53 protein-coding genes and 5 tRNA genes (1 of these 58 running past the window's edge) are annotated in these 57,671 nt (G+C 50.4%); 40 read left to right on the top strand and 18 right to left on the bottom strand.

The annotated features are described in order from the left end of the window. Positions 1–2,092, top strand: the 3' portion of a protein-coding gene (gene lon / locus H8K27_RS14215) for an endopeptidase La (RefSeq protein WP_186863847.1). The gene continues 314 nt to the left of window position 1, outside the view; the window shows 2,092 of its 2,406 coding nt (coding positions 315–2,406); its start codon lies off the left edge, out of view; it ends in the stop codon at positions 2,090–2,092. 149 nt (positions 2,093–2,241) lie between these two features. Here lon and lexA read toward each other — a convergent pair whose 3' ends face one another. Further along, the gene (gene lexA, locus H8K27_RS14210; RefSeq protein WP_186863846.1) at positions 2,242–2,892 is read right to left on the bottom strand and encodes a transcriptional repressor LexA; all 651 of its coding nucleotides are present in this window, start codon (positions 2,890–2,892) and stop codon (positions 2,242–2,244) included. A 219-nt stretch (positions 2,893–3,111) separates the two neighbouring features. Between lexA and rpsF the strand changes: the two genes are divergently transcribed. The 7 genes from rpsF to H8K27_RS14175 all read left to right on the top strand — a co-directional run bounded on the left by rpsF (position 3,112) and on the right by H8K27_RS14175 (position 8,029). Further along, on the top strand, positions 3,112–3,480 hold the full coding sequence (gene rpsF / locus H8K27_RS14205; RefSeq protein ID WP_186863845.1) for a 30S ribosomal protein S6: 369 nt from the start codon (positions 3,112–3,114) through the stop codon (positions 3,478–3,480). Positions 3,481–3,514: 34 nt separating this feature from the next. Beyond that, complete coding sequence (gene priB / locus H8K27_RS14200) at positions 3,515–3,814, top strand: primosomal replication protein N (protein ID WP_186863844.1); 300 nt, start codon at positions 3,515–3,517, stop codon at positions 3,812–3,814. A gap of 9 nt (positions 3,815–3,823) precedes the next feature. After that, a complete protein-coding gene (gene rpsR / locus H8K27_RS14195; RefSeq protein WP_176804752.1) occupies positions 3,824–4,108 on the top strand; it encodes a 30S ribosomal protein S18 in 285 nt (94 codons plus the stop codon). Positions 4,109–4,135: 27 nt separating this feature from the next. Further along, positions 4,136–4,588, top strand: a complete 453-nt coding sequence (gene rplI, locus H8K27_RS14190) for a 50S ribosomal protein L9 (protein ID WP_186863843.1) — start codon at positions 4,136–4,138, stop codon at positions 4,586–4,588. 165 nt (positions 4,589–4,753) lie between these two features. Continuing rightward, positions 4,754–6,142, top strand: coding sequence for a replicative DNA helicase (locus H8K27_RS14185; RefSeq protein ID WP_399311200.1), 1,389 nt, complete (start codon positions 4,754–4,756; stop codon positions 6,140–6,142). Between the two features lie 112 nt (positions 6,143–6,254). After that, positions 6,255–6,881: a DUF47 domain-containing protein gene (locus tag H8K27_RS14180; RefSeq protein ID WP_186863842.1), complete on the top strand. Its 627-nt coding sequence runs from the start codon at positions 6,255–6,257 to the stop codon at positions 6,879–6,881. A gap of 137 nt (positions 6,882–7,018) precedes the next feature. Next, complete coding sequence (locus H8K27_RS14175; RefSeq protein ID WP_176804755.1) at positions 7,019–8,029, top strand: inorganic phosphate transporter; 1,011 nt, start codon at positions 7,019–7,021, stop codon at positions 8,027–8,029. 87 nt (positions 8,030–8,116) lie between these two features. Here H8K27_RS14175 and H8K27_RS14170 read toward each other — a convergent pair whose 3' ends face one another. The 3 genes from H8K27_RS14170 to H8K27_RS14160 all read right to left on the bottom strand — a co-directional run bounded on the left by H8K27_RS14170 (position 8,117) and on the right by H8K27_RS14160 (position 12,668). Continuing rightward, the gene (locus H8K27_RS14170; protein ID WP_186863920.1) at positions 8,117–8,875 is read right to left on the bottom strand and encodes a LytR/AlgR family response regulator transcription factor; all 759 of its coding nucleotides are present in this window, start codon (positions 8,873–8,875) and stop codon (positions 8,117–8,119) included. 8 nt (positions 8,876–8,883) lie between these two features. Next, a complete protein-coding gene (locus H8K27_RS14165; RefSeq protein WP_186863841.1) occupies positions 8,884–10,230 on the bottom strand; it encodes a sensor histidine kinase in 1,347 nt (448 codons plus the stop codon). Positions 10,231–10,415: 185 nt separating this feature from the next. Continuing rightward, a complete protein-coding gene (locus H8K27_RS14160) occupies positions 10,416–12,668 on the bottom strand; it encodes a bifunctional diguanylate cyclase/phosphodiesterase (RefSeq protein ID WP_186863840.1) in 2,253 nt (750 codons plus the stop codon). A gap of 287 nt (positions 12,669–12,955) precedes the next feature. On the opposite strand from H8K27_RS14160, the gene aroC reads away from it, so the two are divergent. The 28 genes from aroC to H8K27_RS14020 all read left to right on the top strand — a co-directional run bounded on the left by aroC (position 12,956) and on the right by H8K27_RS14020 (position 37,354). Then, complete coding sequence (aroC, locus tag H8K27_RS14155; RefSeq protein WP_186863839.1) at positions 12,956–14,053, top strand: chorismate synthase; 1,098 nt, start codon at positions 12,956–12,958, stop codon at positions 14,051–14,053. A 392-nt stretch (positions 14,054–14,445) separates the two neighbouring features. Further along, complete coding sequence (gene leuC / locus H8K27_RS14150; protein ID WP_186863838.1) at positions 14,446–15,849, top strand: 3-isopropylmalate dehydratase large subunit; 1,404 nt, start codon at positions 14,446–14,448, stop codon at positions 15,847–15,849. Between the two features lie 25 nt (positions 15,850–15,874). Then, a complete protein-coding gene (locus H8K27_RS14145; protein ID WP_186863837.1) occupies positions 15,875–15,997 on the top strand; it encodes an entericidin A/B family lipoprotein in 123 nt (40 codons plus the stop codon). Between the two features lie 8 nt (positions 15,998–16,005). Then, positions 16,006–16,653 carry a 3-isopropylmalate dehydratase small subunit gene (leuD, locus tag H8K27_RS14140; RefSeq protein ID WP_186863836.1) on the top strand — a complete coding sequence of 216 codons (648 nt, stop codon included), beginning with the start codon at positions 16,006–16,008 and terminating at the stop codon, positions 16,651–16,653. Positions 16,654–16,673: 20 nt separating this feature from the next. Continuing rightward, positions 16,674–17,747 (top strand): 3-isopropylmalate dehydrogenase, encoded by a 1,074-nt coding sequence (leuB, locus tag H8K27_RS14135; protein WP_186863835.1) that lies wholly within the window; start codon positions 16,674–16,676, stop codon positions 17,745–17,747. Positions 17,748–17,788: 41 nt separating this feature from the next. Beyond that, positions 17,789–18,916 (top strand): aspartate-semialdehyde dehydrogenase, encoded by a 1,128-nt coding sequence (asd, locus tag H8K27_RS14130; protein WP_186863834.1) that lies wholly within the window; start codon positions 17,789–17,791, stop codon positions 18,914–18,916. Between the two features lie 274 nt (positions 18,917–19,190). After that, entirely contained in the window at positions 19,191–21,998 is a 2,808-nt protein-coding gene (locus H8K27_RS14125; RefSeq protein WP_186863833.1) for a motility hub landmark protein FimV, read from the top strand. Positions 21,999–22,078: 80 nt separating this feature from the next. Then, positions 22,079–22,894, top strand: coding sequence for a tRNA pseudouridine(38-40) synthase TruA (gene truA, locus H8K27_RS14120; protein WP_329604404.1), 816 nt, complete (start codon positions 22,079–22,081; stop codon positions 22,892–22,894). Between the two features lie 166 nt (positions 22,895–23,060). Continuing rightward, positions 23,061–24,854, top strand: a complete 1,794-nt coding sequence (lepA, locus tag H8K27_RS14115) for a translation elongation factor 4 (RefSeq protein ID WP_186863831.1) — start codon at positions 23,061–23,063, stop codon at positions 24,852–24,854. Then, positions 24,851–25,762, top strand: a complete 912-nt coding sequence (gene lepB / locus H8K27_RS14110) for a signal peptidase I (protein ID WP_186863830.1) — start codon at positions 24,851–24,853, stop codon at positions 25,760–25,762. Before lepA ends, lepB begins: the two co-directional genes overlap by 4 nt. Before the next feature lie 26 nt (positions 25,763–25,788). Beyond that, entirely contained in the window at positions 25,789–26,184 is a 396-nt protein-coding gene (locus H8K27_RS14105) for a DUF4845 domain-containing protein (protein ID WP_186863829.1), read from the top strand. 12 nt (positions 26,185–26,196) lie between these two features. Continuing rightward, entirely contained in the window at positions 26,197–27,066 is an 870-nt protein-coding gene (gene rnc, locus H8K27_RS14100; protein WP_186863828.1) for a ribonuclease III, read from the top strand. Between the two features lie 7 nt (positions 27,067–27,073). After that, the gene (era, locus tag H8K27_RS14095) at positions 27,074–27,976 is read left to right on the top strand and encodes a GTPase Era (protein ID WP_186863827.1); all 903 of its coding nucleotides are present in this window, start codon (positions 27,074–27,076) and stop codon (positions 27,974–27,976) included. 8 nt (positions 27,977–27,984) lie between these two features. Beyond that, on the top strand, positions 27,985–28,821 hold the full coding sequence (gene recO / locus H8K27_RS14090; RefSeq protein ID WP_186863826.1) for a DNA repair protein RecO: 837 nt from the start codon (positions 27,985–27,987) through the stop codon (positions 28,819–28,821). Continuing rightward, positions 28,818–29,561 carry a pyridoxine 5'-phosphate synthase gene (locus tag H8K27_RS14085; protein ID WP_186863825.1) on the top strand — a complete coding sequence of 248 codons (744 nt, stop codon included), beginning with the start codon at positions 28,818–28,820 and terminating at the stop codon, positions 29,559–29,561. The genes recO and H8K27_RS14085 overlap by 4 nt, the downstream gene beginning before the upstream one ends. Positions 29,562–29,565: 4 nt before the next feature. Beyond that, entirely contained in the window at positions 29,566–29,970 is a 405-nt protein-coding gene (gene acpS / locus H8K27_RS14080) for a holo-ACP synthase (protein WP_186863824.1), read from the top strand. After that, complete coding sequence (uvrC, locus tag H8K27_RS14075; protein ID WP_186863823.1) at positions 29,967–31,841, top strand: excinuclease ABC subunit UvrC; 1,875 nt, start codon at positions 29,967–29,969, stop codon at positions 31,839–31,841. The genes acpS and uvrC overlap by 4 nt, the downstream gene beginning before the upstream one ends. A 38-nt stretch (positions 31,842–31,879) precedes the next feature. Continuing rightward, positions 31,880–32,464 (top strand): CDP-diacylglycerol--glycerol-3-phosphate 3-phosphatidyltransferase, encoded by a 585-nt coding sequence (gene pgsA, locus H8K27_RS14070; protein WP_186863822.1) that lies wholly within the window; start codon positions 31,880–31,882, stop codon positions 32,462–32,464. A 49-nt stretch (positions 32,465–32,513) separates the two neighbouring features. Then, a tRNA-Gly gene (locus H8K27_RS14065) sits at positions 32,514–32,589 on the top strand. A 31-nt stretch (positions 32,590–32,620) separates the two neighbouring features. Next, a tRNA-Gly gene (locus H8K27_RS14060) sits at positions 32,621–32,696 on the top strand. Between the two features lie 31 nt (positions 32,697–32,727). Beyond that, positions 32,728–32,803, top strand: a tRNA-Gly gene (locus H8K27_RS14055). Positions 32,804–32,878: 75 nt separating this feature from the next. Further along, positions 32,879–32,952: transfer RNA gene (locus tag H8K27_RS14050), tRNA-Cys, on the top strand. A 66-nt stretch (positions 32,953–33,018) separates the two neighbouring features. After that, a tRNA-Leu gene (locus H8K27_RS14045) sits at positions 33,019–33,111 on the top strand. 544 nt (positions 33,112–33,655) lie between these two features. After that, complete coding sequence (modA, locus tag H8K27_RS14040; RefSeq protein ID WP_186863821.1) at positions 33,656–34,414, top strand: molybdate ABC transporter substrate-binding protein; 759 nt, start codon at positions 33,656–33,658, stop codon at positions 34,412–34,414. 14 nt (positions 34,415–34,428) lie between these two features. Next, positions 34,429–35,109 carry a molybdate ABC transporter permease subunit gene (gene modB / locus H8K27_RS14035; protein WP_186863820.1) on the top strand — a complete coding sequence of 227 codons (681 nt, stop codon included), beginning with the start codon at positions 34,429–34,431 and terminating at the stop codon, positions 35,107–35,109. A gap of 23 nt (positions 35,110–35,132) precedes the next feature. Next, positions 35,133–35,816 carry an ABC transporter ATP-binding protein gene (locus H8K27_RS14030; protein ID WP_186863819.1) on the top strand — a complete coding sequence of 228 codons (684 nt, stop codon included), beginning with the start codon at positions 35,133–35,135 and terminating at the stop codon, positions 35,814–35,816. Positions 35,817–35,941: 125 nt separating this feature from the next. Next, the gene (locus H8K27_RS14025) at positions 35,942–36,511 is read left to right on the top strand and encodes a nitrogen fixation protein NifQ (RefSeq protein ID WP_186863818.1); all 570 of its coding nucleotides are present in this window, start codon (positions 35,942–35,944) and stop codon (positions 36,509–36,511) included. Positions 36,512–36,541: 30 nt separating this feature from the next. Further along, entirely contained in the window at positions 36,542–37,354 is an 813-nt protein-coding gene (locus tag H8K27_RS14020; RefSeq protein WP_186863817.1) for a TOBE domain-containing protein, read from the top strand. A gap of 7 nt (positions 37,355–37,361) precedes the next feature. Here H8K27_RS14020 and H8K27_RS14015 read toward each other — a convergent pair whose 3' ends face one another. Beyond that, positions 37,362–37,583 carry a hypothetical protein gene (locus tag H8K27_RS14015; RefSeq protein WP_186863816.1) on the bottom strand — a complete coding sequence of 74 codons (222 nt, stop codon included), beginning with the start codon at positions 37,581–37,583 and terminating at the stop codon, positions 37,362–37,364. Positions 37,584–37,706: 123 nt separating this feature from the next. On the opposite strand from H8K27_RS14015, the gene H8K27_RS14010 reads away from it, so the two are divergent. Continuing rightward, positions 37,707–38,162 carry an acyl-CoA thioesterase gene (locus tag H8K27_RS14010; protein ID WP_186863815.1) on the top strand — a complete coding sequence of 152 codons (456 nt, stop codon included), beginning with the start codon at positions 37,707–37,709 and terminating at the stop codon, positions 38,160–38,162. A gap of 72 nt (positions 38,163–38,234) precedes the next feature. On the opposite strand, the gene H8K27_RS14005 is transcribed toward H8K27_RS14010, so the two are convergent. The 13 genes from H8K27_RS14005 to H8K27_RS13945 form a co-directional block, all read right to left on the bottom strand. Continuing rightward, entirely contained in the window at positions 38,235–39,548 is a 1,314-nt protein-coding gene (locus H8K27_RS14005; protein WP_186863814.1) for an MFS transporter, read from the bottom strand. A 109-nt stretch (positions 39,549–39,657) separates the two neighbouring features. Then, a complete protein-coding gene (gene pcaD, locus H8K27_RS14000; protein WP_186863813.1) occupies positions 39,658–40,437 on the bottom strand; it encodes a 3-oxoadipate enol-lactonase in 780 nt (259 codons plus the stop codon). 20 nt (positions 40,438–40,457) lie between these two features. Beyond that, on the bottom strand, positions 40,458–41,660 hold the full coding sequence (pcaF, locus tag H8K27_RS13995; RefSeq protein ID WP_186863812.1) for a 3-oxoadipyl-CoA thiolase: 1,203 nt from the start codon (positions 41,658–41,660) through the stop codon (positions 40,458–40,460). Positions 41,661–41,758: 98 nt separating this feature from the next. Beyond that, a complete protein-coding gene (locus tag H8K27_RS13990) occupies positions 41,759–42,412 on the bottom strand; it encodes a 3-oxoacid CoA-transferase subunit B (RefSeq protein WP_186863811.1) in 654 nt (217 codons plus the stop codon). Between the two features lie 14 nt (positions 42,413–42,426). After that, a complete protein-coding gene (locus tag H8K27_RS13985) occupies positions 42,427–43,086 on the bottom strand; it encodes a 3-oxoacid CoA-transferase subunit A (protein ID WP_186863810.1) in 660 nt (219 codons plus the stop codon). A gap of 72 nt (positions 43,087–43,158) precedes the next feature. Beyond that, complete coding sequence (locus H8K27_RS13980; protein ID WP_186863809.1) at positions 43,159–44,346, bottom strand: benzoate/H(+) symporter BenE family transporter; 1,188 nt, start codon at positions 44,344–44,346, stop codon at positions 43,159–43,161. Between the two features lie 33 nt (positions 44,347–44,379). Next, positions 44,380–45,165, bottom strand: coding sequence for a 1,6-dihydroxycyclohexa-2,4-diene-1-carboxylate dehydrogenase (locus H8K27_RS13975; protein WP_186863808.1), 786 nt, complete (start codon positions 45,163–45,165; stop codon positions 44,380–44,382). Positions 45,166–45,167: 2 nt separating this feature from the next. Continuing rightward, positions 45,168–46,187, bottom strand: a complete 1,020-nt coding sequence (gene benC / locus H8K27_RS13970) for a benzoate 1,2-dioxygenase electron transfer component BenC (RefSeq protein WP_186863807.1) — start codon at positions 46,185–46,187, stop codon at positions 45,168–45,170. 41 nt (positions 46,188–46,228) lie between these two features. Beyond that, on the bottom strand, positions 46,229–46,720 hold the full coding sequence (gene benB / locus H8K27_RS13965; protein WP_186863806.1) for a benzoate 1,2-dioxygenase small subunit: 492 nt from the start codon (positions 46,718–46,720) through the stop codon (positions 46,229–46,231). After that, positions 46,717–48,087 (bottom strand): benzoate 1,2-dioxygenase large subunit, encoded by a 1,371-nt coding sequence (gene benA / locus H8K27_RS13960; protein WP_186863805.1) that lies wholly within the window; start codon positions 48,085–48,087, stop codon positions 46,717–46,719. Before benA ends, benB begins: the two co-directional genes overlap by 4 nt. Positions 48,088–48,202: 115 nt before the next feature. Further along, positions 48,203–49,123, bottom strand: a complete 921-nt coding sequence (gene catA, locus H8K27_RS13955; protein WP_186863804.1) for a catechol 1,2-dioxygenase — start codon at positions 49,121–49,123, stop codon at positions 48,203–48,205. Positions 49,124–49,195: 72 nt separating this feature from the next. Beyond that, positions 49,196–49,486 carry a muconolactone Delta-isomerase gene (gene catC / locus H8K27_RS13950; RefSeq protein ID WP_186863803.1) on the bottom strand — a complete coding sequence of 97 codons (291 nt, stop codon included), beginning with the start codon at positions 49,484–49,486 and terminating at the stop codon, positions 49,196–49,198. A gap of 65 nt (positions 49,487–49,551) precedes the next feature. Beyond that, entirely contained in the window at positions 49,552–50,661 is a 1,110-nt protein-coding gene (locus H8K27_RS13945) for a muconate/chloromuconate family cycloisomerase (RefSeq protein WP_186863802.1), read from the bottom strand. Positions 50,662–50,763: 102 nt separating this feature from the next. Here H8K27_RS13945 and H8K27_RS13940 point away from each other — a divergent pair, with 102 nt between their 5' ends. From H8K27_RS13940 to H8K27_RS13930, 3 genes are all read left to right on the top strand, one after another. Beyond that, on the top strand, positions 50,764–51,678 hold the full coding sequence (locus tag H8K27_RS13940) for a LysR family transcriptional regulator (RefSeq protein WP_186863801.1): 915 nt from the start codon (positions 50,764–50,766) through the stop codon (positions 51,676–51,678). Positions 51,679–51,927: 249 nt separating this feature from the next. Then, positions 51,928–53,091 (top strand): response regulator, encoded by a 1,164-nt coding sequence (locus H8K27_RS13935; RefSeq protein WP_186863800.1) that lies wholly within the window; start codon positions 51,928–51,930, stop codon positions 53,089–53,091. Between the two features lie 130 nt (positions 53,092–53,221). Further along, a complete protein-coding gene (locus tag H8K27_RS13930; RefSeq protein ID WP_186863799.1) occupies positions 53,222–57,550 on the top strand; it encodes a PAS domain S-box protein in 4,329 nt (1,442 codons plus the stop codon). Positions 57,551–57,671: the final 121 nt, after the last annotated feature.

The following is a 57,671-nucleotide window of genomic DNA, read 5'->3' as shown; positions in this document are numbered from 1 at the left end:
TGATTCTGAATCGCATTTTAGTGCAGAGCTGACCCCGGTAGCGGCTGTTGAAGAAGACGATTCGGAAGTTGAGGCGATGCGCCGTGCGATTGTTCAACAGTTTGATCAGTACGTCAAACTGAACAAAAAAATCCCGCCTGAAATTCTGGCCTCACTCTCCGGCATTGATGATGCCGGTCGTCTGGCCGACACGATTGCCGCACATTTGCCCCTGAAACTGGAGCAAAAGCAGGTTATTCTCGAAATATTCAGTGTCGCTAAACGGCTTGAACATTTGCTGGGTCAGTTGGAAGGTGAACTCGATATTTTGCAGGTTGAAAAGCGCATCCGTGGTCGCGTTAAGCGTCAGATGGAGAAATCTCAGCGCGAATATTATCTGAATGAGCAGGTTAAGGCGATTCAGAAAGAACTGGGCGAGGGTGAAGAAGGCGCTGATATCGACGAGCTTGAGAAGAAAATCACCGCTGCCAAAATGCCCAAGGAAGCCCGCGATAAAGCGATGAATGAGTTGAAAAAACTCAAAATGATGTCGCCTATGTCTGCCGAGGCGACAGTGGTTCGTAACTATATTGATACGATCGTCGGCTTGCCGTGGAAGAAAAAATCCAAGGTCAATAATGATCTGACCAATGCCGAGAAGGTGCTGGAGGATGAGCATTATGGTCTCGATAAAGTGAAAGAGCGCATCCTTGAGTATCTTGCAGTACAGCAACGCGTAGATAAATTGAAGGCGCCTATCCTGTGTCTGGTTGGTCCACCCGGTGTCGGTAAAACCTCACTTGGACAATCCATTGCCCGCGCGACAAACCGGAAGTTTGTGCGTATGGCGCTCGGTGGTGTGCGTGATGAGGCGGAAATCCGTGGTCATCGCCGCACTTATATCGGCTCAATGCCCGGAAAGATTTTGCAGAGTCTGGCTAAAGTTGGTGTGCGCAACCCTCTGTTTTTACTGGATGAAGTGGATAAAATGGGCGCCGACTTCCGTGGCGACCCATCTTCAGCTTTACTGGAAGTGCTTGATCCGGAACAAAATCATACTTTTTCCGATCATTACATCGAAGTCGACTTCGATTTGTCTGATGTGATGTTTGTTGCGACATCGAATTCCTACAATATTCCGGCTGCTCTGCTGGACAGGATGGAAGTGATCCGCTTGTCCGGTTATACCGAAGACGAAAAAACCAGTATTGCGCAACGTTATTTGTTGCCAAAACAAATTAAAAATAACGGTTTAAAAGAAACTGAAATCAGTGTTGCGGAGAGTGCGATACGGGACATTATCCGCTATTACACCCGCGAAGCTGGCGTCCGTTCTTTGGAAAGGGAAATTTCAAAGATTTGCCGCAAAGTGGTGAAGATGCTGTTACTCAAAAAGAATGAGAAAAAGGCGACTATTACAGCGAAAAATCTGGACAAATATCTCGGGGTCCGTCGTTATGATTTTGGCGTTGCTGTTAAGGAAAATCAGATTGGGCAGGTTGTCGGTCTGGCATGGACCGAAGTTGGCGGCGATCTGTTGACGATTGAAGCTGTGTCTATGCCTGGCAAGGGTGGCGTTATCCGTACCGGCACTCTGGGCGACGTGATGAAAGAGTCGATTGAGGCCGCCAGAACTGTTGTCCGCAGCCGTGCCAAGCGGCTTGGCATCAAGTCGGATGTGTTTGAGAAAAGCGATATACACATCCACGTACCTGAAGGTGCAACACCCAAGGATGGTCCTTCCGCCGGTATTGCGATGACGACTGCATTAGTTTCTGTCTTTACCGGAATTCCGGTTCGGGCTGATGTCGCAATGACCGGTGAGATCACGTTGCGCGGTGAAGTGTTGCCGATCGGCGGACTGAAGGAAAAATTGCTTGCAGCTCACCGTGGCGGCATCAAAACTGTGTTAATTCCGGAAGAAAATGCAAAAGATCTGACAGAGATTCCGGATAATGTGAAAAATAAACTTGAGATTATTCCGGTGCGTTGGATCGATAAAGTTCTTGAAATTGCTCTGGAAAGTCAGCCGATCGCGCTGCCGGATGAGGATGTCAGTATTGCCGCCACTCCAGCGGCGGGCACTGATGAGTCAGCGGTGGTAAAGCATTAAGTCTGTTTTTGTGATTTAAAAAATGCCCTGAATTTCAGGGCATTTTTCTTTTTGGCCGTAAGGGTTGATCGCGATCCCTATACGGTCGTTACCTGCATAACAATCAGTGTTCCGTAATCAGGAGTCAGAATAGATTCATACATTCTGTATTAAACCCAATTTCTCATTAGCCCCACAGCCAATCCCTCTAAAGAAAAATCTGTTTCATTCTCGCTGACATGGATAATGGAGTAGTCTGGATTCTCTGGAATTAACTCTATCCCGGTTTCTGTTTTTTTATAGCGTTTGACAGTGACATCGTCACCCAGTCTGGCCACGATAATCTGGCCATTTCTGGCATGATCTGTCTTTTTTACGGCCAGCAGATCACCGTCCAGAATGCCGGCGTCGCGCATGGACATACCGCGCACCTTGAGTAAAAAATCAGGTTTCGCAGAAAAAAGAGCGGGATCCACCTGATAACTGGCTTCGATATGTTCGCTCGCAAGAATGGGGGAGCCGGCTGCAACGCGTCCGACCAGCGGAATGGACAGATTTGCAGATGCTGAACTGGCGGACAGAGAACCAGTGATGTGACTCGATAAGTCAGAGTCCAGCAAGCGGATTCCCCGCGAAGTGCCCGCCGCAATTTCAATCACACCTTTTCTGGCGAGTGCTTGCAGGTGTTCCTCAGCGGCATTAGTCGAGCGGAAGCCGAGCGTAGACGCTATTTCTGCCCTGGTTGGAGGGAAGCCTGTCTGTTGGATGGCATCTTTGATGAGATTCAGGATTTGTTCCTGTCTTGCGGTCAGCTTTAGCATGAGGTCAATGCGCGAATTGCGCTGTACGTATAGACAGTCTGTATTTTTATACAGTGAGGTATTCTGTGCAAGGAAAATTTGATATTTTTAGATATTCATTGCGATTAACTGAAGCTATTTGTATTAATCATTAAACTGGGTTATCATAATCGGCTTTCCTCTTCCTGCACTCGTCTTGACGCCGGGGCAGGCTATTTTTATTGTCCACAAGGAGAATATATGCGTCATTATGAAATCGTATTTATCGTACATCCCGATCAAAGCGAGCAAGTGCCAGCGATGATCGAGCGTTATAAAGCCAGTGTTGTTGCACGTGGTGGTCAGATCCATCGCGTTGAAGACTGGGGCCGTCGTCAATTGGCTTACATGATTCAGAAACTGGCAAAAGCACACTATGTTTGCATGAACATCGAGTGCGACGCAGAAACTCTGCTCGAGCTGGAAACCGCATTCAAATTCAATGATGCTGTTCTGCGCCACCTGACAGTTAAAATGAAAAAAGCTGAAACAACGCCATCTCCAATGATGAAAGCTGTTCAGAAAGAAGATGCAGCGAAGGCGCAGCGCGTTGAAGCGCCAGCTGCTTAATTTTCATTAGTTGAAAAGGTCGTGTGACGGTACGGTGAACCAACTCAATCTGTTTGCAAAAATTATCGAGAAATCTGCATTACGTTTTACGCCAGCAGGTGTTCCGATAGCCAGTGCTGTGCTGATGCACAGTTCTCAGCAGACAGAAGCGGGAGTGATCAGACTGGTTGAAATGGAGATTTCTGCAATTGCTGCAGGAGATATTTCAAAAAGCTTTTCTGAAATTCCGCTGGAACTGGAGTGTAAATTCACCGGATTCCTGGCACGCAAAAACCGCAACAGCAAAAGTCTCGTTTTTCATATAACGAATTTCGGGATGAATTTACTAGATTAGGAGCCAAAAATGGCATTCGGTAAAAAATTTGATAAAAACAAATTGAAGCAAAAGCGTCAGCAACAAAATCCTTTGTTCAAGCGCAAAAAATTCTGCCGCTTCACAGCAGCACACGTAGAGAAAGTTGATTACAAAGATATCGACACTCTGAAAGATTTCGTTCAGGAAAATGGCAAAATCATGCCAGCCCGTCTGACCGGTACTAAAGCTTTGTATCAGCGTCAGGTTGATACAGCGATCAAGCGCGCACGCTACTTAGCGCTGTTGCCTTACACTGATCTGCACACAGCGTAATTGACGACAGGATATTAGGAGAAAAATATGCAAGTTATTCTGATGGATAAAGTCGTTAATCTCGGCAATCTCGGTGATGTAGTTCGTGTGAAAGATGGTTACGCACGTAATTTCCTGATCCCACAACGTATGGCTCGTCGCGCAACTGCGGCAGCGATTGCTGAATTTGAAGCAAAGCGTGCAGAACTCGAAAAGGCAGCAGCTGAAAAATTGGCCGCAGCACAGGCACAAGGTGAAAAACTGGAAGGTTCTACCGTTCAGATCGCTCAGAAAGCTGGTGTTGATGGTCGTTTGTTCGGCTCCGTCACTAATTTTGATATCGCCGAAGCCATGGCTAAACAAGGTTTCGCGGTTGAGAAAGCACAAGTTCGTTTGCCACAAGGTCCATTGAAAATTGTTGGCGACCACGCTGTTTCCGTTGCATTGCACACTGACGTTGTTGTTAATGTGAACGTAGCAGTCGTCGGAGAGCAGGCTTAATTTAGCCGCTTTTCAAAATAAAAAAAGCCGGGTTATTGCCCGGCTTTTTTTATTTTTTGTAATAAATTATTTATATAATTTATTTGTTGTTGGAACAGCATAATATCCAATTGTTACCCAGTCCGGGTTCGTTGGTAATCAGAATTAGCAGGTATAATGCGCGCCATGAAAGCCGCTCCCGATCCACAGTTAGACGCTATCCGCGTTCCTCCTCATTCAATAGAAGCAGAACAGTCCGTCCTGGGCGGCTTGTTGCTGGACAATGCTGCCTGGGACCGAATTGCAGACTTTATTGGCGAGGATGATTTTTATCGTTACGACCATCGTCTGATTTTTCAGTGCATGGTGAAGTTGATTAATTCATCCAGGCCGGCAGACGTGATTACTGTGTATGAAGCACTGAGTGTGCAAGGTAAAGCAGAGGATGCAGGTGGCTTGGTTTATTTGAATGCACTGGCGCAAAATACACCGTCTGCGGCAAATATCCGGCGATATGCGGAAATCGTCCGTGACCGTGGCGTATTGCGCAAGCTGATTACGGTATCCGATGAAATTGCAGGCAATGCATTCAATCCGCAGGGTAAAGAAGTCAAGCAGATGCTGGATGAGGCAGAGTCTAAAATATTTGCTATCGCAGAAGAGGGCGCACGTGGCGCCCAGGGTTTTCAGGCAATCCAGCCGCTGCTGACGCAGGTAGTGGAGCGCATTGATGAGCTCTACAACCGTGACAACCAAAACGATATTACTGGTGTGCCAACGGGGTTTGTTGATCTGGATAAGATGACTTCCGGTTTGCAGCCTGGCGATCTGATTATCGTTGCTGGTCGTCCGTCGATGGGTAAGACAGCGTTTTCGCTGAATATCGGAGAAAACGTTGCCATCGACAGCGGATTACCTGTCGCCGTGTTTTCTATGGAAATGGGCGGGGCACAATTGGCAATGCGTATGTTGGGGTCGGTCGGACGCCTTGACCAGAGCCGTTTGCGGATTGGTAAGCTGAGTGATGAGGACTGGCCCCGGCTGACGCATGCGATCCAGAAAATGAATGAGGCGCAGCTATATATTGATGAAACACCGGCGCTCAGTTCAATTGAGCTGCGAGCGCGTTCCCGGCGGCTGGCGCGTCAATGTGGCAAGCTGGGTCTGATTATCGTGGATTACTTGCAGCTGATGTCTGCCAATGTGGCAGGTGAAAACCGGGCGACAGAAATTTCGGAAATTTCCCGAAATCTGAAAGGTTTGGCAAAAGAACTGAATTGTCCCGTGATTGCACTTTCCCAGTTGAACCGTTCTCTGGAACAGCGCCCGAATAAGCGTCCGGTGATGTCGGATCTGCGTGAATCGGGCGCGATTGAGCAGGATGCTGACGTCATCATGTTTATTTACCGCGATCAGGTTTATAACCCCGATTCGCCGGATAAAGGGACTGCAGAAATCATTATTGGTAAGCAGCGTAATGGTCCTATTGGCAGTGTGCGCCTGACCTTCCTGGGTGAATACACGAAATTCGATAATTATGTCGGTTCTTTGTCTATCTACGGAGATAGCGAGTAATTTTTAAGGCAGGGTGATTGTCAGCAGTCCGGCCACCGGATTGCTTCAATTCCCAGACCGATGTTTTTCTGATCAGAATTCATCTTCATTTCTATTTGTCAGTGAGAAAAAAATGTTTGGACGCTTGATGCCTACTGAAGGCAAATTCTTTGAGCTTTTTAATCAGCATGCAGAGTTGTGTGTAAAAGGATCCATGGAGATGTTGGCTTTGATGACCAATTTCGATGATCTGGAAAATCGCGTACATGCAATTGAAGGCATAGAAAAACAAGCCGATACGGTGACCTATAACACCATTGAGTTATTGCATAAAACATTTATCACGCCGATTGACCGTGATGACATCCATAAACTGATTACCCGCATGGATGATATTCTCGACTTGCTGGAGGATGGGGCGCAAACTATTTCACTGTACGACATCCGTGAAATCACCCCTGAGGCAAAGCGACTGGCGGAATTATGTCTTGCTTGCTCTGAGAAGGTTCAGCTGGCAGTCAGCAAGCTGCACAACATGAATCATTCAAGAGAAATTTTGTCGATCTGTGAGGAAATTGATCGTCTCGAGTCAGATGCTGATCATGTCATGCGGGCGGCTATGTCTAAACTGTTTCGTGATGAGCCCGATGTGCGGAATCTGATCAAGCTGAAAGCGATCTATGAAATCCTTGAAACAGTGACAGATCGTTGTGAAGACGTGGCAAATATTATTGAAGGCATTATTGTTGAAAACGCCTGATGCACGAGTCTGGAATAGTCTGAATGTCTGATCTGACCCGCCGGGGAGAGAAGTGCTTGTTTGGCGGTGACGATACACAATAAAAAACAACAGGCCTGATACGGTTGTGCAGGCCGAATTCAAAAAGAGTAAATTTCATGCAAACTTTGCAGATAAGCATTTACGTCGTCGCGGCGCTGGTCGTGCTGGCGCTGCTGTTTGATTTTATGAATGGTTTCCACGATGCGGCAAATGCCATCGCCACCGTGGTATCAACAGGGGTATTGAAGCCACAGACGGCAGTTGCCATGGCCGCACTGTTTAACGTCATTGCAGTTTTTTTCTTTCAGCTGAAAGTGGCTGCGACAATTGGCAAAGGCACGATAGAGCCATGGGCGATTGACCATTACGTCATCTTTGGCGCTTTAGTTGGTGCCGTGTTCTGGAACCTGATTACCTGGTATTTTGGTATTCCTTCGTCTTCTTCGCATGCCCTGATTGGCGGTCTGGTTGGCGCTGCAGTGGCGAAGTCGGGCACGAACGCCTTGCTATCCTCCGGTTTGCTCAAGACGATCGCGTTTATCGTTCTGTCGCCGTTGCTGGGCTTTATCCTGGGGTCATTGATGATGTTGCTGGTGTCCTGGCTGTTCGTTCATTCGACGCCATTAAAGGTGGACAGATGGTTCCGCCGGTTTCAGCTGGCATCCGCTTCGATGTACAGTCTGGGACATGGTGGTAATGACGCACAGAAAACGATGGGAATTATCTGGATGCTGCTGATTGCAGGCGGTTATTCCAGTGCGCAGGATGCGATGCCGCCATGGTGGGTGATTTTATCTTGCTATGGTGCGATTGGTCTGGGTACTTTATTTGGTGGCTGGCGTATCGTGAAAACGATGGGACAGAAAATTACCAAATTAAAACCGGTTGGCGGCTTCTGTGCAGAAACAGGTGGTGCGATTACCTTATTTATTGCGACTGCAATGGGTGTTCCGGTATCAACGACCCATACGATTACGGGAGCGATTGTCGGGGTTGGCTCAGCACAGAAAATGTCTGCTGTGCGCTGGGGTGTTGCGGGCAACATTGTCTGGGCATGGGTGCTGACAATTCCTGCATCCGCGTTTGTGGCTGCGATTGCCTGGTGGTTTGGTTTGCGTCTCTTGTAACCGCTTCGCAGATTGGAAAGAAAAAAGCGCCTGAGCAAGGCGCTTTTTTTTCGGAGTATTTTTCAGGGCATGAAATCGTATGTCAGATCACATTTGTTTAAATAAGTGCACAAAACTTCTGCTGACTTCCAGTTTTTCATTCAGGCCTTTGACCTGAACCAGATGGCGCCCCCGGAGATCGCGAACAACGCCAGATATGGACTTGGCATTGACTAAAGTGGAACGGTGAATTTGCCAGAATAAAGCCGGGTCTAATTCTTCAGCCAGATCCCGGACTGGTTTGCGTATCAGGGCTTCATATGACGCAGTCTGTACACGGGTGTACTTTTCGTCAGACTGGAAAAACAGAATTTCTTCTACCGGGATCAGACGCAGTTCCTGACCGATTGATGCCTGTATCCATTGTAAATAAGCAGGTTTGTGAGCCATCCCCATTTGTTTCGCCAATTGTGACAGCAGTGTGCTCATGTCTGCAGGTTGTGTCTGGCTGTGCAGGCGTGATTTCAGTCTTTCGACGGTTTTTGTGAGCCGGTCTGCGTCAGCAGGCTTCAAGACATAATCCACTGCGCCATGATCAAAGGCTTCAATCGCGTACTGGTCGTAAGCCGTGATGAAGACAATGTGCGCTTTATTACCTATTTCTTTGGCAGCTTCCAGACCTGTTTTAATGGGCATGCGAATGTCCAGAAAAACCAGATCGGGACGGTGTTGTTCAACCAGTTGTATCGCTTCATGACCATTTTTTGCTTCATCCAGAATGGTAAGTTCTGGCCAGACCTGCTCGAGTCTTGATCTGAGCTGGTCGCGCATGAGTCTCTCATCGTCGGCAAGAATTGCAGTTGGCATCATGATTGTCAGTTGGCTAATTCATAAGGAATTTCTATGGTAACGCAAACACCGCTTGGTTGATTCGGTGTGATGATCATTTGTCCCTTTTCTTTATAAATTAATTTCAGTCTTTCACGGATATTCTGCAGTCCGAGGCCGGTACCGTTGCTTGGCATTGCACCGAATCCCAAACCGTTATCAGAAACGCTGACTCTCAATTTGTTATGGGCAACTTCAACCCGGAACTGGATGGTGCCTCCTTCTGCTTTGCATTCCAGCCCGTGCTTGATCGCATTTTCGACGAGAGACTGTAACATCATGGGAGGGAAAGAAGCGCTGCGCAGCCCTTCCGGCATGACAAAATCAACGTTTAGCCTTTCCTCCATGCGCATCTTTAGCAGATCCAGATAGGCCTTGATCATATCCGCCTCGCGTCCCAGATTGGTTGTTGAGGCATTTTCCCGCATTTGAGGCAATACGGCGCGCAGATAGCTGATCAGGCTTCTTTGCATGGCTGCTGCGCGTGGCGGATCGGTTTCGATCAGGTGTTCGACCGATGCCAGAGTGTTAAACAGAAAATGTGGCTCAACCTGTGCCTGCATCATCTGCATTTTGGCTTCGCTGACCTGACGCAACAGCGATTCTTTTTCTGCGGCCTGACCGGCTTCCTTGGCTTTTTCTTCAGCCCGTACCTTGCCGCTCATCAATATTTTCATGCCAAACAGGCCAAAGATCAGCAACAGGACAAAATTGACAAACCATTTTGAGGAGGTCTTTTTATAGCTGCGGACTTCTTCATCAGCAGCATCAGCGACGGCATTATTGATGTCCTCGCTGATTTCTTTTGCCACGTCAGCAGGTAATTTGATGTGGATGTCATCACCGGGCGCAAGATCTTTGGGGCCTGGCGGCACCACTGGTACTGCTGGTGCTATTGGTGGGGCGGCTGCTGCCGGTGGTGCAGGCACTGGTGGTGGCGGCAAGGCGTCGCTGGCGCTGCTGGTCGGTGCTGCAGGAATATTCTTTGTGCGGACACCATTTTCATCAATCTCAATTTGTTTGCCTGCCCCACCGGCGCTGGATTTCCGGATGCGTAGCCCGGTATCATCAATTTCGATATTGGTATCGTTATCAATGGTCTGTGTTTTTTTGAGTTTTTTTACAGGTTTGTTTTTTGTGACGATAACGCTTTCTTCTGATGTAAAGAGCATATCCTGCAGCATGGCACCTGCAGACATTGTCACTATTGCAAAAAGGAAAAATTTCCACCAGGATAATTTAGTCACCCAGGCTGCGGTCTGGTCAAAGCGCAGGCTCAGCCATTCGCGCAGTTCACGGAGCAGTTCTTTGATGGTAATGACAGTCGGATTCATGGCTTTCTCTTCATGCTGACAAGGTGGATCGAAGTTTTATATCTGTACTGTAAGAAAATCGGGTGATTGACGCTACGGCTATGCGATAGTCGGTCAGGATTGCAGGATAGAATGAAAAATAGGCGACATGATTGTTATCTGTCGCCTTGGTCTGCTGCTGGAAAGGGGATGGAAAAGCGGATTTCTCAACTAGTGGCAGGTCTGTTTTTCAGCCATTCATGCAATTCCGTTTTGGCAATCGGTCTGGCATAAAAGTAACCCTGAGCCAGATGGCAGCCATAAGACATCAATGTATCCGCCTGCATCTGATTTTCAACACCTTCGGCAATGATAGACAGCCCCAGATTTTGCCCGAGCTGGACGATCATTTTGGCAATGCTGCCCTCATTTCCATCTTGCTGAATATCATTGACAAATGCTCGGTCAATTTTGAGTTTGTCAATATCGAGCTTTTGCAGATGGCTCAGCGATGAAAATCCGGTTCCGAAATCGTCAATGGAAATGCTGACACCGAGCTGTTTGATTTGATGCAATGTTTTGATCAGTAACTCAGGATCTTTCATTGCCATGGATTCGGTGATTTCGAGTTCGACAAACTGGGGAGGCGCCTGGGTTTCTTCTAATGCCCGGTGCAGGGTCTGCATAAACAATGGATGAGAAAACTGAGCCTGAGAGACATTAATCGCCATCTGGAAGTCAGTATAGCCAAGCTCGCGCAGGGTCACCAGTTCGTGGCAGGCACTGCGTAATACCCATTCACCGATATCAACGATCAGGCCGGAATATTCGGCAATTGGTATGAATTGATCAGGAGGAATGAATTTCCCTTCATCCGTTTTCCAGCGTAGCAGTGCTTCTGCACCTAATATCCTGCCAGTCCGCATGTCCACCTGAGGCTGATAGACCAGAAACAAGCGTTCGTGTTCAAATGCCGCCCGCAAAGCATGCATCAGCAGCACCCGTTCACGTATCTCGACTCCCATGCTCCGGGTGAAGTATTCATAACCTCCCCGGCGGTGGGTTTTTGCACGTTTTAAGGCAATGTTGGTATCTTTGAGTGCCTCAGATGCATCGCCATCGTAATCATCGAGCTTGATCAGGCCGATGGTTGCAGTTAACTGAACTTCCTGCCGGTCGACATCAAATGGCTCGGTGAACAATGCAAGAATCTGTTCAGGAGAAACCAGCCCCTGATCTCCCAGCAGTGCAAAGGTATCGCTGCCTATGCGAGCCGTATGGCAGGTTTTTCCAAAATGTGTTTGCAGCCGTTGTGCCACTGAGGAGAGCAGCAGGTCGCCGAACTGATGACCGAGCGCATCGTTGGTTTCTGCAAAATGATCAATGTCAATCAGCGACAGGGCGCTATGGTCTTTGAGCGAAGATTTGAGAGTCTCACTCAGCGTTTGTAATAACTTGAGACGGTTTGAGAGTCCGGTCAGCGGATCATAGAAGGCATAGTTATGCAGTCTGGAAGTCAGAATTACATTATCTAGGCCGACGGAGACGTTGCTGCAAAAGACTTCCAGCAGGCGCTTATCCATGTCATTCAGTTGCAGGCCGGCTTCCAGATACAGCGTGAAATCTTTTTTGGCGACGTTATTAAAATACAGCGCCGTCAGATCCTGTTCATAAATACTGTGTTTCAGATTCAGGGAGCGGGTGACTATCTCGGCAACTCTTGGCTGATTCACTGCGGAGACTGGCTGATTCAGCAGGTAATTAAACCCGTTGGTGGCGGCGATCACATGGACCTCTTCGGCTTGTTCCCGGTTGTGCGTTACCGTTTGTCGGGAACAGACAAAACCTTCGGTATTTAAGCCCAGCAGGCTGGTGATCTGAGTCAGGACACCGGAAGCAAAATTGTGCAATCCATGCAGGGCCATCAGTTCCGTACTGGCGTTGATGATCATTTCCAGTCCGTGACGGCTGGCGTTAATTGCACAAATCTGCTCATAAGAGCGGATTGCGGAAGTGACTGCGGTATATAGTTTGGTACGGGTCAGTTCAGACTTGGTTTTGTAATCATTGATGTCGTAATCACGAATCGCGTCGATTTCCGGCGCGTAGCCGGGCTGACCGGTTCTGAGGATAATTCTGACGTCAGTCAGTCCCAGTGTCTTGCGGATGTAATTGACTAACTGCAGCCCTGCGTCTTCCTGTTCCATCACCACATCGAGCAAAATAATGGCGATATCGGTTTCGCTTTGCAGAATATCCCGTGCTTCTGCTGCAGAATAAGCGTGGAGGAAACTCAGTGGGCGGTGTTGTATTTCGAGGCTGCCGAGTGCAAATGTGGTTGCAGAATGCACATCCGGATCATCGTCGATAATCATGATCCGCCAGCTGACATTGGCTCCTGAGGCAGTCAGTGACTCGTCATGATCATGTTCATCAAGGAAAATCAGATCGTCTTCGGTAGAATGAATCGATGAATTCATCTGCAATACGGCTCCATGCTTAGCAACTCTCTTTGCGATCTGCGTAATGTAATGTGACGTCCTTGACGAACTATGACATTAAAAATGCTTGCAGCCAAGTCTCATATCTTCTTGTTTAGCAATAATAAAACAATATTCATTGGATAGTGCGCCGCCTGCTGCGAATTCATTCTATTTTCCATTTATTTGTTGCTGATCGGCGTATCGGGCGGCGGCGGCGCCAGCGCCGTTCCGGTGCTCTGTTAAAATGATTTAAATTCCGTTTTTAATCATTATTGCAAAATATTATGTCTGGCAACACTTTCGGTACTTTATTTACAGTGACAACTTTTGGTGAGTCCCACGGACCGGCGATTGGTTGTGTGATTGATGGCTGCCCCCCGGGGATGGCATTGTCAGAGGCGGATATCCAGCCTGAACTGGATCGCCGTAAACCCGGAACTTCCAGGCATGTCACGCAAAGACAGGAGCCGGATCTGGTCGAGATACTTTCCGGTGTATATCAGGGGAAGACAACCGGAACGCCGATCGCATTGTTGATCCGGAATCAGGATCAGCGCAGTAAAGATTACGGCAATATCACCGACACATTCAGGCCCGGACACGCTGATTTCACATACTGGAGTAAATATGGCATTCGCGACCCCCGTGGTGGCGGTCGTTCATCTGCAAGGCTGACTGCGCCGGTGGTCGGGGCCGCCGCCATTGCCAAAAAATGGCTGAAGCAGAAATTCGGCACGGAATTTTCAGGCGGCATGACGCAACTGGGAGATATTCAGGTTCCGTTTCAGGGGTGGGAGCATACAACGCACAATCCATTTTTTGCACCGACTGGCGATGCTGTTTTGCTGGAGCGCATGGAGTCCTATATGGATGCTCTGCGCAAGGATGGCGACTCGATTGGCGCCAGAATCCAGGTGCTGGCCCGCAATGTCCCGGTAGGTCTTGGTCAGCCAATTTACGACAAGCTGGATGCCGATATTGCTTACGCGATGATGGGGATTAATGCGGTCAAAGGCGTTGAGATTGGTGCTGGTTTTGAATCGGTCGCCCAGCGCGGTTCAGTGCATGGCGACGAAATTACGCCACATGGCTTTGTCGGAAACAATGCGGGCGGTGTACTGGGCGGAATCTCAACCGGGCAGGATATTACGGTGTCCATCGCGATTAAGCCGACTTCCTCGATTCGTGTGCCGCGTCACTCGCTTGATATTCACGGAAATCCGGTTGTGGTGGAAACTTTCGGCCGGCACGATCCCTGTGTGGGCATCCGGGCGACGCCGATTGCCGAGGCCATGCTGGCGCTTGTGTTGATGGATCATGCATTGCGGCACCGTGCCCAGTGTGGTGACGTCGTGCCGCAAAACCTGTTCACGGGCGACTGACTGACCAGATAGATTCCGGATTTCTCCAAAAATCTGCTTGGTTTTAGGGAAATCAGGGGAGTATTCATGAAAAATAGCCTGTCCCCATTGTAAAGACTGGGGGGGGCAGATACTCAGGGGGAGTATCTGGTTGTCCTGTTGACTTGCAAGGCCATGATTCCGGTGTTCGGCGGGACTTTGGCACTGGCTGAATAATCATCGGGGTTTTGTGAAAAAATTTTGATTTAAATGATTAAAAATTTGGTTTGATAGTCATTTTTTGTATTTTTCTCTTGAGAGATTCGGTTTTTCGATGACAGTGCCCGTGTTTTGCAATGCACAACTGTGGCATAATCAGACGCAAAAACCAGCAGTTTTACCCGACTTAACGATTTATCTTCAGGCTTCATATTATGCTTAAAACGCTTTACGACAAATTATGGGAATCTCATGTAGTGCACTCGGAAGATGATGGCACCGCCATTTTGTATATTGACCGTCATTTGCTACATGAGGTGACCAGTCCGCAAGCGTTTGAAGGACTCAAAATTGCAGGGCGTCAGCCATGGCGTCATTCTGCCAATCTGGTGGTGGCAGATCACAATGTGCCGACAACGAATCGTGTGAACGGTATTGACGATCCGGTTTCCCGTTTGCAGGTGGAAACGCTGGATGCAAATGCAAAACAATATGGACTGACTTATTTCAGCATGGCGGATAAGCGTCAGGGCATTGTGCATGTAATCGGGCCAGAGCAAGGGGCGACCTTGCCAGGCATGACGGTAGTGTGCGGCGATTCACATACATCCACCCACGGCGCTTTCGGCTGTCTCGCGCATGGTATCGGCACCTCCGAAGTCGAGCACGTTCTCGCGACCCAGACCCTGATTGCGAAGAAATCGAAATCCATGCTGGTGCAGATTGACGGTGTGTTACCGGCTGGCGTGACGGCAAAAGATGTTGTGCTGGCTGTCATTGGCCGCATCGGTACGGCTGGTGGTACAGGGTATGCGATTGAATTTGCAGGCTCCACCATTCGCAGTTTGTCGATGGAAGGGCGCATGACTATTTGTAATATGGCGATTGAAGCAGGTGCGCGTGCCGGAATGGTTGCTGTTGACCAGACGACAATCGACTACGTGAAAGGACGTCCTTTCTCGCCGGTCGGGCCGCACTGGGATCGCGCCGTCGAATACTGGAAAACATTGCATTCCGATGCCGGTGCGAAATTCGATCTGGTCGTCACTTTGAATGCAGCAGAAATTAAGCCGCAAGTAACGTGGGGCACTTCCCCGGAAATGGTCCTGGCGATTGACGGCCGTATCCCAGATCCGGATCAGGAAAAAGATGCGGTAAAACGCGATGCGATCGAGAAGGCGTTGGCGTATATGGCGCTGAAACCGAACACGGCGATCTCTGATATCCGTATTGATAAGGTGTTTATTGGTTCCTGTACCAATTCCCGGATTGAAGACCTGCGTGCAGCGGCAGCCGTAGTGCGTGGCAAGTTCCGTGCATCGAATATTAAGCTGGCGATGGTGGTGCCCGGTTCTGGCCTCGTTAAAGAGCAGGCCGAGCGCGAAGGCCTGGACAAGATTTTCCGTGATGCCGGCTTTGAATGGCGTGAGCCGGGTTGTTCGATGTGCCTGGCTATGAATGCCGATCGCCTGGAACCGGGCGAACGTTGTGCTTCAACATCGAACCGTAATTTTGAAGGTCGTCAGGGCCAGGGGGGGCGGACGCATCTCGTTTCTCCGGCAATGGCGGCTGCGGCCGGTATTGAAGGCCACTTTGTTGACGTCCGTCGTCTGTCGTAAAACTCATAAAAGAAAAGGAATTAACATGAAAAAGATTTTTGCTCTCCTGATTTGCGCGCTGGTAGTAACTGCTTGCAATACTGTGCAAGGTATTGGTAAAGATGTGAAAAAAGCAGGCGAAGTGGTCGAAGGCGCTGGCAAGAAATAAAGAATGGCATGGAAAAATTTACTTTACTCAATGGTCTGGTTGCCCCTATGGACAGGGCAAACGTGGATACGGACGCTATTATTCCCAAGCAGTTTCTGAAATCCATCAAGCGCACCGGATTTGGCCCTAATCTGTTTGATGAGTGGCGCTATCTGGATCATGGTGAGCCGGGGATGGACAACAGTCAGCGTCCGTTAAATCCTGATTTCGTACTGAATCAGCCGCGTTATCAAGGGGCGTCCATATTGCTGGCACGTAAAAATTTCGGCTGTGGCTCATCCCGCGAACACGCACCGTGGGCGCTGGAACAGTACGGCTTTCGGGCAATCATCGCCCCAAGTTTTGCCGATATTTTCTTCAACAATTGCTATAAAAATGGCGTATTACCGATCGTTCTGACTGAAAGCCAGGTTGATCATCTGTTTAATGAGGTCAAGGTTTTCCCCGGTTTTCGCCTGGTCATAGATCTTGAAAAACAGGTCGTTACTACAAGCAACGCCAGTGTCAGCTATCCATTTGAGATTGATCCATTCCGTAAATATTGCCTGTTGAATGGGTTGGATGATATCGGACTGACCTTGCGTCAGGCAGATAAGATCCGTGCATTTGAAGAGCGGCATATTGCTGCCCAGCCCTGGCTTGCGAATACGATTTAAGCTATTAAAAAACAAAGAATATGAAAATTGCGATTTTGCCCGGTGATGGCATAGGACCTGAAATCGTCACTCAGGCAGTGAACGTGCTGAACGCACTGGACGAAAAATTTGAAATGGAAACGGCGCCAGTTGGTGGCGCCGGTTATGAGGCATCGGGTCATCCATTGCCGGAGACAACGTTAAAGTTGGCACAGGATGCTGACGCTATCTTGTTCGGTGCTGTCGGCGACTGGAAGTACGATACGCTGGAGCGTGCGTTACGTCCGGAGCAGGCCATTCTGGGACTGCGTAAAAATCTGAAGTTGTTTGCTAATTTACGCCCTGCAATTTTATATCCTGAATTGGCTGGCGCATCGACATTGAAACCGGAAGTTGTTTCCGGACTGGATATTCTGATTATCCGCGAACTGACAGGCGATATTTATTTTGGTCAGCCTCGTGGCATGCGTGAGTGCCCTGATGGTCCTTTCAAAGGGGAGCGCGAAGCATTCGATACGATGCGTTATGCCGAGACGGAAATCCGCCGTATTGCTCACGTGGCGTTTCAGACTGCACAAAAGCGCAGTAAGCGTTTAACCAGCGTGGATAAAGCAAACGTGCTGGAAACTTTCCAGTTCTGGAAAGATATCGTGACCGATGTGCACAAAGAGTATCCGGACGTTGCGCTGGATCACATGTATATTGATAACGCCGCAATGCAGCTGGTACGTGCACCGAAAAAATTTGATGTGATCGTAACAGGAAATATGTTTGGCGATATTTTGTCTGATGAAGCATCGATGCTGACCGGTTCGATCGGTATGTTGCCGTCAGCATCTCTGGATGCGAATAACAAAGGTTTGTATGAACCTTCGCATGGCTCCGCTCCTGACATTGCTGGTAAAGGGATTGCGAACCCGCTCGCAACGATTTTGTCGGCGGCAATGATGTTGCGTTACTCTCTCGGGAAGGCAGATCAGGCTGACCGTATTGAGGCTGCGGTGAAAAAAGTGCTGGCGCAAGGTTTGCGCACTCCCGATATTTATGAAGCTGGTACGACAAAGGTTGGTACCGCCGAAATGGGGCAGGCTGTGGTCAGCGCATTGGCAAATTGAATTTTGGTCGGGCAGGGGTCTCCTGCAATTTATAGGGAAAAATGATGAAACTGGTAGGTTTGGTAGGTTGGCGTGGCATGGTGGGGTCGGTTCTGATGCAGCGTATGCAGGAGGAAAACGATTTCACGCATATTGAACCAGTGTTTTTTTCGACATCGAATACCGGTGGCGCTGCCCCTGCGATGGCGAAAAATGAAAAGACGCTGAAGGACGCACACAATATTGATGAGCTCAAAAAATGCGACATCATTATTACCTGCCAGGGTGGTGATTATACGAATGAAGTTTTCCCGAAATTGCGTGCTGCCGGCTGGAATGGACACTGGATTGATGCTGCCTCCAGTCTGCGCATGAATGACGATGCCGTCATCGTTCTGGATCCGGTCAACCTGCCTGTGATTAAAAATGCGCTGGCAAAAGGCCAGAAAAACTGGATCGGCGGCAATTGTACGGTCAGCTGCATGTTAATGGGGGTTGGCGCGCTGTATAAGGCCGGACTGGTTGATTGGATGAGTACCCAGACTTATCAGGCTGCTTCCGGTGGCGGTGCGCAGCACATGCGCGAGTTGTTGATGCAATACGGGACTTTGAACGCAGAAGTCAAGAATCTGCTGGATGATCCGAAAAGCGCGATTCTTGAAATTGATCGTAAAGTGATCGCTAAACAGCGTTCATTGAGCGCAGCAGAAACTGCGAATTTCGGAGTCCCGCTGGGCGGCTCCCTGATTCCTTGGATTGATAAGGATTTGGGAAATGGCATGTCTAAGGAAGAATGGAAAGGCATGGCAGAAACCAACAAAATTCTGGGACAGGGTGAGGGCTTTGGTACAGCGGCTGTTCCTGTCGACGGATTTTGCATCCGCATTGGCGCTATGCGTTGCCACAGTCAGGCATTAACCTTTAAACTCAAAAAAGATGTTCCCGTCGCAGATATTGAGGCAATGATTGCAGCAGATAATGAGTGGGTGAAGGTCGTGCCGAATACGCGTGAAGACAGTATCCGGGATCTGACCCCCGTTGCTGTGACCGGGACGATGACGATTCCGGTTGGGCGTATTCGCAAGCTGGCAATGGGGCCGGAATATGTTGGCGCATTTACCGTCGGAGATCAGTTATTGTGGGGTGCGGCAGAACCGTTGCGCCGTATGTTACGAATACTGATTGACTGATATGGACTAAAAAAGGGAGGCTTGCCTCCCTTTTTTACTATAGTGATTTAGTGTTTCTATTTGTAATTTTGTGTTGCTTGTTAAATGGTAACAACGAATTGCCTACTTGCTTGCTTCTTGGCATCTTAATGTATTTACCATACGGTGAAATAGAGTTAAGCTTGCACCGCTAAGTTTGTAATGTTATCTTGGAACAATATCACGCTTTAGCGGCAAGCTAAATGGCTTATCCCAGCGGACCTTGTTCGCCAAATGCCCAATATATCTGACAAAAATGCTTAAACAAAAAAGAACATCAGTGATTTCTCTGGGGCGCAAAGCTTTGAGCGTTGCCGTCGCCTCGACCTTATTATTTGTGTCGAACGCGCATGCGACAGGGATGGGGCGGCTAACGGTACTGTCTTCACTGGGACAGCCTTTACGCGCAGAAATTGAGTTGACCTCGCCGGACAAAGATGAGGTCGGTTCACTGGTACCGAAATTGGCATCAGCCGATGCATTCCGTCAGGCGAATATTGATTTTAATCCGGCATTGCTGTCCTTCAGATTTGCTATTGAACAGCGCGGTACGGGTTACGTGATCAAAGTGAATTCGACGCAGGCGATGAATGAGCCTTTTGTCGATATGTTGCTGGAGATGAACTCATCCAATGGCAAGTTGCTACGGGAATACACTTTCCTTCTTGATCCCGCCGAGTTGAGAAACAGTCAGTCTCCTCAGGTATCCAGTCCGAACGTGGTCAATAGTAAAGCGCAGACAGGTGGTACTGCAGAAAGTGTTGGCAGTCGCTTGTCTGCGAATACCGCGACAGCAGGAGGTACCAGCACTTCTTTACAGATTAAAAAAAATACAGCCGCGACTCCAGTTCAGTCATCCGCCGGTGAATACTCCGTGAAGGCTGGCGATACGCTGGGAAAGGTTGCTGGCGCATATCGCAAAGATGGCATATCGCTGGATCAGATGTTAGTTAGTCTGTATCGCGCGAATCCACAGGCTTTTATCGGAAACAACATGAATCGCCTGAAAGCAGGGCAGATTCTGGTGATTCCGGATACAGAATCAGTGCGGGCTGCCAGTAATTCTGAGGCCCATTCTGTTGTGATGGCGCATGCAGCTGATTTCAACGCTTATAGAAATAAATTAGCCGATTATGTGGAACGTACTCCGGCGGCAAAATCGCAATCCGTCAAACAAACTGCAAGTGGGGCGATTTCAGCCAAGGTGAAAGAAGTACCTAATCTGACTGCTGAATCACCTGATAAGCTGAAGCTTTCGAAAGCTGCAGCGTCAACGCCAGGCGCTAATGGTAAGGGTGTGTCAGAAGAAGACAAGCTGGCCAAGAATAAAGCTGCAGCAGATGCCAGTAACCGTGTCAAAGAGCTTGAAAAAAACGTTAACGATCTTCAGCGTTTGCTGGAAATAAAAAATAAAGATCTTGCCTCCAAAGAGGCTGAATTGAATGTAAAAGGCAAGCAGGATACCAAGATGGCAGCAGCCAGTGCTGCGCAGGAAAAGGCGGCAGCAGTCCCAGCCCCGGCATCAGCTCCGGCATCTTCTGCGCAACAAGTCAGTGCTTCCGCTGCTGTCAGCGCAACAGCATCCGCAACTGCCGTGCCAGCGTCAGTCAGCGCATCGGCTGCCAGTGTCACGAAGCCGCCGCGTCGCCGGCCTGTGCCGCCTCCACCACCGCCTGAGCCTGGTTTTTTCGACAGCATCTCTGATTTCCTGGTTCCCGGTGGAGCGCTGATCCTTGCTTTGTTGGGCGGGGTCGGATTATGGGCAAATAACCGCAAGAAAAAATTGCAGCAATTTGAAGACAGTATTCTGACCGGATCCAGCATGAAGGCAAACTCCATGTTCGGTTCAACCGGCGGTCAGAGTGTGGATACTAATAACAGCGTATTCAATTCTAATTTTGCACCTTCAGCCAGCCAGCTGGATGCAAATGAGGTGGACCCGGTTGCAGAGGCAGATGTCTATATTGCCTATGGGCGTGATTCTCAGGCAGAGGAAATTCTGAAGGAGGCATTGAGAACTCAGCCAGACCGCCATGCAGTCCGCGTAAAACTGCTGGAAATTTACTTTGCACGTAAAGACGCCAAGACTTTTGAGCGCCTCGCTAGTGAGCTGTATGGTATGACCAGTGGTGAGGGGGAAGAGTGGGCGCAGGCGGCATCCATGGGTATCGTTCTTGAACCGGGCAACCCGCTGTATGCAGGTGGCCAGGCAAAAGCTGAGGCTGGCGTTTCTGTGCTGGGAGTGACCACGCAACCGCTGGAGGATCTCGATCCTGATGCCTTGCTGGCGAATTCTTTGTCCCGGGATATGCTGGACGCGATAAGCATCATTGACACAGCGTCGAAACCTGAGTCACCGACATTAACTGATGGCGGTGCGCATGCTGTTGAGGAAGCTGCCCCGCTGCATATGGATCATGCTGTTGATCTGGATTTTGATCTTGGTCTGGGCGAATCCGAGGTTCCTGTTATTCCCGAATCTGCGCCTGCCGCAGCAATGCAGCCAGCCCAGGAAGAGGTTCCGGTTGTTGATTTCGGTACTATCGACTTTGATTTTGGTGATCATAAAACCAGTACTGAACCTGCACCCCCTGAGCACGACTCCGCACAGTTATCTGCGGACGAGTCTGTCAGTGTCGGTCTGGATATGCTGGATTTCAATTTGTCTCCGGAAAAAGAGCAGGCTTCTGCGCCTGTTCCTGCAGATAAAAATGTATCCGGGACGACAGAGGGGCTTGATCTTGAGATGATGCAAGACGAAAAGACGGAACACGAAGCTCAGGCCAGCACAGACAGTGTGTCTGCATTTGAGTTCGATCTGTCGGGCATTGATCTGGAGTTGGAGCCGGCTAAGGTTCAGGAGGAGCAGCCTGCTCACAGTGAGCCTGTCGTTGCAGAGGCAGAAACTGAGAATGCTGAAATGTCAACCAAACTGGATCTGGCCGTCGCTTATCATGAAATCGGTGATAAAGAAGGGGCCAGGGAGTTATTGGATGAGGTTATGAAGGGCGGTAATGCGTCCCAGAAGGCAAGAGCCGAATCTATGCTGGCTCAGATGGTTTGAGTTTTGGTTTGAGTATTGTGCGGGCGCAGCGTTTGCTTGCGCCCGTTTGTTTTTATATGCTGATATGAATGAGGCGGTTTGTGAAGCGTATCGTATTGGGTGTGCAGTATGACGGTAATGGCTGGCACGGATGGCAAAAGCAACCTTCCGGAAATACAGTCCAGGATGCCCTTGAGAAAGCACTGCGGCAGTTTTGTAATATAGAGGTCAGTACCGTCTGTGCTGGCCGTACCGACGCGGGAGTGCATGGCATTGAACAGGTCGTCCATTTTGACACTCCTTTAATCCGAACCCCTTATTCATGGGTAAATGGCGTCAATGCTTTTTTGCCGGATACTGTTGCTGTGCGTTGGGCCAGGGAGCTGGAGCTTGTTGCACCTGATGGCGATCAATTTCATGCCCGGTTTGGCGCAAGGGCAAGAACGTATCACTATGTTTTATTGAATGACAAAATCAGGTCTCCTTTACTGATCGGTCGTGCTGGCTGGGTATTCCGGCCTTTAGATGTGGAAAAAATGCGAGCAGGTGCTGATTATCTGCTGGGAGAGCATGATTTTTCTGCCTTCCGGGCGGCAGAGTGTCAGGCAAAAAATCCTGTTAAACATATGTATTCCATACAAATCCGTCAGCAGGCGGAGATCATCGTGATTACACTGCGAGCCAGTGCTTTTCTGCATCATATGGTCAGAAACATTGTGGGCTCACTCATTTTTGTTGGCACGGGGAAAAGACCGCCCGAATGGATGGCTGAACTCCTGGCTGGAAGGGATCGTAGCGTTGCCGCGCCAACATTTATGCCCGATGGTTTGTATCTGGCGAAAATTGAGTACGATGAAAAGTGGGCGTTACCGCAATCCCCATCGGCCGGAATTCCCGGATTCTTCCCTCTTTTGTAGTAAATTCCCGGACTGAGAGGGAATTCTCCGTGTTACTACCTGAAATCCGGTAAAATGACGTTTTGCAAAACCCGAACTGAAGGCGCTCGCCTGGGGAACGTTGCCCAGACTTGAGCGCTTTTTTTTAGCTGGCGTTTGTCTGCTTCAGTAATTTTTAGTCACTTCAATGAATAACATCCGGAATTTTTCTATTATTGCCCATATCGATCACGGTAAATCAACGCTGGCTGATCGGATTATTCAACTGTGTGGCGGACTGTCTGATCGTGAGATGGAAGCTCAGGTTCTTGATTCTATGGATATCGAGCGTGAACGGGGGATTACCATCAAGGCGCAGACTGCGGCGCTGCATTATAAGGCGCGGGATGGCCAGATCTATAATCTGAACCTGATTGACACTCCCGGGCATGTCGATTTCAGTTACGAAGTCAGCCGTTCTCTCTCCGCCTGTGAAGGCGCTTTGCTGGTGGTGGATGCATCGCAGGGTGTGGAAGCTCAGACGGTTGCCAACTGCTACACGGCTATCGAATTGGGAGTGGAAGTTGTTCCCGTATTGAATAAAATTGATTTGCCGTCTGCCGACCCTGAGAATGCCCGCAAAGAAATTGAAGAAGTAATCGGCATTGATGCAAGCGATGCTGTCCACTGCTCTGCTAAAACTGGGCTGGGCGTTGAGGATGTGCTTGAATCCCTGATTGCAAAGGTTCCGCCACCGAAAGGTGATCCGACGGCACCATTGCAGGCATTAATTATCGATTCATGGTTCGATAATTATGTCGGTGTGGTAATGCTGGTTCGTATTGTGAATGGTACTCTGCGCCCTAAAGATAAAATCTTGTTTATGGCGACTGAGGCACAGCATCTGGTGGAATCGGTCGGTGTTTTTACGCCGAAATCTTTGTCCCGCGATCAGTTAACGGCAGGTCAGGTCGGATTTGTGATCGCCGGGATTAAAGAACTGAAGGCTGCCAAAGTGGGGGACACCATTACTGTGGCAAACCGTCCTGCAACGACGCCGCTGCCCGGTTTTAAAGAGGTTCAGCCGCAGGTGTTTGCCGGATTGTTTCCTGTAGAAGCGAATCAGTATGACGCGCTCAGAGATTCTCTTGAAAAACTGAAGCTGAACGATGCGGCACTGATGTACGAGCCTGAAGTATCACAGGCGCTTGGCTTTGGTTTCCGGTGTGGATTCCTCGGACTGCTGCATATGGAAATCGTGCAGGAGCGTCTTGAGCGGGAGTTTGACATGGATCTCATTACAACCGCACCGACGGTTGTTTATGAGGTAGTGATGGCGGATGGCACCATTCTTATGGTCGATAATCCTTCCAAGATGCCCGATCCATCCAAGATTGAAGAGATTCGGGAACCAATCGTCACCGTCAATCTCTATATGCCGCAGGAATACGTCGGTTCTGTGATTACTCTTTGCACCCAGAAGCGTGGTGTGCAGATGGACATGAGTTATCACGGACGTCAGGTGAAACTGACCTATGAAATGCCGATGGCCGAAATCGTTCTGGATTTCTTTGACCGCCTCAAATCTACGTCACGTGGCTACGCTTCTATGGATTACGAGTTCAAGGAAAACCGTGCTGCGGACGTGGTAAAAGTTGACATGCTGATTAACAGCGAAAAAGTCGATGCACTGGCGATTATTGTCCATCGTGCCAACAGCCAGTTCCGTGGACGTGCTGTGGCGGCCAAGATGCGTGAACTGATTCCCCGGCAGATGTTTGATGTCGCGATTCAGGCGGCGATTGGCTCCAATATTATTTCCCGTGAAAATGTCAAAGCTTTGCGTAAAAACGTTCTGGCAAAATGTTACGGCGGGGATATCAGTCGTAAACGCAAATTGCTTGAAAAGCAAAAAGCGGGTAAAAAGCGCATGAAACAAGTTGGTTCTGTGGAAATTCCGCAGGAAGCATTTTTGGCAATTTTACAAGTGGATGAAAAATGAGTTTTCAGTCGATTCTGGGAAATTTTGCACTGATTTTATTTGTCCTGACAATCGGCACAGGTATTGTCTGGTTTCTCGATATGTTTGTTCTGTCAAAACAGCGCAGAGCCGCCGCAGACAAGGCATTGGCAGAATTGGGTACGCGTCAGGCCAGGCTGGCATCGGAGGGTATTAAAGTTGATCAGGTAGACCGCGCTGAGCTGGAAGCAAAAATTTTGCGACAGCCAGTCTGGGTGGAATACTCAGGCAGCTTTTTCCCCGTGATTGCCCTGGTTTTTTTCCTTCGCTCTTTTCTTTATGAGCCATTTAAAATCCCGTCCAGCTCGATGCTCCCCACCTTATATGTGGGCGATCTGATTCTGGTTAATAAATTTGAATACGGGATTCGCCTGCCGGTCATTAATAAAAAAGTGATTGAGTTGAATAATCCAAAGCGTGGCGATGTCATGGTATTCAAATATCCGGTTGATCCGACAGTGGATTACATTAAGCGTGTTGTCGGTGTTCCGGGTGATAAGGTGGTTTACCGTAACAAGCGCTTGCTGATTAACGGTCAGCCACTGTCTTATCAGACGATGCCTGATTTTCTGGATGAAGAACATCTGAATTACTCCAGACAACTGACTGAAAATCTGAACGGTGTTTCACACAGGATACTGAATGACGATCGGGCTCCGGCCTTTGTGAATGATCCGTTTAATTTTCCTAAGCGGGAAAATTGCTCATACGACAACGAAGGTTTTTCATGTGTTGTACCTGAGGGACATTATTTTATGATGGGCGATAACCGTGATAACAGCCTTGACAGCCGTTACTGGGGGTTCGTTCCTGATCAAAATATTGTTGGTAAGGCATTTTTTATCTGGATGAATCTGGGTAATATCAAACGTATTGGCAGCTTTCATTAAAACGGACAGGGTTCGATATGAAAAAAATGTGGGTTGAACAACGGTATTCGCTGCATTCTCAGCGCGGCATTTCTTTATTTGGATTAATTTTTTCTTTGGGTATTCTGATCTTGCTGGCAATTCTGGCGATGAAAGTAGTCCCCACTGCGATTGAATATGTCTCCATCAAGAAGGCGATCATCGCTGCAAAAAACGGAGGGACAACGGTTGCTGAGATTCATAAGGTTTTTGATAAACAGGCAGAAGTGAACTACATCACCTCGATCGAAGGGAAAGATCTGATCGTGACCAGAAATGACGGTGAAATTGATGTGAGTTTTTCGTATCAGAAAAAAATTCCATTGTTCGGCCCGGCAAGTTTGTTGCTGGAGTATGAAGGTACAACAGCAAAAAATGGTTATGCACCCAAGAAAACAGAATAAGCAGACAGACGTATGAATTTTCAGTTATTGCAGAAAAGGCTGGGATACCAGTTTAATAATCCCGCTTTATTGCAGCAGGCGCTCACACATCGCAGCCATAGTGGCACGCACAACGAGCGTCTGGAGTTTCTGGGCGATTCAATTCTGAATTGCGTTATTGCTTCCCTGTTATTTGATAGTTTTGCCGATATCGACGAAGGTGATTTGTCACGTGTCCGGGCGAATCTGGTAAAACAACAGTCCTTGTATGAGATTGCCCAACGTATTGAACTGTCGCAGTTTTTGCGGCTGGGAGAAGGTGAGCTGAAGTCCGGTGGCTTTCGCCGTCCTTCTATTCTGGCAGATACTCTGGAAGCGCTTTTTGGCGCGATATTTCTGGACGCCGGTTTTGATGCAGCACGTGAAGTGATACGCGCATTGTACGCACCGGTTCTGGCAGTCGTCGATCCGACGACTCTGGGTAAAGATGCAAAGACATTGCTGCAGGAATTTTTGCAGAGTAAGAAAATTGCCCTGCCTCAGTACAATGTCGTCGCAACGCGTGGCGCTGCTCATAATCAGGAATTTGAAATCGAATGTCTGGTTCCTAAACTCGATATTCAGGTATTTGGTACCGGAGGAAGCCGTCGCGCCGGGGAACAGGCGGCTGCTAAACTGGCGCTAGAAACCGCCGTCGTGGCATTGGCAAAGACACCTGCCTCACGAAAATCAAAGCCACGCGCAGCCCAGCTGAAACTGGCCGGCATCGCCACACCGCAGTCGGATCAGACCGCAGGCCAGGATCATGATTTGCATGACGGAGCGCCTTCCAATACTTCAGCGATCGAAGGCATCACCGCGACTGATCAGCCCGCTTCCACTCAACATCCAAAAACAGCCTGATGACCCCATGAATGAATTACCAGACAATCCCGAGTTTCGTTGTGGGTATATTGCTATTGTCGGCCGGCCGAATGTCGGTAAATCGACATTAATGAATGCCCTGATTGGGGCGAAAGTCAGCATTACTTCCCGTAAGGCGCAGACGACAAGGCACCGTATTACGGGTATACAGACTAAAGACAATACCCAATTCGTTTATATCGATACTCCTGGTTTTCAGACCCGTCACGCAAATGCGCTGAACCGCACTTTAAACCGTACGGTGACGACCACGCTGACCGCTGCAGACGTCATCTTGTTGATTGTGGAAGCGGGCACATTTGGCGCGCCGGATCAGCAGGTACTGGATCTGCTGCCCAAAAATGTTCCATGCATTCTGGTCATCAATAAATCGGATCGTATGAAAGATAAGGCGATCATGATGCCTTTTGCGCAAAAGGTGGCAGCGCTTTTCCCCTTTACCGCCGTAGTGCCGGTGTCTGCAACGCTGCGTTTTCAGCTGGACAACCTGGAAGGTGAAATCCGCAGGCATTTACCTGAAAATCCGCCGATGTTTGCCGAGGATGATATTACTGACCGGAGCGAGAAATTTCTGGCTGCCGAAATCGTGCGGGAAAAATTATTTCGCTTTGTCGGCGATGAGTTGCCGTACACCAGCACGGTACTGATTGAAAAGTTTGAGCAGGAAGGGAATTTGCGCCGTGTTTTTGTGGCGATTCTGGTTGATCGGGACGGACATAAATCCATGGTCATCGGAAATAAAGGTGCCCGCCTGAAGGAAATTTCCACTCAGTCCAGAATCGATATGGAGAAGTTGTTTGGCGGCCCCGTCTATCTCGAGATCTGGGTAAAGGTCAAATCCGGATGGGCTGACAACGAGGCTGGTTTACGCGCCTACGGGTATGAGTAAAACTGCACATGGCAGATGAGTCTCAGATTGCAGCATCAGAAGATCACATTTCGCCGGGCGGTGAGGTAACACTTTCTGATTTCAGGTTACAACGCAACGCAGACAACCGGCGCAATCACACCAGTCTTTCCCGTGAAAAACGGGTTCAGAATCAGCCAGCTTTTATTCTTCACTCATGGCCTTATAAAGAAACCAGCCTGATTCTGGATGTTCTGACCCGTGATTATGGCCGTATCGCACTGGTCGCAAAAGGAGCCAAACGACCACATTCGCAGTTACGCAGCGTGCTGCAGACTTTCCAGCCACTGCAGGTAGGGTGGACCGGGAAATCTGAAATCCGTGTGCTGACGACGGCCGACTGGGTGGGCGGGATGCGTCCACTGGAGCGCTCAGCACTGCTTTGCGGTTTTTACCTGAATGAATTGCTGATTAAATTCCTGATCCGGGAAGAGCCGCAGACACCACTTTTTGACCAGTATGTATCAACATTAAACCAACTGGCACATGATACTTCCGCGCCTGCTGTACTGCGTCAATTTGAGCTGATTTTATTGCGCGAGTCAGGATTGCTGGCAGATATTACTTTTTGCACCCATACCAGACAAAGCGTTGATCCCGTTCAGAATTATGTATTGGACCCTGATGCCGGTGTTCGACCTATGCGTGCGAGCGACACTTTGCCGGCTGTATCCGGAAAAACATTGCTGGATATGAAAAGTGATGATTACAGCGACCCTGTCACGCAGTTTCAGAGCAAAATGCTGATGCGTCATGTCTTGGGACATCACTTACAAGGCAGCACTTTAAATACACGTCAGATACTGATTGATTTGCAGAATCTATGAATATTCACTCTCATCATCAGATGATTAATCTGGGTATCAACATGCACTCCATGTTGAATTGGTCACGGACAACAGATGATTGCGTATGGATGTTCCGGAAGATATGCCAGACAGCGACGGAGGCTGGTGCTGACAGCATTAATGTTGATCTGCAGGCCAAAGATGCATTTTTACTGGATAGTTTGACGCAGCATGTGCAGGAATACGGCCATTTTTTACAGTTCAGTATCGAACTGCAATCAATCATACTGGACAAAATAGTGCCACTCAAACCAGCGCATATCTGTCTGGTTGGTCAACCGGATGATCGGGGCAATCCAAATGTCGTCGATGTCTGCCGTCATTTTGATATTGTGCAAAGCCGTATTACTCAGTTGAAAGCGATGGGTATTGCCACGACGGTGATGATTGACGGTTCATTCAGTCAGATACAGGCCAGCGCGAAGGCAGGTGTGTCGTGTGTCCGCATTCATTTAGCTGCTGCTGAGGGACGGGCGGATGTTGATGACGGATTACTCCAGCAGTTACAGGAAATGCAGAAAGAATCAATCCTGTGTGGTCTGCATATGCATGTCCATGCTGAGTCAGAGCCGTTGATCAACGTGGCGGCTGCGATTCCCGGGATTGAAACAGTCTATACCGGTGACCCGGTTTTTCGGCGCGCAGTGTTTGATGGGCTGCATCAGTCCGTCAGGCATATCAAGGCCGGTCTGATCCGCAGCAGGCTGAAAGGATGCTGAGCGGATGATTTACGGGATTGGTACCGATATTGTTCAGTTATCGCGCATCAGAGAAGTCTATATGCGGAATGGTGAACATTTTGCCCGGAAAATTTTGGGGCAGCAGGAGCTGAACGTGTTTTATCAGCGTCTTGCGCTGGCCGAAGAAAAGGGGATCCGCTATCTGGCGACCCGGTTTGCTGCAAAAGAGGCATTTTCAAAAGCCATCGGAACCGGAATCCGGGCGCCAATGACATGGCACAATATGGAGACGCTCAATTCAGCATTGGGCAAGCCAGAAGTGGCAGTCAGCGGGACGCTGGAACAATGGATGACGGCGAATCGCTTGCGTGGCTTGATTACGCTCAGCGATGAAGCGCATTATGTAGTCGCTTTCGCACTCGTCGAAACAACATCAGCCCAGATATGAATGCAGAGCAGGATTCCACATCAGATAACGGACGCCAGCAAGTTCTGGAGACCGTAGCACAGTTACCGCATTTGCCAGGTGTCTATCGCTATTTTGACACCCAGGATCAGGTTCTCTATGTCGGTAAAGCCAGAGACCTGAAAAAGCGGGTCAGCAGCTATTTTCAGAAAACGCTTTCCAGTCCGCGCATTGCAATGATGGTGGACAAGATCGCCCGTTTGGAGACGACCGTCACACGTAGCGAGGCGGAAGCGCTGATATTGGAAAACAATCTGATTAAGGCATTAAAGCCGCGCTACAACATTCTGTTCCGTGATGATAAATCTTATCCTTATCTGAAAATAACATCCGAAAAAACACCGCGTATGGTGTATTACCGCGGTGCCATCGATAAAAAGCATCAGTATTTCGGACCATTTCCATCAGGATGGGCTGTTAAAGAGTCCATGCAGATTTTGCAGAAGGTTTTTCTTCTGCGCACCTGCGAGGACAGTGTCTTTGCAAACCGCACCAGACCCTGCCTCCTATATCAGATTCAACGGTGCAGCGCACCTTGTGTCGGTCTGATTTCAAAGGAGGACTATGCAGAAGATATTGCCCATGCGGCAGATTTTTTGCGCGGGCGGCAGGATCAGGTTTTGCAGAGCATGGAAGCAAAGATGCTGGCTTATGCGGCTGATCTCCGGTTTGAACAGGCTGCCGCGGTCAGAAACCAGATGTCGGCACTCTCCAAGGTATTGCATCAGCAAAGTATGGAAACGACCGGTAATGCCGATATCGATATTATTGCTGTGTTAGTTGAGGGCGGGAAAGCATGTGTGAATCTCGCCATGATACGCGGCGGGCGTCATCTGGGGGACAGGGCTTATTTTCCTGCGCATGTCGACGATGCGCGATTGACGGCAGAGCAGCAGATAGAAGCGGAAGTGATGGCGGCATTCATCGCGCAACATTATGTCGATCAGTTTATTCCGTCCACGCTGGTGATGAATATTGAATTTGATGCGCCTGACCTTATCATGGCTCTGACGGAACAATGTGGCCATAAAATTTATCTGACATCCCTGCCTCAGGAGCAGCGTCGCATCTGGCTTGAAATGGCGGTTAAAGGCGCTCAGCTTGCTTTGGCGAGATTATTATCTGAGCAGGGATCGCAACAATCGAGAACCACAGCGCTGGCATCCGTGCTTGAACTGGATTCGGAGGATCTTGAACAGCTCCGTATCGAGTGCTTCGATATCAGTCATACCCAGGGCGAGGCAACGCAGGCATCTTGCGTCGTCTATCAGCGTCATGGAATGCAGAATGCAGAATACCGGCGGTACAACATCAAAGATATTACGCCTGGCGATGATTATGCAGCGATGCGTCAGGTGCTCTTGCGTCGTTATGAAAAAATTGCCAATGCCGAAGGTGACGATATCCGGATGCCCGATATTGTGCTGGTTGACGGTGGAAAAGGACAAGTCGAAATGGCCCGGCAGGTTTTTGCCGAGCTGGGACTGGATGTCAGTTTGATTGTTGGCGTGGCCAAAGGCGAAGGCAGGAAAGTCGGTCTCGAAACCTTGGTGTTTGCAGATGGCCGCTCGGAAAAAGAACTTGGCAAAGAATCTGCGGCATTGATGCTGATCGCGCATATCCGCGATGAGGCTCACCGTTTTGCGATTACAGGCATGCGCGCAAAACGCGACAAATCAAGGCAGACGTCGAAGCTGGATGAAATTGAAGGTGTGGGACCAAAGCGACGTCAGAAATTATTGATCAGATTCGGCGGATTGAAGGGCGTGAGTGACGCCAGTGTGGAAGAGTTGGCAAGCGTTGAAGGAATATCCCGCCATCTGGCAGAAGAAATTTACAAGCGATTGCGATAGCCCCATATAATTAAGAAAATTTTTTTATCGACAAGGTCATGCCTTTTAATTTTCCGATATTGCTGACATGGTTGCGCGTTGCGCTGATTCCCTTGGTTGTCGGCGTCTTTTATTTGCCGGATACCTGGTTGACGTTATTTCAAAAGGGCGTGGCATCGACACTGGTATTTATCATTGCCGCAGTGACCGACTGGTTTGATGGTTTTCTGGCGCGACGCTGGAATCAGACTTCATCGTTTGGGGCTTTCCTTGATCCTGTTGCAGATAAGTTGATGGTCGCAGGTGCGTTGCTGGTGTTAGTCCAGTTGGACCGCGTGAATGCCGTAATCGCCTTCGTCATTATTGGGCGTGAAATCACTATTTCTGCATTGCGTGAGTGGATGGCCCTGATCGGCGCTTCGAAATCCGTCGCGGTTAATTCGCTGGGGAAAATTAAAACGACAGCGCAGATGCTGGCGATACCGATGCTGCTTTATTATGATATTTTGTTTGGTGTCGTCGACACCAAAATATTCGGCTCATGGTTGCTGCTGATTGCTGCAGTATTGACTGTTTGGTCGATGCTATATTATTTACAAAAAGCCTGGCCGATGATCAAAGAGAAGACCGAAAAAATGGAGTAGCAGCTTGACAGAATCTGCATATCCTATATAATTCTGGTCTTTCGTTGATGCGGGAATAGCTCAGTTGGTAGAGCGCAACCTTGCCAAGGTTGAGGTCGAGAGTTCGAGACTCTTTTCCCGCTCCAAGTTTTCAAGCGAAAAGCAGTAAAGCAAAATGCGGGAATAGCTCAGTTGGTAGAGCGCAACCTTGCCAAGGTTGAGGTCGAGAGTTCGAGACTCTTTTCCCGCTCCAGATTCAGTAGTGCCTGATGTATCAGGAAAATGCGGGAATAGCTCAGTTGGTAGAGCGCAACCTTGCCAAGGTTGAGGTCGAGAGTTCGAGACTCTTTTCCCGCTCCAGGTTATAAAGGGGGAGCAAAGCTTCCCTTTTTTGTTGAGTTAGGTGTCTGACTGAAATGTTAGGTCAGTATCCATGGCGGGGTAGCAAAGTGGTTATGCAGCGGCCTGCAAAGCCGTAGACGCCGGTTCGATCCCGACCCCCGCCTCCAGTATTTAAAAAGCGCTTTCGGGCGCTTTTTTTCCAGAATCGGGAATATCATTCCCGGTGCAGTTGGGCCCGAGTGGTGAAATAGGTAGACACATCGGACTTAAAATCCGCCGCTTTCCGTAAAAGGGGCGTGCCGGTTCGATTCCGGCCTCGGGCACCATAACTGCGTTTCAACAGGTTCCACAAAGTACAATAACCCGCCTTCTTCATAGAGAGAATGCGGGTTTTTTGTTTCATGATGTCCCATTAAGTATCTTTACGTCCCAACATTTCTGGGGTAACTTTTAGGGTAGTTAGGGTTGTTACCCTTTACCTTTAGTTAAGACAGTATTTGATGCTATACCGCCCTTCCTTTGAATTACAGAATTCAGTCATCAGCATTAAAAAAATTTAAAGATTATCTGACGTTGTGTGAAATCTATTTGTAAGTCGCCAAATGAATTCAGATTCTCAGCAAAAATATTTTGAAACAAAATTTATGGTAACTATTTGATTGCCAAATAGTGCTGCCCTAATTGTACCTGGCCGTATCGGCCTAAATAATTTCCCCAGCCGTTCTGTCCGATGTGACAAGCAGAGGAAATCTTCATCTGTCCTGACCTAACTCAAGCATTCCGTATTCAGTACATCTTTTCAGTCAGTATCGCTGATAAGGCGCTATATATCAGTGTATATTACGAAATATGTGATGGACGGGAGGCTGTATGCGGAAAAATGGTTTTGGATATTGCTTACTGGCAGTGAGTGGTTTGGTATTGCATGGTGCTGCGCTGGCGGGCGAGTTGACGGTGTCGGCGGCAGCGAGCCTGACGAATGCGTTTAAAGAAATTGCTCAGAGTTATGAGGTGCAATATCCGGATGCAAAGGTTTCTTTTAACTTCGGGGCATCTGGGGCTTTGCTGCAGCAGATTGCCAAAGGTGCGCCGGTGGATGTGCTGGCTTCGGCGGATCAGGAGACGATGGATTCTGCGCAAAAGCAAGGCTTGGTCGTGGCTGCGGAACGGTATGATTTTGTCAGGAATGCGCTGGTGGTGGTGGTACCGGCTGACAGCAGGCTGCATGTGCATCGTCTGGAGGATCTGAATGCAGCTTCAGTTCACCGGATTGCGATTGGCAACCCTGTGAGCGTGCCTGTCGGACGGTATACCATGCGGGCACTGGAGTCTGCCAGGTTGTGGCCCGGACTCGAAAGTAAGGCGATCAGCACCCAAAATGTCCGGCAATCACTCGATTATGTGGCGCGCGGTGAGGTCGATGCCGGCTTTGTTTATGCAACGGATGCCGTGATCATGAAGGATAAAGTGAGGGTGGCTTTTGACGTACCGGTTTCGATACCGATTACGTATCCGATCGCCACGATCAGGGACGCCGCGCATCGGGAGGAAGCAAAGCGGTTTATCCAGTTTGTTTTGCAGCCGCAGAGTCAGGCGGTTCTTGGTAAATACGGCTTCCTGAAACCATGAGGACAGTCTGAGGTATGGAGCTGGCATGGAGTGCATTGCTGTTGTCGTTGAAAGTGGCGGGTTGTGCCACGGCACTGAATTTGTTGCTGGGAATTTTGGTTGGCTATGTTCTGGCGCGGAAACAATTTTGGGGCAGAAATTTGCTCGATACCTTACTGACGTTGCCGATGGTCATGCCGCCGACAGTATTGGGGTATTACCTGCTGGTGTTGATGGGGCGGCGCAGCTGGCTGGGTGGGTGGCTGCAGAGTCAGTTTGGAATCAGTCTGATTTTTACCTGGCAGGGGGCGGTGATTGCTGCTGCGATCGTGGCGTTTCCGCTGGTGTTTAAGCCGGCCCGGGCGGCATTTGAGGCCGTTGACGGGCAGTTGGAACAGGCGGCACGGGTGCTGGGTGTTTCTGAAATGGCGATTTTCTTCCGGGTCAGCTTGCCGCTGGCATGGCGCGGGATTATGGCTGGCGTGCTGCTGGCGTTTGCCCGTGCACTGGGAGAGTTCGGCGCCACCTTGATGGTTGCGGGCAGCATTCCTGGTAAGACCCAGACTTTATCGATTGCCGTTTATGAGGCAGTGCAGGCCGGACAGGATGATGTGGCAAATATGCTGGTGCTCATGACGTCTGTGGTGTGTATTGCCGTTTTATGGCTGGCGGGGTATCTGGCGCCGGGGCGGGTTGCGCACCGGGTCAGGACCTGAAGTTCGCTGTTGGATGACTTATCATGCAATTCGATTTTCGGATTTATAAAACGTTCAGATCTGCACAGCGTCAGTTTGTGCTGGATATTCAATGGCAATCGGACTGTCAGCGGCTGGTGATTCTGGGGGAATCCGGTGCCGGTAAAAGCCTGACACTTCAGGCGATGGCTGGACTGATCCGTCCGGATCAGGGACATATACAAATCGGCGGACGCACCTTGTTTGATGCCGATGCAGAGATCAATCTTGCGCCGCAAATGCGTCATCTTGCTTACGTGTTCCAGGACTATGCCTTATTTCCCCATCTGAATGTCCGTCAGAATATTGAGTTTGGGCTGCGTCGCGGCTGGCGTAATCCTGACCGCAAAAACAGTGATCCGCAAGTCAGTTACTGGCTCGATCTGTTCAGCCTGCACGCCGTGGCACATCAGTTTCCGCATGAATTGTCCGGCGGACAGAAACAGCGTACAGCGCTGGCGCGCGCACTGATTTCCAAACCGGCGGCATTGCTGCTGGATGAGCCTTTTGCCGCACTTGACCCGGTCTTGCGCATTGCCATGCGCTGCGAGCTGGATGCTTTGCAGCAGTCGTTACAGGTGCCGATGGTGCTGATTACGCATGATCAGCGGGATGCCGATGTGTTTGGTGAAGAAGTCCTGCAGTTGCGTCATGGGCAATTACTGCGGCAGGCGCAACACTGGCCGTGAAAAGGCAGGCGCATCCATCCGCGATTGTCGTGCTGGCGTGAGTCCGATGAATTACTGATTGATGCAAACAGCTGCTGGTCAGTGCCGTATTCAGTTTAAGTAGGAACCAGGAGTGCTTTAAAAAGATGGACACTTTTGATTTACACCGCATGGCAGAGCAGGCGGCCAGATCCAGACCGGAAGATTTGTTGGACCGTACAATCATTGGCGTGCTCAGACATGCGCAGGAAGGTGAGCTGCCTTTATTTGCCTGGACACTCGGCCTGACCCAGACCGCATACAGGCAAATGCTGGCGCAGCGCTTTCCTGAACTGGGGGCACTGACGCCAATACCGGAAGCACAGTATCTGGCATTGCTGCAAGCGGTCCCTGCTGATTTTTACCCTTTGCGAAATATGCTGATGACGCATCGCTCTGTCACTGCCGACAAGCAGCAGGCCGACTGGCTGGCGCGTGCGCTCGCTATTGCCTGTCAGGGCGGGCGCCATCTCTGGCAGGATCTGGGATTGCAGGGCCGGGATGAGGTATCGCGTTTATTGCAGGACTACTTTGCACCGCTGGCAGAACGGAATATTCATCATTTGAAATGGAAGAAGTGGATTTATCAGGAACTCGGACATCATCTGGGACAAAAAAATTTACAAGCTCCCCAGTGCCGGCGGTGTCCGGATTATTCCATTTGCTTTCCGCAGTGATCACGGCATTGATCAACGGTAAATAATTTCATGGATCAAAAAGAACAGACAATCTCCCTGCATGGATCGGTATGGATGACGGTCAATGGTGAAAATCTCGGCGGTAAAGGCCGGATGGCACTGCTGGCGTATATCGCTGAATGTGGTTCCATCACACAAGCGGCGAAAATGATGAAAATGAGTTACAAAGCCGCCTGGGATGCGATTGATACCATGAATAATCTGGCCGGAGAGCCACTCGTTGAGCGGTTGACGGGCGGCAAAGGCGGTGGCGGCACACACCTGACGCAACGCGGCCGGCAACTGCTGGAAAATTTCCGGGTGATCGAAACAGAACATCGTCAGTTTATCCGGCATCTGGATCAGCAGGCGACCGGTATGGCGGATGATTTTTTACTCATGAAGAAAATCGGTATGAGAACCAGCGCACGTAACCAGTATCTCGGGACTGTCGCCCAGATTAAACAGGGGGCGGTTAATGATGAAATTGTGCTGGACATTATGGGTGGTCAGCAAATCATCGCCATCATCACGCACGACAGTACCGAAGAGCTGGGGCTGGCGCCCGGTGTCGAGGCTTTTGCGCTGATCAAGGCATCATCAGTGATTGTGATGGCAAACGATGCCGGAATCCGTTTGTCAGCCCGTAATCAGCTGCAAGGAGAAATCGCCCGGATTCAGGCCGGTGCAGTCAATACTGAAATGACCATCGCCTTACCGGGAGGCGGTGTGCTGGCAGCGATGATTACCAATGAAAGTGCACAGGCGCTGGCGCTGGATACCGGCAGCCGGGTCACCGGCGTTTTCAAGGCGTCCAGCGTGATTCTTGGCGTGCCGGTCTGAGACCGCATCAGGCCTGGGTATTAATGAGCTGGCCGACAAGCTGACCACTGGTATTTAATCCGGCCGTACTCTGCGTTTGCTGAACAGTTTTTGCCGCGCTGAGACCGGAGTCATCCTGATTGTTGCTCTTATCGGGAACAGCTTTTTTCACTTCTTCCGTTTCCTGGGTGTTTTGCGTTGCCGGAATAGAAATATTTCCTGATACGCCGGATACTGAGCTGATATTCATGGTGACTCCTGTGTGTAATGCCATGCTGTGCAGTAGGGAGGGCGGTATCGTGAATCTATGGAATAATGTGCCAGCTTCACAATGCATGCCGCCTCGTCGGACAGTATAGGAAAAATTCGCGTTATGGTTTGGGATTATTTACAAGCTTTTACCTTATCCGTATCACCGCAGGCGGATGACATTGATGGGCTGCATCACACCAATAATGCCGTCTATGTCCGCTGGTGCGAAGAGGTGGCATGGGCGCATTCAGAAAAACTGGGGATGAAGCTGGCAGATTATCACCGGCTAAACCGCGCAATGGCGATCCGGCACGGGGAATATGATTACATTCTGCCATCTCTGCTCGGTGAACAGCTGACGCTGGCAACCTGGCTGGTGGCAACCGATGGCAAGCTGACGATGGAGCGGCGTTTTCAGCTGATCCGCGACCGGGATCAGGTGACGATACTGCGTGGATGCTGGCAGCTGGTCTGCATTGAAATCAGCACCGGAAAAGTACGGCGTATGCCGCAGGAATTTTGTGATGCCTACCTCCCTGCACTTAGTGGGCCTGTGAGTCAGCCTGCGACTGCCTGACTGACCAGCGATCATCTGTCAAAGAAAAAATGCCGGTTTTGAGAACCGGCATTTTTGATAAACGAAAGTTGTTTAGCTGCTCAGCGTCTGCGTTTGTCTGCCGGCGAGGGAAATGGCGATACAGGCAATCGCACCAGGAATGGCAAAGGCATAAAAATTAAACTCCAGGGGCAGATTCATACTCAGCAAAGTGCCTCCCAGAATTGGCCCGAGAATTGCGCCGCTGCGCCCGATACCGGAAGCCCAGCCGATGCCGGTGGAACGTATGCTCAGCGGATAATACTGTGCGACATAGGCATACAGCAGAATCTGTGTACCGATTGTTGTCGCACCGGCCAGGGCTACCAGCATATTGAGCATCAGCGTATTGCTCTTAATACCCAGCAGACTGATCGAACCGGCGGCAATAATGAAGAAAATCGTCAGGATGCGGCGTGGATGAAACTGGTCTGCCAGCCATCCGCCGCCGATTGCACCGAAAATTGCGCCGATATTTAACACCATCAGGAACATCAGGCTGGAACCCAGTGGATAACCGGCTTTATTCATCAGTTTGGGCAACCATGAGCCCAATGCGTAGACCATCAGCAGGCACATGAAAAATGCAATCCAGAACATCAGTGTGGTCAGCAGACGATTATTTCTGAACAGTGCAATCAGTGGCGCCTGATCGGCTGTTTTCCCGGTCGCATAGTGGTACTCGGCATCTTGTGCCGGATGAAAACCGGGCTTCAGCTGATGCAATACCTTTTCCATTTGCACGTAATTTTTTGAGTGCAGTAAAAAAGCAGGAGATTCTGGTAGAAAATACAGAATCAGCGGCAACAGCAACAAGGGAATGATGGCGACAAAAAATACCGCAGACCAGCCGTAAGCCGGGATCAGCCAGATACCCAGCCCGGCGGATAACATGCCGCCGACGGAATAGCCACTGAACATGATCGTGACCAGCAGGCTGCGGATTTTTTTAGGAGAGTATTCCGTCATCAGGGCCACCACGTTCGGCATCACACCGCCGATACCCAGTCCCGCCATAAAACGGCAGATACCGAATTCAGTCATGTCAGTGACGAAGCCGTTAAGAAAAGTAAAGGCGCTGAATAAGGTCACGCAGGCCGCAATCACTTTTTTGCGCCCGATCTTGTCGGATAAAGGGCCGAAAAACATGGCTCCAAACATCATACCGAATAAGGCATAGCTGCCCAGGGCACCTGCCTGTAACGGTGTCAGCGCCCATTCTGTCATCAGTTTCGGCAGTACCACGCCATAAATCACGAGGTCATAACCATCAAAAATAATCACCAGTGCGCACCAGAACAGCAGCATCCAGTGGAAGCGATTAAAACGTGCCTCGTCAATTAGCTGGTGAACGTCAATCTGTTTCATGAATCAAGTCTCCTCAGGGGTTATTTTTATAAAAAAAGGTGCAGCAGACCAACCGCTGTGGCGACAGCGGGTTGGGTAAAACGGGGGAATCAATCGGTTGTGGGCGTACTCAGTCGCTCAGAAAAGCCAGTAAAGCCTGGTTGAATGCGCTTTCTGCTTCGATGTTGGAGATATGTGATGCTTCCAGCACGGCAATCCGGGCATCAGGAATCTGCTGCTGCATAAAAACGGCATCTGCCACGGTCGTGACCGGATCTGCGTTGCCGGCGATGATCAATGTTTGCGGGGTAATCGCGTGAATCTGCTGGCGCAGGTCTGCGCTGGCAAGCGCTTCGCAGCAGGCGGCATAACCGGATGGATTTTCTTGCCGCAAATGTTCTGTCAGGGCAGAAACCTGATCCGGCATTCTGCTGACGAAGTCTGGCGTGAACCAGCGGCTGGCGGCAGAGTCAGCAATGCTGCCAAGCCCGTTGGTGCGCACCATATCAGCCCGCTGTTGCCAGGCAGTGCTGTCCCCGACTTTGGCTGCGGTGTTGGCGAGAATCAGTTTGCTGATGCGTCCGGCTGCATGTATTCCCAGCCATTGCCCAGTCACGCCGCCCATAGATAATCCGCAGAAATGCGCTGTTGCTATACCGAGAAAATCAAGCAACCCTAACGCGTCTTCAGCCAGTTGCTGCAACGAATAAGGACCCGCTGGGGACGCAGAGCCGCCGTGACCGCGCGTATCGTAACGGATCACGTAAAACCGTTCGCGCAAGTGTTCAGCCTGCGCCTGCCACATACGATGGTCAGTGCCGAGCGAGTTGGAAAAAAGGATCGCAGGGTGAGCAGGATTTCCCTCGGTGAGGTAGAAGATATTGGTGTGACGGATATGGGCGACGGACATGGCTTTTCCAATCAATGAATTCAGACGCGTTCGATGATCATGGCGATTCCCTGGCCGACGCCAATGCACATGCTGCACAGGGCATAACGTCCCTGGGTGCGTTGCAGCTGATACATGGCGGTGGTCACCAGCCGTGCTCCCGACGCGCCGAGCGGATGCCCTAAAGCGATCGCGCCGCCATTCGGATTCACGTGCGCCGCATCGTCCGGCAAACCCAGATCGCGGGTGACGGCGAGTGCCTGTGCGGCAAAGGCTTCGTTGAGTTCGATGACATCCATCTGGCTCAGTGACAGATTGGCTTTGGCCAGTACTTTGCGGATTGCCGGTGCGGGTCCAAATCCCATGATGCGGGGAGCAACCCCGGCTGCAGCAACGGCAATAATTCTTGCTCTCGGAGTGAGACCGTGTTCTGTCAGCGCCTGCCCGGATGCCAGCAGCAAAGCGCAGGCGCCGTCATTCACTCCCGATGCATTGCCCGCCGTCACGGTGCCGTCTGGACGGACGACGCCCTTGAGTTTGGCCAGTGCTTCCAGTGTTGTGGCACGCGGATGTTCATCCTGACTCAAAATCAGCGGATCCCCTTTGCGCTGCGGCAGTGTGACCGGAACGATTTCATCATTAAAAATGCCGTTCTGTTGCGCCAGCGCTGTGCGGATCTGGCTGTGCAGTGCAAAGCGGTCCTGGTCTTCGCGTGAGACGGAAAAATCGGCAGCAACATTTTCTGCGGTTTCCGGCATCGAATCGACACCATATTGCGCTTTCATGAGCGGATTGATGAAACGCCAGCCTATCGTCGTATCTTCAATTCTGGCATTGCGCGAAAAGGCACTGTCTGCTTTTCCCATCACAAACGGTGCGCGTGACATGCTTTCGACGCCGCCGGCAATCATCAGATCGCAGGAGCCGCTTTTCAAGGCATTGGCCGCGATGCCGATCGCGTCCAGGCTCGAACCACAGAGCCGGTTAACCGTGCTGCCCGGAACAGCTGCCGGCAGACCTGCCAGCAGGCTCGCCATGCGGGCCACATTGCGGTTGTCTTCACCTGCCTGATTGGCGCAGCCGTAGATCACGTCATCGATTTTCGACCAGTCCAGAGATGGATGGCGCGTCATCAGCGCCTTGATCGGCAAGGCGGCCAGATCATCGGTCCTGACGCCCGACAGCGTACCGCCATAGCGGCCAAAAGGGGTTCGGATTGCATCGCAGATAAACGCCTGATTCATTGTGTCTCCTCCATTATTCATGTCGTATGCCGGGTGCCATTTGGCATTCGTGCGCGGATATCCCTGCATTACCTGATGGATACCGGCCGCATGGCGCTTTATTGTGCCTGATTCTGCAGCAGGGGGGCGGCAGTCAGGGTTTGCAGTTCTTCAAAATTCAGTCCGGGCACGATTTCACGTACGACCAGCCCTTGCGGTGTGACATCAATGACGGCCAGATCGGTGTAGATGCGATCGACGCAAGCGATACCTGTCAGCGGATAACTGCAGCGCTCGACAATTTTTGATTCTCCGGATTTTGTCAGATGTTCCATCGTGACGAACACCTTTTTCGCACCAATTGCCAGATCCATCGCGCCGCCGACTGCCGGAATGGCATCGGCCTCACCGGTATGCCAGTTTGCCAGATCGCCGTTAGCGGCAACCTGAAATGCGCCCAGCACGCAGATGTCAATATGTCCGCCACGCATCATCGTGAATGAATCGCCGTGATGGAAGAAACAACCTCCGGTCAGCAGCGTGACAAATTCTTTTCCGGCATTGATCAGTTCCGGATCACGGTCTTGCGGAGCCGGGGCCGGGCCCATGCCCAGAACGCCGTTCTCGCTGTGCAGGAAAATATCTTTGTCGGGGTCAAGATAATTGGCAATCCGGGTCGGCAAACCGATTCCCAGATTGACATAAGAACCTTCGGGAATGTCACTGGCAACGCGCTGTGCAATCTGATCGCGGGTATAACGTTGGTAGCTCATGCGGTTCTCCTTGCTCAGACGGCGATAACATGTTGGACGAAAATACCCGGCGTGATGATGTTTTCCGGGTCCAGCGCGCCCAGCGGCACAATGTTCCTGACCTGCGCAATGGTGCAGGCAGCGGCGGTCGCCATGATGGGGCCGAAGTTGCGGGCACTCTTGCGATAAATCAGATTGCCCCAGCGGTCGCCTTGTTGTGCCTTAATCAGTGCAAAGTCTGCATGAATCGGATATTCGAGCACATAATTTTTGCCGTTGATGTTGCGGGTTTCCTTGCCTTCTGCCAGCAGTGTGCCGTAGCCAGTGGGTGTGAAAATCGCGCCAAGACCAGCGCCGGCAGCCTGAATCCGGGCGGCCAGATTACCTTGCGGTACCAGTTCGAGCTCGATTTTTTTTGCATGATAGAGTTTGTCAAATTCGTAGGAATCCGACTGGCGGGGAAATGAACAGATAATTTTTCTCACGCGGCCAGCTTTCAGCAATGCCGCCAGACCGAGATCACCATTGCCTGCGTTATTGTTGACGATCGTCAGGTCACCGGCGCCGTGCGCAATCAGTGCATCAATTAATTCTGCCGGTTGTCCGGCGGTGCCGAAACCACCGATCATGACCGTTGCACCGTCCTGAATTTTTCCGATCACTTCCTGCATCGGGATGCTGGTTTTATCAATCATAGCTTTACCTGTGTTTGTTACTCATTCATTCAAAAAATACGAAGCATCCCTTATCGCGAAATACGCGCCACCTTACTCTGCCGCCGGTTTGTGGTGCAGGATCAGATAAGCGACAATGCCGATCACGATCCCCCAGAATGCCGAGCCAAGGCCAAATAGCGTCATGCCGGATGCTGTCGCCAGAAAGGTAATCATTGAGGCTTCACGATGCTCTTCATCCTGAATCACACCCATGATATTGGTGCTGATCGCACCCAGCAGGGCCAGTCCGGCAAGCACGGCCACAAACTCTTTTGGCAGGCTGGTGAATAAAGCCACAATTGTTGCCGCCAGCGCACCGCCGATCAGGTAAAAGACACCGTTGGCAATTCCGGCGATATAACGTTTGCCGGCATGCTCATGGGCATCCTTGCCGGTACATAGCGCTGCCGTGATGGCAGCAATGACGATCGTGATGCCACCGAAAAAAGCCACAATAACAGACAGCAGACTCGTGATGATGAGGATCGGTCTGGCCGGAGTCTGATAACCCGACAGGCGCAGAATCGCCATACCAGGCAGAAATTGTCCGCTCAGGCTGACCAGAATCAGCGGCAATGCAAAACTCAGCGTGGACTGCCAGGTCCATTCCGGCGTGATCCAGACCGGCGCCGACAGCGTGACGTGCACCGTACTGAGATCAGCGAGATGCGTTATCCATGCCAGCAATGCGCCAGCCAGCAGGACAAGAACAATCGCATAGCGTGGCAGCAGTTTTTTACCGGCCAGATAGGTAAGAATCATGCCGATTGCCAGTACGGGGGTGGCTGTGACCGATTTGAAGCTGTTGACGCCGAACTGAAACAGAATACCTGCCATCATGCCAGCCGCAATTCCTTTGGGAATCTGCCGGATCAGTTTATCGAAATAGCCGGACAGGCCGATGAGCAGAATCACAATAGCGGATGTGATATAGGCTGCGACAGCCTGGCTCAGCGGCATCGCCGGAAACAGGCTGACCAGCAGTGCCGTACCCGGTGCTGACCAGGCTGTGATGACCGGCGTTTTCAGATACCAGCTGAGGAGGATGCCGGAAATGCCCGCACCGGCCGAAATCGCCCAGACCCAGGAAGCGGTCATTTCCGGCGTGGCGTGTGCCGAATGTGCCGCCTGAAAAAAAATAACCAGCGGCCCGGAATAAGAAATCAGCACGGCCAGAAAACCGGCCACCGTGGCCGAGAATGACCAGTCTTTCAGCAGGGAGTGCGGTGAATTTGTCATGGTGGCTTGCCTGTGTTGTCCCGATACCGCAGATTATCCCTGATCGCCGCCACCGACCGGCAGCACGGAGCCGGTGATGTATGAAGATTCGTCGGACGCCAGGAACAAGATAGCGTTGACCTGTTCATCGATCGTGCCATAGCGGCGCATCAGGCTGGAGGCAATCGTCTGATCGACAATACCCTGATACCAGATTTCTTCCTGTGCGCTGAGCGGCTGGGTATTACGGGGTACCTTGCGCGGTGGCGCTTCTGTGCCGCCGGTCGCCACTGCATTGACCCGGATGCCATCAGCAGCGTGTTCTAACGCCAGACTGGCGGTCAGCGCATTGATGCCGCCTTTGGCTGCCGAGTAGGGAATGCGATAAATGCCGCGCGTCGCAATCGATGAAATATTGACGATGACACCGCACCGATGCGCCAGCATTGCTGGCAGGACGGCACGACATGACCACAAGGTCGGAAACAGGGAACGACGGATTTCCGCTTCGATCTGCGCTTCTTCATATTCCTGATACGGTTTTGCCCAGATGGTGCCGCCGACATTGTTGATCAGGACATCAATCCTGCCAAACTGCACCAGCGCTGTCTCTGTCATGGACTGAGCGCCCTGATAGGTTTCCAGATCAACCTGCGTCACGATGGCTTTTCCGCCGGCGGTGATAATTTCTGTCGCCACCTCGTGCACCAGCGGGGAACGGTCAGCCAGTATCAGCTGACCACCTTCCTGGGCGATTGCCACAGCCACGCCACGGCCAATTCCCTGGGCTGCCCCGGTCACCAGCACGACTTTATTCGTAAAACGTTGAGAGGTGCGCATGATCAGGCTCCGCTGCTGGCTGAAAATTTTTCGTAATGAAAACTGGCGGGGGTAATTCCGATTTCCGCCAGCCAGTTTCTGACAGCATCGACCATTGCTACCGGGCCGCACAGATAGACATCTGCATCACCCTGATTCAGCCATTCTGTTTCCACATGCTGGGTCACATAGCCTTTGCGCGAATGCTGGCTTTCCGGTGCGGCGACACAGGTGCGGTAGCTGAACTCCGGATGCTGTGCTGCGATTTTTTCCAGTTTTTCCAGTGCCACCAGATCCTTATCATGGGTCACGCCAAATACCAGCCGCACAGGTTGCGTAAAACCCTGTTCTGCCAGCACATCGAGCATCGACAGGAATGGCGCAATGCCCGTTCCACCTGCCAGCATCAGCACCGGGCGCTGCACTGGACGCAGGTAAAAGCTGCCATAAGGGCCGGAGAACTGCATACTTTGTCCAGCTGTTGCCTGTTCGCTCAGGAAGGTGCTCATGCGCCCCTGCGGGACATTGCGCACCACAAACGATGCCAGTGCCGCACCTGGCGGTGAGCTGAATGAATAGGCGCGTGTCAGCGCCGTGCCGGGAATGGTGACATTCACATACTGACCTGGCAGGAAACTCAGGGCCGGGGAATTTTCCAGCCTGACAGAGAAGGCGATCGTGGAATCGGAAATAGCCTCCACCTGCGCGAGTTCTCCCTCAAAACTGGAGACACCGGTCTTGCAGGACGCCGATGTTGCCGGAATCCGGATCACACAATCCGATTTCGGTCTCATCTGACACGCCAGAATATAGCCTTTTGCTGCATCTGCCGGTTCCAGGGCATCTTCAATGTAACTCGATTCCGGCATGTCATAGTCACCGGATTCGCAAAATCCGCGGCAGGTACCGCAGGCGCCATCGCGGCAATCCAGGGGAATATTCATTTTCTGACGGTACGCTGCGTCGGACAATTTTTCATTGTCATTGCATGTGATGAAGCGGGTGACGCCGTCTTCAAATTGCAGTGCGATGTTGTGGCTCATCGACTTGTCTCCTGAACGATATAGATGTGTGGTAACGAAGCTCAGATGTGATAAATATCGATCACCTGATTGATATAGTCATTTTTCAGCACCACGTATTTGTCAGTGATTTTCGGGGCATTTCCGGAAAAATCGATCACATAGCGCGACATGCCGAAATAACTGTAATTCGTTTTATAGCGATGACTCAGCGTGTGCCAGTTAAAGCGCACGGTACAGACATCGCCTTCCTGCTTTTCCAGTTCAATGTTGGCGATGTTGTGACTGGTGCGGGTGTCCGGCATGGTGGCGCTGGAGCGTTCCGTTTTGATGCGGAACACCCGGTCTTCCAGCCCTTGGCGGGTCGGATAAAAAATCAGCGAAATCTCGCGCTGCGGATCGGTGATCAGACGGTCGCTGTCGTCCCACGATGGCATCCAGAACTGGGTGTCGTTGTCATAACATTCCAGCCATTCATCCCACTGCTCGTCATCGAGCAGACGGCTTTCGCGGTAGAGAAAACTGCTGATCTCTTGCAGACTGATGGTTTTCATGCAGATGCTCCTTCCTGTTGCAAGGCTTTTGTCATGACGTCCAGCCAGTAACGGTGTTGAACGGTGTACAAACCTTCGTCTTCTGTCTTGAGTCCGCTCATGACCGGCTTCAGGCCGATTTCCTGCGCAGCGGTATCGGCACCTTCGATCCAGTGCTCGGAGCCGCGGCACATATCGTTCCATGCCAGAGAGATGCCCTGAAAACCTTGCTGGCAGGCGCGGAATTCTTCCAGATCATCCGGCGTCGCCATGCCGCTGACATTAAAAAAATCCTCGTACTGGCGGATCCTGCGTGAGCGCGCCTCCGCGGATTCCCCTTTGGGCGCTATGCAGTAAATCGTGACTTCCGTTTTATCAACGGCCAATGGCCGCAGCACACGGATTTGCGAACCGAACTGATCCATCAGATACACATTCGGATACAGGCACAGATTCCGTGAGCGCTCAATCATCCAGTCGGCAGTCGGTTTGCCGAACTTACTGGTGTATTCTGCATGGCGCGGGAAGTTCGGACGATCTTCCGGATTCGCCCATTTGGTCCACAGCATCAGGTGACCATGTTCAAAGGCGTAAAAACCGCCGCCTTGCTTACCCCATTTACCCGCATCCATGGCGCGGATATTGTCGGCGCGCCGGGCTTCCTGTTCTTTGCGATGATTGGTGGTGGCCGCATAATTCCAGTGCACGGCAGAAACGTGATAGCCGTCAGCGCCATTTTCAGCCTGCAGTTTCCAGTTACCTTCAAAGGTATACGTGGACGAACCGCGCAGCACTTCGAGCCCGTCGGCAGACTGATTCACAATCATGTCGATGATTTTTCCTGCTTCACCGAGAAATTCAGGGAGCGGCAATACATCTTCATTCAGGCTGCCGAACAAAAAGCCTTTATAGTTTTCAAAGCGGGCGACCTTTTTCAGATCATGTGAACCTTCTTTGTTAAAACAGTCCGGATAGCCGGCATCCTCGGGATCCTTGACCTTCAGCAGTTTGCCGCTGTTATTGAAAGTCCAGCCGTGGAACGGGCAGGTGTAGGTTGCCTTATTGCCGCTTTTATGACGACACAGCATCGCACCGCGATGGCTGCAGGCATTGATGAACGCATTCAGCTCACCCTGACGGTTGCGGGCGATGAAGACCGGCTGGCGACCGATATACGTCGCGTAGTAATCATTGTTTTCCGGAATCTGGCTTTCATGCGCGAGGTAAATCCAGTTGCCTTCGAAAATGTGTTTCATTTCCAGTTCAAACAATGCTTCATCGGTAAAAGCGCTGCGATGCAGGCGGTAATCACCGGTTTTTTTATCTTCGATCAGATAGTCGTCCATGCTTTTGAGCTTGGGCGTTTTGTCAGGATGAATGGGTATCATGGCGTCTCTCAGTATGTGTGAGTCCCGGATAGCTATTGCATGCAACGCTATCTTTCTTGGCAGGTCAATCCCGTGCTGGCATTGACCTGTGAGCTGTTACGAAGCTGCTGCAGGTTTATGCTGCGGCGCGTGCCCGCTCAACTTCCGCTGCTGGCGCTGCCGTGTTTTCGGCATACAGATGGAAGTCGAAATCGATGGATGCAAACGGTGCGCTGACTCCTTTGGCAGCCAGTTGTGCGGCGTCGGCGATATGTTTGACTTCCGGTACCAGACCTTCACGGCTGGCAAAGGCAAAGTCATCCCACAGATACTCATCGCCATCGATATTGATTTGCGTGGTCAGCTTGCGATGGTTGGCGGCAGTGACGAAGAAGTGAATGTGTGCAGGACGGCGGCCATGACGGCCTAACAGATCCAGCAATTGTTGTGTCGAGCCATCCGGTGGGCAGCCGTAGCCCATAGGAACGATGCTGCGGAACTGATAGCGGCCCTGTTCATCGGTGATGATGGAACGGCGCAGATTGAATGCCGACTGGCTCTGATCAAAAAAGGAATAGTTACCGAGCAGATTGGCATGCCAGACTTCCACTTTGGCATTCGGTACCGGTTTTCCCTGGGCGTCATAGACCGTGCCTTGCATGAACAGAACTTCTGCATTGGCACTTTCAGTACCGTCGTCAAGCCGTGCGAAACCTTTGGATTCCGGTGCACCGGCAACATACAGCGGGCCTTCGATTGTGCGTGGCGTGCCACCGGTCAGGCCGGCTTTGGCTTCGGCTTCGTCAGCACGGATATCGAGGAAACGCTCCAGCCCGAGGCCTGGCGTTAACAAGCCCAACTCATTGCGGCTGCCTGCAACAGACAGATATTCCAGACCTTTCCAGAATTCGGAAGGCTGGATATCGAGGTCTTCGATGGCTTTGCACAGATCGCTGACCAGGCGCAGAACGACTTGTTGTACGCGTGGATTCGCAGGACGGTCTGCGGCATCAACGATCCAGCTTTTTACCAGTGCATCAATTTCACTATGTTTCATGTTTGTCTCCAGAGGAAAGGATTTTTTGAATTTCAAGGTGGACTGCAATTGTTTCCGTGCAGGTCTGGTTGCTTACCGGTCGTCCGTCCTGATGGAGGATGGATGACGGCATAAAGGCATCACCTCGATCTGCATGTAAGGAAATAAAGGCAGGGCAGAGATCGTGGTGTGCAATTCATCGATGCTGCCGACATCAAAAATACTGATGTTGGCGTACTGACCGGCGATGCGCCACAGATGACGCCATTTGCCGTTTTGCTGTAAAGACTGAGCCATTTCTTTTTCTGTTTTTTTCAGCTCAGCTGCTTGATGTTCCGGCATGTCTGCAGGTAACCGGACGTCCATTCTGACGTGAAATAACATGGTGGTCTCCTCGTATTATTCAGTAATATTTATTAATCAATGAGATGTTGAATGCGCTGATGACATTATTTGCGGCGCATGAAATCGAGTTTTTCCAGATCAGGCTCGACACCCAGTCCCGGTGTGTCCGGCACTTGCAACATGAAATCCTGATAAACCAGCGGCTCGCGCAGAATTTCCTCGGTCAGGAGCAGGGGGCCAAATAATTCCGTGCCATACGCGAGATCGGTAAAGGTCGAAAATACATGGGCTGAGGCGGCGGTGCCGATGCCACCTTCCAACATGGTGCCGCCGTATAAACTGATGCCGGCAAGTTGTGCAACGGTGGCGACCTGCATGGCGGGAATCAGTCCGCCGGATTGGGTGATCTTGACTGCATAGACATCTGCGGCATGCTGGGTGGCTAAGTGGTACGCATCCAATGGACCATGCAAGGCTTCATCTGCCATCGTGGCAACGGCAAAACGGCTGGAGAGGCGTGCCAGTGCCTGGTGCTGATGGGCTTTTACCGGCTGCTCGATCAGATCGATACCACCTGCTTCCAGTGCTGCGATGCCGTTGATGGCATCCATTTCGCTCCAGGCCTGATTCACATCCACCCGGACACTGACGGTATCGCCCAATGCTTTTTTGATGGCCAGCACATGCGCCACATCGTCAGCCACTGCGCGGGCACCGATCTTCAGCTTGAAAATGCGGTGACGGCGCAGTTCCAGCATCTTTTCCGCTTCAGCAATATCTTTGGCAGTGTCGCCGCTGGCCAGCGTCCAGGCAACCGGCAAGGCCTGGCGCACCCGGCCACCCAATAATTCACTCAAAGGAATATTCAGTCGGCGCGCTTGTGCATCCAGCAAGGCGGTCTCAATCGCACATTTTGCAAAACGGTTGCCCTGGATGATTTTGCGGATTTTTGCCATGGCCTGCGCAACCTGGCTGGCTTCCATGCCAATCAATAAAGGCGCGATATGTGTATCAATATTGGTCTTGATACTCTCCGGGCTTTCTTCTCCATAGTTCAGGCCGCCGATGGTCGTTGCCTCGCCCCAGCCGGTGATGCCGTCAGCGCATTGAATCCGGACCAATACCAGCGTCTGTGTGTTCATCGTGGCGACAGACAGCTTGTGCGGGCGTATTGTCGGTACATCAACCAGTATGGTTTCGATCTGCTGAATCATATTTATTTCGTATAATTGAATCGGATATGAGCAAGATATTCCCCTTGTTTTTAGTCGTCCAACACTGATTTGGTATGGTTTCTATACTTTTTAGGTATTGATATGGAATTTAGGCATTTGCGTTATTTTGTCGCTGTCGCTGAGGAGAAAAATTTCACCCGTGCTTCTGAGCGCTTATTCATTGCGCAGCCACCGCTGAGCCGGCAGATACAGCAACTGGAGGAGGAGTTGGGGGTGATTTTGTTTGAAAAGGGATCGCGGCCGTTACGACTGACTGAAGCGGGAAAATTTTTTTATGCCCATGCACAAAAAATATTGAACAAGGTTGCCGACGTAAAGTCGATGACACAGCGTGTCGGGAAGATTGAACGCACGCTGTCGATGGGATTCGTTGCATCCACCCTGTATGGCATGCTGCCCAGAATTATCAGGTTGTTCCGCACCCAGCATCCGGCGATTGAGATCAGCCTGCATGAAATGACGACGATGGAGCAGATTCAGGCTTTAAAAGAAGGGCGCATCGATGTCGGATTCGGACGTATCAAACATGAAGACCCGAATATCCGCCGCATCGTCTTACGCGAAGAACGGCTGATGCTCGCCGTTCCGGTGTCCCATCCATTTTCAGCCAGTCATGAAGCGATCAGTCTGAAAGCGCTGGTTCCTGAGAAACTGATTGTCTTTCCCAAGTCGCCGCGTCCGAGTTTTGCTGATCAGGTATTGGCTGCTTTTATGCTGAAAGGTTTGCAACCGGAAAAGGTGTTCGAGGTCAGGGAGTTGCAGGTGGCGATCGGCCTGGTTGCTGCCGGTGAGGGGATCGCGGTAGTCCCTGCCAGCGTGCAGGGAATGCGGCGCAGTGATGTGACTTATCTGGATATTCTGGAAAAACATGCCGTTTCACCGGTCATTTTCAGCGCCCGCATGTCAGATCAGTCGCCGGAGCTGCAAAATCTGCTTCAGCTGATCTACGAGATTTACGATGATGCGCAGATTTCGTATTCGAGAGAGACGCTTTGAGTTTGACGCTGATCAGGAAAAAAACGGTATTGCTACCGTTGGAATAAAGGGAAATTCATTTTCAGGCATGAATGCGCGGCATGATAAAAAAATGCAAACATATTTATCGGAAATCTAATAATATTTCACATAAATTCAGCAATGGAAGTTTCTTTAATGCAATAAAATTGAGCGGTCAGATTACTGCATCCGCCGGTTTGGGTAGTCTGAAAAGATGTTTGCAAACAAGGGATTTTTATGGGTAATGCCATGACCGCTGTGCCAGTTTCTGAATTGCCAACCATTTTGCTGGTTGATGATACCAAGGAGAATCTGACAGTCATTGGCCAGATTCTGAGACCTCATTATCGTGTCCGCGTAGCGAATTCGGGCTCGCGGGCATTGCAGATTGTGCATACCGACCCACGACCGGATCTGATTCTGCTGGATGTGATGATGCCTGAGATGAGCGGGTATGAGGTGCTCCAGATATTGCGCTCCCAGGATGCTGTCAGGCACATTCCAGTTATTTTTGTGACTGCGCTGAGCGCCGATGATGACGAAGAATATGGTCTTTCTCTGGGCGCGGTAGATTACGTGACCAAACCTGTGAAACCCGCACTATTGCTGGCACGGGTACATGCCCAGCTGGAACTGAAGCAGGCCAGAGACCGGCTGGCGCAGCAGAACGTGTATCTGGACGCAGAAGTCCGGCGACGTATGGCCGAAAATGAACTCATTAAAGACCTGAGTCTCTTTGCGCTTGCCACACTGGCGGAAAAACGCGATAACGAAACCGGCAATCACCTTTACCGCACTCAGGCATACGTCGAACTGCTGATCGCTTATCTGAAAGATACGCCACGATTCAGGGATGAGCTGGCATCTTCAGAATACCGGCGCCGCATTGTGAAGGCCGCACCACTGCATGATATTGGCAAGGTGGGGATTCCCGATGCAATCTTGCTCAAGCCCGGTAAGCTCACACCGGACGAACTGGTGATCATGAAAACACATGCCCAAATCGGCGCAGATGCGATTGATGAAGCGATCGCCAGAGCCAATGCCATCCAGGCTGAAGTCATAGAGGCTGGAGGACATCATGATCACTCCAGCTCGGTCGCATTTCTGGAAACTGCGCGTGAAATTGCGGTTGGTCATCATGAAAAATGGGATGGAACCGGATACCCGCAGGGACTGAAGGCTGAGCAGATTCCTCTGTCGGCAAGACTTATGGCACTGGCGGATGTGTTTGATGCCCTGATTTCACGCCGTCATTACAAGGAAGCATTTCCGCTTGAAGATACGATACAAATCATTACCGATGGCAGCGGTAAACATTTTGATCCCGATATTGTGAGTGCGTTTCTTGTGCTGAAGGATGAATTCATTCTTATTTCCAGACGTTATTCCGATCAGGTAAGCCCATCGTGAAGACTGTCAACGGAAAATCCCTATGCGTATGATCCGGCAAGCCTGTATTCAGGTCAGCGAAGTGTTTTACGGCTCGTTATGCCGTACGACCGAAGCGGCACAACTCCTCAAATAACAAGTATTCTCCGATATGGATTCAGATCGTAATTACTTCAAAAGAGTCCGGTTTCTGATTTTATTTTTCGTGCCTGTCGCGCTGGCATTGTTGTGTGCCGCTGTATTCAGTTATTGGACTGAAATACGGGTTCAGCAAATGCGGGCGGATGTCGATGAAAATGAACGGATTTATCTCGAAACTGCGGCAGAAGCATCTGCGATCAGTTTGCAATCATTGATTATTCAGCGCGATCTGATGCTGGCTTTAACACATAGCAAGGCGGGCAGTATCAGTGATGCGGATGTGCATCGCCTTCATAGCGAGATTGTCGATAAATTTGATGGACTGGAACACAGACTGGAAAAATTTGAGCGCTTTTCAGAGAAATCTCTGATCGGCGATAAGTTATTAAAAACACGCATTTTCTTCGGAGATTTTAAGCAGTTTGTGTTGAAGAGCACGGATATGGTGGCCGTAGACCCGATGCTGGCCAGTCATTATATTGAGAATGCCGGAGTCCATTATGTTGATCTCGCATTGCAATTGCACTCAATTGACGATGTGCTGAGCCAGCATGCGCTGGATGAAAGTGTCGATGCCAGCCAGCATCTGAATACCTATAGTGAGCATCTGCGCTTGATCAGTATTGGCGGGACTTTCGCTCTGATCGGTGTCTGGCTGCTGATTGCGATCCGGCTTACCAAGCGTCTTGATTTATTGACTGCCAGTCTGTCGTATCTGGCGAACCCTCAACAAATCGGACAGACTATTCCTTTGTTCCCGGAGATTGTATCGATTGCCAAAAAGAAAGGAACGCTGATTGGTGATATGGCCGACGCCGTATTGGCTTTCAGAGACACACGTTATCAGAGAGATGCCATGCAGGCCGAACTGGAGTCAGAGCGCAGTCATCTGGATGCGCTGATTCAGGGCATGCCTGATCTGGTGTGGTTCAAAGACCTGAATGGTGCATACCGGATTTTTAATAATCGCTTTCTGCAGCAGGCAGGAAAAACGGCGCAGGAACTGGTTGGTCTGACCGATATTGAGGTTTTTCCCAAATTGGAAGCTGAGCTGTACCAGACCGGTGACAAGATTGCGATAGAGCGCGGCACTTATGAGTTACCACCTCACTGGCGGACATTTGCAGATGGTCATCAGGAACTGATCGTTTCCATCAAGACCCGGATTTATGATGCAGAAGGCAAGTTACTGGGGGTTTTGGGAATAGGCCGGGATATCACTGCGCTGGAAATGGCGCAACAGGCATTGCGCGAAAGAGAGCAGCAATATGCTGCCATTGTGAGTCAGGCACCGATAGGTATTTTGCTGATTGATCATGACTTGGGATTCATCAATTTTAACGACGCAGCCTGTCATTCTCATGGCTACACAAGAGAGGAATTCGCCAGGCTGACGCTATATGACTTGCAGACGCAAAGTGATAAGCGCGTCACCAAACGCCATTTGGAGGAAATTATTGCCTTGGGCGGAATGGAATTTGAGAATCAGCGGCGTACCAAATCTGGCGAAATACGTGATTTCTGGATTTCGATGCGCCCTCTGGAACTGGCTGGCAAGGAGTGTTTTACAGCAATCTGGATGGATATTACCGAGCGCAAACAGACTGAACGCGAATTACATCGCTATCAGGATGAACTGGAACGACTGGTGGTGGAGCGCACGGCAAAATTAGAAGAAGCCCGGCAGCGTCTGGCAGATCAGGCGTTGCAGTTAGTGGCTGCGAATGAAGAATTGCAGGTGATTTTTGATTGCGCCACGGTTGGCATTGTGATTGTCAAAGACCGCAAGATATTACGCTACAACCATAAACTGGATGAGATATTCGGTTACCCCAGTGAAGGTATGCTGAATCAGAGCACGCGAATCTGGTATGCCAGTGATGAGCAGTTTGCATTGAGCGGGCATCTGATCGATGAGCGTTCGCCGATTCAGGAAGATTACCTGCAGGAACAGGAACTGGTCCGCCTTGATGGCAGCCGTTTCTGGGCGCGCCTGACGAATGCAAGAATCAATACTTCCGTATTTGAGGGGGCCATTATCTGTATTGTCGAGGATGTGACCGAAGAGCATCAGGTCGCCATGGAGTTGCGCGCTGCGAAAGAAATGGCAGAAAGTGCCAATCGCGCAAAAAGTTCGTTTCTCGCGAATATGAGCCATGAAATCCGAACCCCGATGAACGCCATTATTGGATTGGCGCATCTGATTCGCCGCGACCCTTTATCGGATCGTCAGACGCAACAGCTGGATAAAGTCACTGCGGCAGCTATGCACTTACTGTCAGTGATTAACGACATTCTTGATTTTTCAAAAATTGAAGCCGGAAGAATGACGCTCGATCCGACTGATTTTCAATTGGAACGGGTGGTCTCCAACGTTTTTGCCCTGATTGCGGATAAGGCGGAGGAAAAAGGGCTCGAGATGATTGCAGAAATCAATAACGTGCCAACTGCTTTATATGGAGACAGTGTCCGCCTTGGGCAAATATTGCTGAATTTCGCCAGCAATGCAGTTAAATTTACAGAAAAAGGCAGCATCATTTTGCGGGCTGTGCTGACCCGGCGCGATGCAGAACAGATGTGGTTGCGATTTGAGGTCAGGGATACGGGAATCGGTCTGACCGATGATCAGCAATCAAAATTATTTGCTGCTTTTCAACAGGCGGATGCGTCAACAACAAGAACCTATGGCGGAACAGGACTGGGGCTGGCAATTTGCCGGAAATTTGCTGAGTTAATGGGTGGACGGGTTGGTGTCAGCAGTGAGTACGGTAAAGGCAGTACGTTCTGGTTTGAAGCGCCATTTGGTGAAGGCAAAGAGCTGACCGGGCCCGGAGCACAATTATTGCAGCCCCGCACCCGGATTCTGGTGATTGATGATATGGAGGATGCGAGAGAAACGCTTGCTGATATGCTGAGAGCGCTGGGCGCGCGGGTCAGCACGGCAACTTCCGGAGCAGATGCTCTGGAGTTGGCTGCACAGGCAGATGCGATGGGGGACTCCTATCAGATGATTTTCACTGACTGGCAAATGCCTGAATTGACCGGGACGGAAACTTGCGAGCGGTTGCGACGGCTTCCGCTCAGAATACAGCCAGTGTGCATTTTGGTCAGTGGCAGCAGCGGCTGTCCTCGGGATGAAAAAGAGAGCCAGTTATTTTCTGCATTTATTCCTAAGCCTGTGCTGCCGACCATGCTGGCCGACACCATTGCCCGGGTTTCTGGCGAAAACCGGATTGCTATCGTGCCAGAGAAAAAAAATGAATTGCTGGCGTTTGTCCCAGGACACCATTTGCTGCTTGTTGAAGACAATCAGATGAATCAGGAAGTCGCGATGGAGCTACTGAAGGATATGGGTTTTCTGGTTGATCTGGCAGAAGATGGAGAGCAGGCTGTCGCACTTGCAGCAGCAGGTAAATATGACCTGATTCTGATGGATATTCAAATGCCTAAAATGGATGGTCTGGAGGCGACGCGGCATATCCGAGATATAGATATCTGCAAAAAAATACCGATCATTGCAATGACTGCTAATGCTTTTGCGGAAGATCGCGCTGCTGCATTGAGTGTGGGCATGGATGATTATGTGCCGAAACCTGTTGATCCTCAGCAGTTAAGCCAGGTTCTCGCTAAATGGTTGCCGGCCGCAGTCAAAGGTGGTGTAACTATCCTTACAGATAAATCCTTCTCTTTGCGTGAAGTAGATATTCTGAAAAAGATGCAGGCAATTAAAAACTTACGTCTTGAAGAGGGGCTACGGTCCGTCAGAAACAATGTTGAAAAATTAAATCATTTACTCCAATCTTTTGCTCAGGATCACGGAGGGGATGCTGTCAGTCTCAGATCGGAGCTGAAAGCAAGACAGAATGTGGATGCCAAGCGACGAGCGCACACATTGAAAGGTGTGAGCGGCATGATTGGATTTGGCCGGCTGAGTGAGTTGGCCGAAAAAATTGAGCGATGGATTGGCCAGAATTTGGATATGGAAATTAATCCTGAAGCTGCCGGGGTTAGTGATCTGGACGAGGAGTTATCCGAAGTATGTAACGCAATCAGGTTAGCTTTGGGAGATATGATTGACTTGGGAGAAGATAATTCCGCTTTACCCGATGATTTTCAGGACCGGTTGATTTTGTTGCAAAAACAATTGGTGGCAGATGATCTTGATGCAGAGGAGTCATATTTTGAATTGGCTTCGTCTTTTGAGCGAGCCTTTCCTGACAAGGCATCTGCGTTAAAGAGAGCGATCGAAGAGTTTGATTTTGTTCAGGCCGGTGAGATTGTGAACGCTCTTTTGGAAGATATAGGTGGAAATGTATTAAATAAAAGCGAAGAGGGGTAGTTGACAGTGTGCGTTAAGTCGTTCATAATCTCGTTTCTCTGCTGCTGACGAACAAAACGCTTCGCCAGCAAGCTCTAAAAGCCAGCAGACAAGACAGCGATCTTTAACAATTAACAGTCAA

Origin of the sequence: Cognatundibacterium griseum, assembly GCF_014284195.1 — a bacterium.
GTDB lineage: Bacteria > Pseudomonadota > Gammaproteobacteria > Burkholderiales > Burkholderiaceae_D > Undibacterium > Undibacterium griseum.
The sequence above is the reverse complement of the archived record's forward strand: the minus strand, read 5'-3'. Positions and strand labels throughout refer to the sequence as shown.

Coding starts and splice junctions, on each gene's coding strand:
- H8K27_RS13985 (WP_186863810.1), bottom strand. CDS start 43,086: ATGATTGATAAAACCAGCATCCCGATGCAGGAAGTGATCGGAAAAATT.
- leuB (WP_186863835.1), top strand. CDS start 16,674: ATGAAAATTGCGATTTTGCCCGGTGATGGCATAGGACCTGAAATCGTC.
- asd (WP_186863834.1), top strand. CDS start 17,789: ATGATGAAACTGGTAGGTTTGGTAGGTTGGCGTGGCATGGTGGGGTCG.
- lepA (WP_186863831.1), top strand. CDS start 23,061: ATGAATAACATCCGGAATTTTTCTATTATTGCCCATATCGATCACGGT.
- catC (WP_186863803.1), bottom strand. CDS start 49,486: ATGTTATTTCACGTCAGAATGGACGTCCGGTTACCTGCAGACATGCCG.
- pcaF (WP_186863812.1), bottom strand. CDS start 41,660: ATGAATCAGGCGTTTATCTGCGATGCAATCCGAACCCCTTTTGGCCGC.
- rpsR (WP_176804752.1), top strand. CDS start 3,824: ATGGCATTCGGTAAAAAATTTGATAAAAACAAATTGAAGCAAAAGCGT.
- benC (WP_186863807.1), bottom strand. CDS start 46,187: ATGAGCCACAACATCGCACTGCAATTTGAAGACGGCGTCACCCGCTTC.
- H8K27_RS14165 (WP_186863841.1), bottom strand. CDS start 10,230: ATGAATCCGACTGTCATTACCATCAAAGAACTGCTCCGTGAACTGCGC.
- H8K27_RS13935 (WP_186863800.1), top strand. CDS start 51,928: ATGACCGCTGTGCCAGTTTCTGAATTGCCAACCATTTTGCTGGTTGAT.
- H8K27_RS14085 (WP_186863825.1), top strand. CDS start 28,818: ATGAATATTCACTCTCATCATCAGATGATTAATCTGGGTATCAACATG.
- H8K27_RS14105 (WP_186863829.1), top strand. CDS start 25,789: ATGTGGGTTGAACAACGGTATTCGCTGCATTCTCAGCGCGGCATTTCT.
- acpS (WP_186863824.1), top strand. CDS start 29,566: ATGATTTACGGGATTGGTACCGATATTGTTCAGTTATCGCGCATCAGA.
- H8K27_RS13990 (WP_186863811.1), bottom strand. CDS start 42,412: ATGAGCTACCAACGTTATACCCGCGATCAGATTGCACAGCGCGTTGCC.
- modA (WP_186863821.1), top strand. CDS start 33,656: ATGCGGAAAAATGGTTTTGGATATTGCTTACTGGCAGTGAGTGGTTTG.
- pcaD (WP_186863813.1), bottom strand. CDS start 40,437: ATGTCCGTCGCCCATATCCGTCACACCAATATCTTCTACCTCACCGAG.
- H8K27_RS14030 (WP_186863819.1), top strand. CDS start 35,133: ATGCAATTCGATTTTCGGATTTATAAAACGTTCAGATCTGCACAGCGT.
- H8K27_RS14020 (WP_186863817.1), top strand. CDS start 36,542: ATGGATCAAAAAGAACAGACAATCTCCCTGCATGGATCGGTATGGATG.
- benB (WP_186863806.1), bottom strand. CDS start 46,720: ATGAAAACCATCAGTCTGCAAGAGATCAGCAGTTTTCTCTACCGCGAA.
- H8K27_RS14175 (WP_176804755.1), top strand. CDS start 7,019: ATGCAAACTTTGCAGATAAGCATTTACGTCGTCGCGGCGCTGGTCGTG.
- H8K27_RS14160 (WP_186863840.1), bottom strand. CDS start 12,668: ATGAATTCATCGATTCATTCTACCGAAGACGATCTGATTTTCCTTGAT.
- H8K27_RS14015 (WP_186863816.1), bottom strand. CDS start 37,583: ATGAATATCAGCTCAGTATCCGGCGTATCAGGAAATATTTCTATTCCG.
- leuC (WP_186863838.1), top strand. CDS start 14,446: ATGCTTAAAACGCTTTACGACAAATTATGGGAATCTCATGTAGTGCAC.
- recO (WP_186863826.1), top strand. CDS start 27,985: ATGGCAGATGAGTCTCAGATTGCAGCATCAGAAGATCACATTTCGCCG.
- H8K27_RS13930 (WP_186863799.1), top strand. CDS start 53,222: ATGGATTCAGATCGTAATTACTTCAAAAGAGTCCGGTTTCTGATTTTA.
- H8K27_RS14145 (WP_186863837.1), top strand. CDS start 15,875: ATGAAAAAGATTTTTGCTCTCCTGATTTGCGCGCTGGTAGTAACTGCT.
- H8K27_RS14170 (WP_186863920.1), bottom strand. CDS start 8,875: ATGCCAACTGCAATTCTTGCCGACGATGAGAGACTCATGCGCGACCAG.
- H8K27_RS14005 (WP_186863814.1), bottom strand. CDS start 39,548: ATGAAACAGATTGACGTTCACCAGCTAATTGACGAGGCACGTTTTAAT.
- pgsA (WP_186863822.1), top strand. CDS start 31,880: ATGCCTTTTAATTTTCCGATATTGCTGACATGGTTGCGCGTTGCGCTG.
- H8K27_RS14010 (WP_186863815.1), top strand. CDS start 37,707: ATGGTTTGGGATTATTTACAAGCTTTTACCTTATCCGTATCACCGCAG.
- rplI (WP_186863843.1), top strand. CDS start 4,136: ATGCAAGTTATTCTGATGGATAAAGTCGTTAATCTCGGCAATCTCGGT.
- rnc (WP_186863828.1), top strand. CDS start 26,197: ATGAATTTTCAGTTATTGCAGAAAAGGCTGGGATACCAGTTTAATAAT.
- aroC (WP_186863839.1), top strand. CDS start 12,956: ATGTCTGGCAACACTTTCGGTACTTTATTTACAGTGACAACTTTTGGT.
- modB (WP_186863820.1), top strand. CDS start 34,429: ATGGAGCTGGCATGGAGTGCATTGCTGTTGTCGTTGAAAGTGGCGGGT.
- lepB (WP_186863830.1), top strand. CDS start 24,851: ATGAGTTTTCAGTCGATTCTGGGAAATTTTGCACTGATTTTATTTGTC.
- H8K27_RS13945 (WP_186863802.1), bottom strand. CDS start 50,661: ATGATTCAGCAGATCGAAACCATACTGGTTGATGTACCGACAATACGC.
- H8K27_RS14125 (WP_186863833.1), top strand. CDS start 19,191: ATGCTTAAACAAAAAAGAACATCAGTGATTTCTCTGGGGCGCAAAGCT.
- rpsF (WP_186863845.1), top strand. CDS start 3,112: ATGCGTCATTATGAAATCGTATTTATCGTACATCCCGATCAAAGCGAG.
- benA (WP_186863805.1), bottom strand. CDS start 48,087: ATGATACCCATTCATCCTGACAAAACGCCCAAGCTCAAAAGCATGGAC.
- H8K27_RS13980 (WP_186863809.1), bottom strand. CDS start 44,346: ATGACAAATTCACCGCACTCCCTGCTGAAAGACTGGTCATTCTCGGCC.
- H8K27_RS13940 (WP_186863801.1), top strand. CDS start 50,764: ATGGAATTTAGGCATTTGCGTTATTTTGTCGCTGTCGCTGAGGAGAAA.
- H8K27_RS14185 (WP_399311200.1), top strand. CDS start 4,754: ATGAAAGCCGCTCCCGATCCACAGTTAGACGCTATCCGCGTTCCTCCT.
- H8K27_RS14180 (WP_186863842.1), top strand. CDS start 6,255: ATGTTTGGACGCTTGATGCCTACTGAAGGCAAATTCTTTGAGCTTTTT.
- H8K27_RS14025 (WP_186863818.1), top strand. CDS start 35,942: ATGGACACTTTTGATTTACACCGCATGGCAGAGCAGGCGGCCAGATCC.
- leuD (WP_186863836.1), top strand. CDS start 16,006: ATGGAAAAATTTACTTTACTCAATGGTCTGGTTGCCCCTATGGACAGG.
- era (WP_186863827.1), top strand. CDS start 27,074: ATGAATGAATTACCAGACAATCCCGAGTTTCGTTGTGGGTATATTGCT.
- lexA (WP_186863846.1), bottom strand. CDS start 2,892: ATGCTAAAGCTGACCGCAAGACAGGAACAAATCCTGAATCTCATCAAA.
- catA (WP_186863804.1), bottom strand. CDS start 49,123: ATGAAACATAGTGAAATTGATGCACTGGTAAAAAGCTGGATCGTTGAT.
- uvrC (WP_186863823.1), top strand. CDS start 29,967: ATGAATGCAGAGCAGGATTCCACATCAGATAACGGACGCCAGCAAGTT.
- H8K27_RS13975 (WP_186863808.1), bottom strand. CDS start 45,165: ATGCGCACCTCTCAACGTTTTACGAATAAAGTCGTGCTGGTGACCGGG.